The following is a 47626-nucleotide window of genomic DNA, read 5'->3' on the forward strand; positions in this document are numbered from 1 at the left end:
AGAGCCCTGACCTCTTCACGGTTCCGCTCGCGCTGAACTCGTTCCTCGACGCGACGGGCAACTCATCGTGGGGTCCGATGTTCGCGATGGCCGTGCTGTCGTTGGGCCCACTGTTCGGCTTCTTCCTCGCGGGTCAGAAGTACCTGACTCAGGGCATCGCTACCACTGGTTTGAAAGGATAAGGACTTCATGAATCCGAAAGTTGCTCGAGTTGCTGTTCTCGGTGCCGGCGGCATCAGTGCAGGGGCGCATCTTCCTGCAATCGCGGGCCTCGCGGACAGGGTCGAGCTGGTGGGTATCGTCGAGCCCGATCCGGAACGTCGCGCTCGTGCGGCGGAAACCTACCCGACAGCCCGGGTGTACGCCGACGCTGCGGACATGCTGAAAGAGGAATCTCCCGACCTGGTGCACGTCGCGACGCCGCCGCACACTCACGAGAAGCTCGCCATCCAGGTTCTCGAGGCGGGCTCGTGGGCCTACTGCGAGAAGCCGCTCGCCGGCTCGCTCGCCGCGGTGGACCGCATCATCGAGGCCGAGCGTGCAACCGGGCAGTGGTGCGTGACCGTCTCGCAGTTCCGCTATGCCGGTGGCTCGCAGGAGATCCGCGAGGGGCTCTCGACCGAGCGGTGGGGCCGGCCTCTGGTCGGCACGGCCCGCACGGTCTGGTACCGGCACCCTTCCTACTGGGACATCCCCTGGCGGGGAAAGCGGGAGACCGAGTTCGCGGGCGCGACGACGAGCCAGGCGATTCACGCGATCGATCTGCTCATGTGGCTGATGGGTGGCGACTGGGACGTTGTCGGCTCGTTCGTCGACACGCTGTCACGGCCCATCGAGGTCGAGGATGCGAGCGTCGCCATCGTGCGGATGAAGTCCGGTGCGCTCGCGAACCTGGTGTCGACCGTTCTCAGTCACGACCAGCGCACCATGGTGGAAGTTCTCGCAGAAGGCGCCGCACTCGAACTCAACACCGTCTACTACCCGCGTGTTGAGGAGTGGACTGTCACGACGATGGGCTCCGACGGAGTGCAAGCCGTCCACGACGACTGGACGCCCCCACAGGAGTACGTCGCCCCACACCAAGCCCAGCTGTCGTCGATTCTCGACCACTGGTCACGGGGGGTGAAGCCGGAGCTGACCGCGGCCGACGCACGCAACACCATTGAGCTGCTGACGGCGCTCTACAAGTCGGCCACTACGGGGCAGTTCGTGCAGCGCGGAACGATCGTTCCGGGCGACGCGTTCTACGACGCACTGGATGCCGGTGCTGATCAGAGGGTCACCACCCGATGATGACGAGCACGCGCTCCGACGGCAACATCTCCGTCGTCGTCGACGGAGTCGCCATCGCCCGGTATGTGACTCACCCCGACGTGCCGGCGATGCAGACGCCGAAGCCCTACGTGCACCCGCTGACGACGCGCGCAGGGCACGTGGTGACCGACTTCGCCCCGGACGACCACCTGTGGCACCACGGCTTGTTTTTCGGTGTTCCGCTGGTCGCCGATGCGAATCTCTGGGGAGGATGGACCTACTTCGGCCCCGAACGCGGGTATGAGCTCGTCGAGAACCAGGGATCCATCCGGCAGCGTGGCGATGCTGTCGTCGAGCAAGGCGCTGACCGTCTCTCCGTCGCGTCGACCCTCGATTGGGTCGGGCAGGAGGGGGAGCCTCTGCTGACCGAATCACGGCAGCTCGAGTTCGTCGCTCCGGAGGCCACCGGATGGTGGCAGCTCTCGTGGATCTCGACCCTCACGAACCCGGAGCGCGACAGCGTGTCGTTGGAAACGCCCGCTCAGGGGGGTCGGCCGGATGGCGGCTATGGCGGACTCTTCTTCCGAGGTGCTCCCGGCCTTGTCACGAACCGCATCCTGGGCAAAGACGGCCCGGTCGACGACTCCGGTGTCGACTCGCCGTGGCTGGTCGTGCACCTCACGGCGAACGACGGCTCCCTCGTGACCCTCGGCTGTGCCACCGATCAGGCGGAGCGGTCGCGCTGGATCATTCGCGGCGGCAACTTCTCGGGCTTCGGGTGGGCCTTCCTCTACGATAACGGCCTCACGCTCGGAAAAGGTGAGTCTGTGCAGCTCGGGCACCGCCTCGTCGTTGCCGACGGACACGTGTCGGCGGACGACATCGTGCCGCTCCTCACCCGCGCCTGAACGAGCCGGCCCCGGCGGGCGTCGACCCTCAGTTCTCGGGGGTCGCGTCCGCCGATGCCGCGCCCAGCGCCGCCTCGGCGAGCGCGGCAGCAGTGTCGAGGTCGCGCATCCAGAGCGGCACCGCCGCGGCGGCGATGCCGTCCGCGCGCAGTCCGGCGACGAGCGACTCGTCGGCCTCGTCGACCAGCCAGGCGTCGAGCAGGCCACCAGCGGCTCGGGGGCCGTAGTGCCGGGCGACCGCACCGGCATCCGTCGCCACCCCGATCGTCGTGAGGCAGGCGTCGGCCATGCCGCGCACCGCGGCCCCCGCGATGATCGGCGAGACGCCCACGATCGGGGCACGGCCGGTCGCCGACGCCGAGCCGGCGGAGAGCACCGCGTCGCGCATGCCCGGGATGCCCAGGATCGTGCCGATGGACACGACCGGGTTCGAGGGGGCCACGAGCACGACATCAGCCGTTGCGAGCGCCGCGAGCGCGCCGGGGGAGGGCGCCGCTGCGGCGACGCCGCGCTGCTCGAACCGCAGGGCGGGCACCTGGGCGCGGTAGCGCGTCCACCACTCCTGGAAGTGCAGGTCTTCTTTGGCGCCCGTGTCTGACGCCACCCAGACGTGCGTGTCGATCTCGTGATCGGTCGCGGGGTGCAGGCGCACGCCGCCGAGATCCCAGCGCTCCTGCAGGCGTGCGACGACCTGCGACGGCGTGAACCCCGCGCGCAGCCACGCCGACCGCGCGATGTGGGTGCCGAGATCGAGATCGCCGAGCGTGAACCAGTCGGGCGTCACGCCGTAGGCCTGCAGCTCGGCCGATACGCGTTCGCTCTCGCCGACGCGGCCCCAGCCGCGCACCTCGTCGTTCTGCCCCGAGAGCGTGTAGAGCATCGAGTCGAGGTCGGGCGTGATGCGCAGGCCCGCGAGCCACCAGTCGTCGCCCGTGTTCACGACGACGTCGATCGTCGACTCGGGGTGCCACCAGCGCACTGCCTCCCGCAGTCCGCGCACGAACCGCGCGCCTCCGACCCCGCCCGCGAGCACCACGATCCTCATACCGCCCACGCTAGCGCCGTCGACTCCTGCTCATATGTGCGAGCGGGTGTACCGATGCGCACCTGCGCCCTAGGCTTTACTCACGCGTCACTGGGCGAAACGAGCCGGAAACGCTCGAAGCGCACACTGGCCCCAGTTCAAAGAGGAAAAGGGGAACCACCCATGACCACCATCCGCGCCGCCATCACCCAGACCACCTGGACGGGCGACAAGGAATCGATGATCGCCAAGCACGAGCAGTTCGCGCGCGATGCCGCCGCCGACGGAGCTCAGATCATCTGCTTCCAAGAGCTCTTCTACGGGCCGTACTTCGGCATCATCGAAGACGCGAAGTACTACGACTACGCAGAGCCCGCCGACGGCCCCATCGTGCAGCGCTTCGCGACGCTCGCGAAAGAACTGAAGCTGGTCATGGTCCTCCCCATCTACGAAGAGGACATGCCGGGCGTGTACTACAACACCGCCGTGGTGGTGGATGCTGACGGCACGATCCTCGGCAAGTACCGCAAGCACCACATCCCGAACCTCGACCGGTTCTGGGAGAAGTTCTACTTCCGCCCCGGCAACCTTGGCTACCCCGTGTTCGACACGGCCGTGGGCAAGGTCGGCGTGTACATCTGCTACGACCGGCACTTCCCCGAAGGATGGCGCGAGCTCGGCCTCAACGGCGCCGAGCTGGTGTTTAACCCGAGCGCGACCAAGCCCGGCCTCTCGAACCGTCTGTGGGAGCTCGAGCAGCCCGCCGCGGCGGCCGCGAACCAGTACTTCATCGGTGCGAACAACCGCATCGGCACCGAGAGCGACGAGTTCGGCGACCTCGCCGTGACCTTCTACGGCTCGAGCTACTTCGTCGACCCGCGCGGCAACTATGTCGGCGAGGTCGCGAGCCAAGACCAGACCGAGATCGTCATCCGCGACCTCGACATGGGGCTGATTCGCGAGGTGCGCAACAACTGGCAGTTCTACCGCGATCGCCGGCCCGAGTCGTACACCGCGACGGTGAAGCCCTAAGGAGGCCCGGCCATGACCACCACCCTCATCTCCGGCGGCACGGTCGTCTCCGCCACGGGCCGCGGCGCGGCCGATGTGCTCGTCGACGGCGAGACCATCGTCGCCGTGCTCGCACCCGGCTCGACTCTGCTCGGGCACGACCTGGCCGCATCCGTCGACACCGTCATCGACGCCACGGGCAAGTATGTGATTCCCGGCGGCATCGACGCGCACACCCACATGGAGCTGCCGTTCGGCGGCACCGCCGCGATCGACACCTTCGAGACCGGCACGATCGCCGCAGCCTGGGGCGGCACGACGAGCATCATCGACTTCGCCGTGCAGACCGCGGGCCAGAAGGTGTTCGACGGCCTCGCCGCCTGGCACGAGAAGGCCGGCGGCAACTGCGCGATCGACTACGGGTTCCACCAGATCGTCGGCGGCGTCGACGACGACTCGCTCGCCGCACTGCCGAAGCTCATCGACGAGGGCATCACGAGCTACAAGATGTTCATGGCCTACCCGGGCGTTTTCTACGCCGATGACGCGCAGATTCTGCGCGCGATGCAGGTGGCCGCCGAGCACGGTCTCATGACGATGATGCACGCCGAGAACGGCCCCGCGATCGACGTGCTCGTCGCGCAGCTTCTCGCCAAGGGCAAGACCGACCCGTACTACCACGGCGTCGCGCGCGCCTGGCAGATGGAGGAGGAGGCGACCCACCGGGCGATCATGCTCGCGAACCTCACCGGCGCCCCGCTCTACGTCGTGCACGTGAGCGCCAAGCAGGCGGTCGAGCAGCTCGCCGCCGCGCGCGACATCGGCCAGAACGTGTTCGGCGAGACGTGCCCGCAGTACCTCTACCTGTCGCTCGAAGAGCAGCTCGGGGCGGTCAGCGAGAAGTACGGCGCCTTCGAGGGAGCCAAGTGGGTGTGCTCGACGCCGCTGCGTTCGCGCGCCGAAGGCCACCAGGACCACATGTGGCAGAGCCTGCGCACGAACGACATCCAGATGGTCTCGACCGACCACTGCCCGTTCTGCATGAAAGACCAGAAAGAGCTGGGCCTGGGCGACTTCTCGAAGATCCCCAACGGCATCGGCTCGGTCGAGCACCGCATGGACCTCATGTATCAGGGCGTCGTCACCGGGCAGATCACGCTCGAGCGCTGGGTCGAGATCACGAGCACCACGCCCGCGCGCATGTTCGGGCTGTACGGCAAGAAGGGCGTCATCGCGCCCGGGGCCGACGCCGACATCGTCGTCTACGACCCGAACGGCCACACCTCGATCGGCATGCCCGTCGACGAGAACGGCACGCCGACCGGTCGCAAGCACCACATGAACATGGACCACGCGGCGTGGGAGGGCTTCGAGATCGACGGGAAGGTCGACACGGTCATCTCGCGCGGCTCGGTCGTCATCCAGAACGATCAGTTCCACGGTCGGGCCGGGCACGGGCAGTACCTGCGCCGCGGCCTGAGCCAGTACCTGGTCTGAGATCCGGCGAACGAAGAGAAGAGCATCCATGGATTTCGGAGCAGTACTTCAGACCAACCCGCCCGCGAGCCGCACGGTGCACCTCGCCAAGCTGGCTGAGCAGTACGGGTTCAGCCACGTGTGGACCTTCGACAGCCACATCCTGTGGCAGGAGCCCTACGTGATCTACTCGGCGATCCTCGCGCAGACGCACCGCGTGAAGGTCGGCCCCTTCGTGACGAACCCGGCCACGCGCGACTGGACGGTCACGGCGAGCGTCTTCGCGACGCTCAACGAGATGTACGGCAACCGCACGATCGTCGGCATCGGCCGAGGCGACTCGGCGGTGCGGGTGACGAACGGCAAGCCGACGACGCTCGCGTCGCTGCGCGAGTCGATCCACGTCATCCGCGAGCTCGGCAACTCGCGCGCGGTCGAGTACAACGGCGCCACCCTGCAGTTCCCGTGGAGCCACGGCAGCGAACTCGAGGTGTGGGTGGCGGCGTACGGCCCGCTCGCGCTCAAGCTCACGGGCGAGGTCGGCGACGGCTTCATCCTGCAGCTCGCCGATCTCGACATCGCCAAGTGGATGATCGAGACCGTGCGCACCGCGGCCGACAACGCCGGGCGCGACCCGATGAGCATCAAGTTCTGCGTCGCGGCGCCCATGTACATCGGCACCGACTGGGATCACATGCGTAACCAGACCCGCTGGTTCGGCGGCATGGTCGGCAACCACGTCGCCGACATCGTCGCGAAGCACGGCGATTCGACCGACGTGCCGCGGGCGCTCACGGACTACATCGCTGGGCGCCAGGGCTACGACTACAACACCCACGGCAAGGCCGGCAACGACCACGTCGACTTCGTGCCCGACGAGATCGTCGACCGCTTCTGCGTGCTCGGTGATGCGAAAGACCACATCGAGAAGCTCGAGGCGCTGCGCGACCTCGGAGTCGACCAGTTCGCCGGCTACCTCCAGCACGACAACAAGGAGGAGACGCTGCGGGTCTACGGTGAGCACGTGATCCCCGCCCTGAACGGCAACAAGCAGGCCAAGGTATGACCGACGCCGCCACCCTGCTGGCCCCGCCCCGACGGCGGCGGGCCAGCCGGGGTGCGCGGCTGAGGGCGGCCGGGTACGGACTGCTCGGCATCGTCGCGCTCGCGGCGCTGTGGGAGCTCTACAAGTGGCTCGGCCCCGTCGACGGGCTCGTCGTCGGCGATGTGCGGGTGCTGCCGCGCACGAGCGATCTGGCGATGCCGCACGTGTGGGACATGGTGGCCCGGCTGTTCGAGCCGGTCACACGAGCCGAGGGCGCGCGCGTGCTGTGGCTCGAGATCGTGCTCGCGGCCGGTCTCACGCTCGGCATCGCCGCGGCCGGCTGGGTGGTCGGCGTCGTCGTCGGCATGGCGTTCGCCCTCATCATGCAGCGCTGGATGCTCGCCGAGTCGGCCCTGCTGCCGTGGATCGTGCTCAGCCAGACCGTGCCGCTCATCGCCTTCGCGCCGCTCGTGAAGAGCTGGGGCTCGCGCATCGAGATCGGGGCGTTCGAGTGGCAGGACTGGATGAGCGTCGCCGTCATCGCGAGCTACCTGGCGTTCTTCCCCGTCGCCGTCGGCGCACTCAAGGGCTTGCAAGCGCCTGATCGCCTGCACCTCGAGCTCATGCACACGTACTCGGCCGGATGGTGGCCGACGATGCTGCACCTGCGGCTCCCCTCGGCCGTTCCGTACCTGCTACCCGCGCTACGGCTGGCGGCCGCCAACGCCGTGGTGGGGGCCGTCGTCGCCGAGGTGTCGACGGGGTTGCAGGGCGGCATCGGGCGGCTGGTCATCCAGTACGCCGGTCAGGCCAGCGGAGACCCCGCGAAGGCCTGGGCGCCCATCTTCGGCGCGATCGCCCTCGGGCTCATCGCCGCCGGCTCGGTGGCCCTGCTGGGGCTGCTCGTGAAGGACTACCGCCGCACCGAAGGAGAATCATGACCAACGCGGTCACCGTCTCGGCCGTCGACAAGGTCTTCGACACGAAGAAGGGCCAGGTCGTCGCGCTCAGCGCCGTCGACCTCGCGGTCGCGCCGGGGGAGTTCGTCTCGCTCATCGGGCCTTCAGGATGCGGCAAGAGCACGCTGCTGCGCCTCATCGCCGACCTCGAGACGCCGAGCGCCGGCACGGTCGAGGTCTTCGGCACCAGCGCCCACCAGGCGCGCGTCGACCAGCGCTACGGCATCGCCTTCCAACAGGCGGGTCTGCTGCCCTGGCGCACGGTCGCGGCCAACATCGCGCTGCCGCTCGAGCTCAGCGGCATGGCGCGGCCAGACGTGCGGTCGCGAGTCGATGAGCTCATCGCCCTCGTGGGCCTCGGCGACTTCGGCGACCGTTTTCCCGACCAGCTCTCCGGCGGCATGCAGCAGCGCGTCGCGATCGCGCGGGCCCTCGCGAAGAAGCCCGAGCTGCTGCTCATGGACGAGCCGTTCGGCGCGCTCGACGAGATGACGCGCGAGTACATGCAGACCGAGCTGCTGCGCATCGCCGCCGAGACAGGCGCCGCGGTGGTCTTCGTCACGCACTCGATCCCCGAGGCGGTGTATCTCAGCGACCGCGTCGTCGTGATGTCGCCGCGGCCGGGTCGCATCGCCGAGGTCGTGCCGATGTCGCTCGGCAGCACGGGCAGCCGCGCCGACGATCTGCGGGAGGACGGCAGCTTCTTCGAGATGATCACGGCCGTGCGCGAGGCTCTGCACGGCGGCGGCGGGGTCACCGCCGCCCCGCGCGGAGTCGAGAACCGCTGATGTCGACGGCTGCGCGCACGCGCCCCTCACCAGGCCCGCGGGGCCGCACCGCGAGCGTCGGCCCGCTGGGCCGCAGGGCGAACGTCGGCCCGCTGGGCCGCACACCAAGCACAGCCGAGCGCGCGATCGCGCCCGTCGTGCTCGGCATCGTCGTCATCGGCACGTGGCAGCTGCTCGCCGGCAGCGGGCTCGTCGAGGCCTACCTGCTGCCGAGCCCGGCGGCGATCATCGCCGAGATCGTCGAGTTCTGGCCGTCGATGCTGAGCGCGGGCGCCATCACGGGCCTCAACGCACTCGTGGGCCTCGTGACCGGCTCGCTGCTCGGCGTCATCGCGGCGCTCATCGCCTCGACCAGTCGACTGGTCGACGGGATGCTCGCTCCCGTCGTCGCCGCCCTCGCGGTCATCCCGATTGTGGCTCTCGCCCCCGTGCTCAACACCATGTTCGGCGCCGATTCGCAGACCGGGCGGCAGCTCATCGCGAGCCTCGCGGCCTTCGTGCCCGTCTTCATCACGACGGCGCGCGGGCTGCGGCAGACCCAGCCGGTGCATCGCGAGCTCATGACGAGCTTCGCGGCGACGCCGTGGCAGGTCATGCGCACCATCACCCTGCCGACGGCGGTGCCGTACACCTTCACGGGCATCCGGCTCGCCTCGTCGCTCGCCGTCATCTCCGCGCTCGTCGCCGAGTACTTCGGTGGCCCGCGCGGCGGCCTTGGCGGGCTCATCTCGACCTCGGCGGCCTCGAGCGCGTATCCGCGCGCCTGGGCGTACGTCGTCGCCGCCATCGTGCTGGGGCTGGCCTTCTACTTGGTCACCCTCGCTCTGGAACGTTGGGCTTCGCGTCGACGATGACGTGACCCCGCACCCGTCCCCGCGCACCATCGGGGCCGACCGGCACCATCCCCGCACCGTCCCGAACACCGAAAGGACACAGCACATGATGAACCGCACCCGTCGCTTCGCGACGTTCAGCGCGATCGGCCTCACCGCTGCGCTCGCGCTCTCCGCCTGCTCCGCTCCCGCCGACGAGGGAGGCGCCGACGCGCCCGATGAGCTCACGCCCATCACGCTGCAGCTGCAGTGGCTGCCCCAGGGCCAGTTCGCGGGCTACTTCGCCGCGCAGGAGCAGGGGTACTTCGAAGAGGCCGGCCTCGACGTCGAGATCATCCCCAGTGGCGGCGACATCGTGCCGCAGGATGCCCTCGCCAACGGCGATGTCGACTACGCGATCGCCTGGGTGCCGAAGGTGCTCGGCTCGATCGAGGCCGGCGCCAACGTCACCAACATCGCGCAGATCTTCCAGCGCTCCGGCACGCTGCAGGTGGCGTGGGCCGACAGCGGCATCGAGTCGGTCGCCGACTTCGAGGGCAAGAAGATCGGCTCGTGGGGCTTCGGCAACGAGTGGGAGATCTTCGCGGCCATGGCCGCCGAAGGCCTCGACTCCACCACGGTCGAGATCATCACGCAAGACTTCAATATGAACGCCTTCCTCGCGGGCGACATCGACGCGGCCCAGGCGATGACGTACAACGAGTACGCGCAGGTGCTCGAGTCGGTCAACCCCGACACGGGTGAGCTGTACACGCCGGAGGATCTCAACGTCATCAGCTACGAAGACACCGTGGGCGCCATGCTGCAAGACGCGATCTGGGCCGACACCGAGCGCCTCGAGAGCGACACCGAGTACCAGGAGACGACCGTCGCCTTCTTGAAGGCCGTCATCAAGGGCTGGGTCTACGCGGCCGAGAACCCCGAAGAGGCCGCGCAGATCACGATCGACGCGGGCTCCGGCTGGGGCCCGAGCCACGAGCTGTGGATGGTCAACGAGACCAACAAGCTCATCTGGCCGGCTCCGAACGGCATCGGCTACATCGACCCCGACGCGTTCGCCGCGACGGTGGCCGCCGCGCTGAGCGCCGTCAACGAGACGGGTGCGAGCCTCATCACGGCTGAGCCCCCCGCGACGGCCTACACGAACGAGTGGATCGAGCGCGCGCTCGCCGAGCTCGCGGAGGAGGGCGTCGACACGACGGGCGAGGGCTTCTCGCCCATCGACGTCGAGTTGATGGAGGGCGGCAACTAGCCGCTGCTGACCGCTGAGGCGGCGGGATGCTCGCACCGGGCATCCCGCCGCCTCTCAGCGTCTCTGCCGCACGATGGGGCCATGACTCCTGACGCGACCCGCGACGCGGGGCTCGCCCGGCTCGCCGACTTCGTTCCGCGTGCCGGTCGTGCCTACGCCGCCGAGCGCAACACCGACCGCGGCCCGCAGGATCGCACGAATGTGTCGACCCTCTCGCCCTGGGTGCGGCACCGCCTCGTGACCGAGCGCGAGGTCGTCGAGGCCGTGCTCGAGCGGCACTCGCTCGATGCGGCGGGCAAGTTCGTGCAGGAGGTCTACTGGCGCACCTACTGGAAGGGCTGGCTCGAGCTGCGCCCGAGCGTGTGGGCGCGGTACACGGCGAGCGTGGCACCGGCGCTCGACGCTCTGAGCGCCGCCGAGCGCGCGACCTACGACGACGCGATCGCGGGCCGAACGGGCATCGAGGGCTTCGACGACTGGGCGCGCGAACTCGTCGAGCTCGGCTACCTGCACAACCACGCGCGCATGTGGTTCGCGAGCATCTGGATCTTCACGCTGCGCCTGCCCTGGCAGCTCGGCGCCGACTTCTTCCTGCGCCACCTGCTCGACGGCGACCCGGCCTCGAACACGCTCAGCTGGCGATGGGTAGCGGGCCTGCAGACGGTCGGCAAGACCTACCTCGCGACGACGCAGAACATCGCGTTCGCCACGGAGGGGCGGTTCCGCCCGCGCGGGCTCGCGGCTGTCGCGCCCGCGGTGGAGGACGACGCGCCGCTCCCGACCCCCGGCCCGGCGCCGCGGCCCGAGCCGCTGCCGAGCGGCTGCGTCGCCCTGCTGCTGCACGAGGACGACCTGCACGCCGAGAGCTTCGAGCCGATGCTGAGCGCCGCCGGCGCCGAGGTCGTCGCGGTCGCGAGCCCGACGGCGGGGGAGGGCCGGTCGACCCTCGCCGATCCCACGGCCCCACTTGTCGCGGGATTCACCGCAACCGCGCTCGCCGACGGCCGCACGCGGGCCGGCGCGCACTACGCGGCCGAGGCCAGCCCGCTCGACGGACTCACGGCATCCGCGATTCTGCCGTGGCTGCGCGCGCACGACGCGACGGGGCTCGTGACGCCGTACGCGCCCGTCGGGCCGGTGCGCGACCGCCTCGACGGCCTTGAGCGCGACCTCGCCGCGGAGGGCATCGCAGTCTCGCGCATCCTGCGATCGTGGGATGCCCGCGCCTGGCCGCACGCGACCCGCGGGTTCTTCCCGTTCCGCGAGAAGATTCCTGCACTTCTGCGCGATGAGCAGATCGGTGCCGAGCGACGATAATGGCGGTACTCCCGTTCCTTCGACTCAAGGACTGATATCCATGACCGACACTTTGAACCGGTCACACACCTCCGCCCCCGCGTTCGACCCCGCCGATGGTGTGCGGGCCTACGACCTCGATCGCGAGTACGTCTTCCACTCGTGGAGCGCGCAGGGGGCGTTGAAGCCCTTCGTCGTCGCGGGCGCCGCCGGCTGCGACGTCTACACCTACGACGGCGAGACCTACCTCGACTTCTCGAGCCAGCTCGTGAACACCAACATCGGCCACTCGCACCCGAAGGTCGTCGAGGCTATTCAGCGCCAGGCGGCCCAGCTCGCGACGGTCGCGCCCTCGCACGCGGCCCTCGTGCGCGGCGAAGCGGCGCACCGCATCGTCGAGAAGGCCGGGCCCGGCTTCAGCAAGGTGTTCTTCACCAACGGCGGCGCCGACGCCATCGAGAACGCCATCCGCATGGCGCGCCTCACGACGCACAAGCACAAGGTGCTCTCGACCTACCGCAGCTACCACGGCAACACGGGCGCCGCGATCGCGGCGACGGGCGACTGGCGCCGCATGCCCAATGAGTACGCCTACGGCCACGTGCACTTCTTCGGCCCCTTCACGTACCGCAGCGAGTTCTATTCCGAGTCACCGGAGCAGGAGTGCGAGCGCGCCCTGCGCCACCTCGAGCGCACGATCGTCGCCGAGGGCCCCGGCACCATCGCGGCCATCCTGCTCGAGTCGGTGCCCGGCACGGCGGGCATCTTCGCGCCGCCGGTCGGCTACCTCGAAGGCGTGCGCGCGATCGCCGACAAGTACGGCATCGTCTGGATCGCCGACGAGGTCATGGCCGGCTTCGGCCGCACGGGCGACTGGTTCGCCTGGCAGAACGAGACGATCAACCCGAACCGCGCCACCCCCGACCTCATCGCCTTCGCGAAGGGTGTCAACTCGGGCTACGTGCCCGTGGGCGGCGTCGTCATGAGCCCGAGCATCGCCGCGGCCTTCGACGAGCGCGTCTTCCCGGGTGGACTCACCTACAGCGGTCATCCGCTCGCCGCGGCCTCGATCGTCGCCTCGATCGATGCGATGACCGAGGAGGGCATCGTCGAGAACGCGAAGATGATCGGCGAGCAGCACCTCGGCCCCGCCCTGCGCGCCCTCGCCGAGAAGCACCCGATGATCGGCGATGTGCGCGGCCTCGGCGTGTTCTGGGCGCTCGACCTCGTGACCGATCGCGCCACGCGCGAGCCCGTCGGCGCCGATGTCATCAACCGGCTGAAGGCCGAGCTCATGGCCCGCAAGGTGCTGCCCTTCGCGGCCGACAACCGCATCCACGTCGTGCCGCCGTGCATCGTGACTCCCGAGCAAGTCGCAGTCGCCATGCAGGCGTATGACGGCGCTTTCACGGCGGTTGCGCAGAACTAGCCGCCTACGGTGAGACCGGCCGCGAGCATCCCGAGCGATCGGGCGACGGATGCTCGCGGCCGTTCCTCTGCCCACGACGGCCTCGCCGACGGTCTCGCCGACGGTGGAGGCCTCGACCGCCGGTAGGATGGAGCGCTATGCCTACCCCGTCGAACCCCTATCGCGTGAATGTTCGCGACCTCGTGCACCGCCCCGGCGAGATGCGCGAGAAGCAGCTCACCTTCGCCGTGCCCGAGCAGCTGGGCGCCGCTGCGGTGGTCGTGCCCGAGGGCACCGAGCTCGAGCTCGACCTGCGGCTCGAGGGCCTGCACGACGGAATCCTGGTCTCGGCCGACGTTCGCACGACCGCGTTCGGGGAGTGCGTGCGCTGCCTCGACCCCGTCGTCATCCCCGTCGAAGTCGAATTCCAGGAGCTTTTCGCGTATTCTCAAGACGAGGCGTACGACTACCTGGTTCACGATGATCACGTGGATTGTGAACCGGTGGTGAGAGACGCCGTCGTGCTGTCGCTCCCGTTCCAGCCGGTGTGCCGCGAGGATTGCCCTGGTCTCGACCCCGAGACCGGTGAGCGCCTGGCAGATGCCGGCCCGCGGGAGCCTCGCGAGGTCATCGATCCTCGCTGGGCGGTGCTCGAAGGCCTGGCCCTTGAGCACGACGAGAGCCGCAAGCACAACGAGAACACCGGGACCACGAGCTAGGGCGCTCGCCCACCCACGAACCTCACCGTCACGCGCGCGCGTGCCGGCCTGACAGAGAGAAGAACCACCATGGCTGTTCCCAAGCGGAAGATGTCGCGCTCCAACACGAACTCGCGTCGCTCGCAGTGGAAGGCGTCTGTGCCGACCCTCGTGAAGACCGTCGAGAACGGCAAGGTCGTCTACAGCCTTCCCCACCGCGCCAAGGTGGTCGAGGACTCGGCCGGCACGCCCCTGTACATGGAGTACAAGGGCCGCAAGGTCGCCGACGTTTGATATCGCTGTCGGCATGATGCCGTCAGATGATCGCAGCGCCCTCGAGCGCGCCCTCGGGGTGACGATCGAGCCTGAGCTGCTCGAGCTCGCTCTCACGCACCGCTCGTGGGCGTACGAGCACGGCGGTGCGGCGACGAACGAGCGCCTGGAGTTTCTCGGCGACTCGATCCTCGGGCAGGCCGTCACGGTCATGCTCTACACGACCTACCCCGACCTGACCGAGGGTGATCTCGCCAAGCGGCGCGCATCGCTCGTGTCATCGGTCGCACTCGCCGAGGTCGCTCGCGCTATCGGGCTCGGCGAGCACCTCAAGCTCGGCAAAGGCGAAGAACTGACGGGCGGGCGCGAGAAGTCGTCGATTCTCGCCGACACGGTCGAGGCGCTCATCGGCGCCGCCTACCTCGATCTCGGTGGCGAGGTCGCCACCGACCTGGTGCTGCGCCTCATCGACCCGCTGCTCTCCGACCCCGACCGCTTCGGTGCCGCCATGGATCCGAAGACCTCGCTGCAAGAGCTCGCGGCGCACCTGGGTCTCGGCCTGCCCGTCTACGCGATCAGCGATGACGGCCCCGACCACTCGAAGGTCTTCACCGCGACCGTGCTGCTCGCCGACGAGCCCATCGCGACGGGCGAAGGCACGAGCAAGAAGCAGGCCGAGATGGCCGCCGCACTCGAGGCGTGCGTCGTGCTGCAGTCACGGCGCTGAGATCCGGTACTGAGCCGTGCCCGAGCTTCCCGAGGTCGAGGTCGTGCGTCACGGCCTGCAGCCCGCCGTCTCCGGCGCGACGATCGACGCTGTCGAGGTGCTCGACGAGCGCTCGCTCAAGCGCCACGACGGCCCGGCCGAAGACTTCGTCGAACGCCTGACCGGCGCCCGATTGCGCGGCGCGGTGCGGCGCGGCAAGTTCCTCTGGCTGCCGATCGACAGGGCGGCGGATGCCCCTGCCCAGGCTCTCGTCGCCCACCTCGGCATGAGCGGGCAGGTGCTGCTGCGCGACCCGTCGGCGGAGGCCGCGGCGCTCACGCGCATCCGGTTCGCGCTGACGCATCCGGTGCACGGCCCGCTGCGGGTCGACTTCGTCGATCAGCGCATCTTCGGCTCGATGGCGGTGGACGAGCTGCTGCCGACGCGCGACGGCGCGGCGGCCGGGTACGGGCTGCCGCTCGCGAGCATCCCGAGCCAGGTCGCCCACATCGCGCGCGACCCGCTCGATCCGGCGTTCGATGAGCGGCTGTTCCTGCGCCGGCTCGCCGCCAAGCGCACCACCATCAAGCGTGCCCTGCTCGATCAGACCCTCATCAGCGGCATCGGCAACATCTACGCCGACGAGTCGCTCTGGGCGGCGCGCGTGCACTACGACCAGCCGACCGAGACGCTGTCGACGCGCAAGGCGCGCGAGCTGCTCGCGGAGGTGCGCATCGTGCTGCGACGCGCGCTCGAGGAGGGCGGCACGAGCTTCGATGCGCAGTACGTCAACGTCAACGGCGCCTCGGGGTACTTCAGCCACTCCCTGCGCGCCTACGGTCAGCAGGGTCAGCCGTGCGCCCGGTGCGAGCGGCTCATCGTGCGCGAGCAGTTCATGAACCGCGGCTCGCACTTCTGCCCGCGCTGCCAGCGCATCCGCTGACGCGGCGGCGCTGCCGCGCATCCGCTGACGCGGCGGCGCTGCCGCGCATCCGCTGACGCGGCCCTCAGCCCGCCAGGTCTTTGCGCCACGCTCCCTCGTAGACGAACGGCACGAACCCGAGCGCCTCGTTGACCGCGAGCATGTGCCGGTTCTCCTCGGCGTTGTAGGTGATGATCGAGGGATGCCCGGGCGACACCCGCTCGAGCCACAGCACGTTCGCGGCCTTCAGCAGCATGCCGAGCCGGTGCCCGCGGTGCTCCCGCAGCACGATCGTGTCCTCCTGGTCGACCGAGCGCTCGACCTCGGCGGGCACCGTCATCTCGGTGAACCCGACAAGCGCGCCCGAGGGGAGGTGCTCGACCGCCGCGACGACCGAGGTGCGGGGGCTCTCCGCCTCCTTCGCCTCGTCCTCGAGCAGCCGGTCGACCGTCCACGGGTCCTCGGGCTCCTCGAGCCCTGCCGTCGGAGCGTCGGTGCTCATGCGGGTGAGCAGGTGCGCGATGCCCTCGCGCCACTCGGGCGGGGTCGGCCCCGCCCACGTGTGCACGCGGTAGTCGGGCCCGGCGGCCGCGAGTGCGCTGTCGTGGGCCTCCTGCAGCACGCCGCTCTCGAGCGGCAGCGCGAGCCGACTGCCGCGCTCCACCTGCTCGAGCGTGTAGCCGAGACCCTGCAGCAGGCGCACCTCCGGGGTTCCCGCCGGCACTGAGCCGAAGCCGGTGGGGGAGGGGATCCGGATTCCGCCGGTCTTCCACGAGGGCGCGTAGACGATCGCGCGGATCTTGCCCTCGCTCAGCGCGATGGACTCGAGGTGCCGGGCGAGAACTTCTCCGACGCCGTGGCCCCGGGCATCCCGCAGCACCTCCGCCATGAGCCAGACGGTGTCGGCGGCCTCCTCGGTGCGGGTCTCGTAGACAGCGCGGGCCACGAGGCGGCCGTCGAGGCGGCCGGCGAACATGCGCTTGGGCTCGAAGGTGGTCTTCTGCCAGCCCGGCAGCAGCTCGGCCGCGGTGTAGCTGAGGTCGTCGGTTCCGGAGTCGTCGCTCCACACGGTGTTGCGCACGTCGACGCACGCGAGGAACTCGGCCGCGTCGGGCGCATCGAGCGACGCGGGTATGACGACTTCGGTCACGGTGATGTGGGTCACGAGGGTTCCTCCTGGTGGTGGCCAGCCCGCCAGACTAGCCCCGCGCGAACCGATACGGTAGCCCTGACCGGTTTGCGCACCGCTCCGGTCGACACCCACGACCGTGCCGAGAGGGGGCAGCGCGTGCACCTCAAGAGCCTCACCATCAAGGGCTTCAAGTCGTTCGCGCAGCCGACCACCTTTCAGTTCGAGACGGGTGTCACCTGCATCGTCGGGCCCAACGGCTCGGGCAAGTCGAACGTCGTCGACGCCCTCGCCTGGGTCATGGGCGAACAGGGAGCCAAGACCCTGCGCGGCGGCAAGATGGAAGACGTCATCTTCGCGGGCACGACCACGCGCGGGCCGCTCGGCCGCGCTGAGGTGCAGCTGACGATCGACAACTCCGACGGCGCCCTGCCGATCGAGTACAGCGAAGTGACCATCTCGCGCACGCTGTTCCGCAACGGCGGCAGCGAGTACGCCATCAATGGCACGGCCTGCCGCCTGCTCGACGTGCAAGAGCTGCTGAGCGACTCCGGGCTCGGGCGCGAGATGCACGTCATCGTCGGGCAGGGCCAGCTCGATGCGGTGCTGCACGCGAGCCCCGATGACCGGCGCGGCTTCATCGAAGAGGCGGCGGGCATTCTCAAGCACCGCCGCCGCAAAGAGAAGACCGTGCGCAAGCTCGAGGCCATGCAGGCCAACCTGACGCGCTTGAGCGACCTCGCAGGAGAGATCCGCCGGCAGTTGACCCCTCTGGGGCGCCAGGCCGAGATCGCGCGCGAAGCGCAGACCATCGCGGCGATCGTGCGGGATGCCCGGGCCCGCCTCCTGGCCGACGAGGTCGTCGCTCTGCGCACCGCGCTCGCCGATCACGCCCGCAGCGAGAGCGAGCGCACGAGCGAGCGCATCGTCGTGCAGAGCCAGCTCGATCAGACCCGCCTGCGCGTGCAACGCATCGAGTCTCAGCAGGTGGGTGACGCGGTCGACGACGCTCGCCGCGTCGCCTTCGAGCTCGAGCAGGTGCAGGAGCGCGTGCGCAGCCTCGCGAGCCTCACGCAGCAGAAGCTCACCCTGCTGAGCCAGCAGGCCGAGCTTCCGGGCATGTCGACGACGATCACGCAGACGCAGGTCGATGAGGCGCGCGCCGAGGCCGTCGCACTGCGCGAGGGAGTGGCCGTCGCCGAGGAGCTCGTCGGCGAGGTCGCCGCCCGCACGGCGACCGCGCGTGCCACCCTCGACGCCCTCGACGACGAGATCGCGGCGCAGAGCGCCCTCGTCTCGCAGCACGACCTGCAGCTCGCGGCGCTCGCCAGTCGCGTCGATGTCGCGCGCTCGACGCTCGCCGCCGCGCGCGGCGAGCTGCTGCGCCAGCAGAATGCTCTCGAGGCCGCCGTCGTGCGGCAGGAGGCCACGCGCGCTGAGCTCGCGGCCTTGCCGGCGCTCGACGACGGCGACGGCACCGAGGTGTCGCGCGCGCTCGACGCGGCGCTCGCCGAAGCCGACGACCGCGTCGCCTCTCTGAACGCACGCATCGACCACGACCGCGATGCGCTGCACGCCCTCGAGCGCGAGCGCGACGCCCTCGCCGCCCGGGTGAGCGCACTGTCGCAGGCCATCGACTCGGGCGACGGCGCCACCGGGCTCGTGGGCTCCGCGGGCATCCGTGGTCTCGTGAGCGACCACCTGCAGGTGCGCGCTGGCTTCGAGGCTGCCATCGCCGCGGCGCTCGGCACGCTCGCCGAGGCCGCACTCGCCGACGACCTCGACGCGGGCCTGCGGGCGCTCGAGCGCGCGCACGCCGCCGACGCCGGCCGTGTCGATGTCGTGCTCGCGGAGGTCTCGGGGCGGGCATCCACGCCCCTGACGGCCGTCGCGGGGCTCACGGCCGCCGCTGACGTCGTCACCGCGCCCGCCGGCGTGCTCAGCCTGATCGCCCGCACCTTCATCGCCGATGACCTCGATGCCGCGCGCGCCGCGTGGCCCGCCGTGGCGGCGCTCGACGGTGCGGATGCGATCAGCGTCGTCACCCGCGCCGGCGACGTGCTGACGCGCTCGGTGCTGCGCGGCGGCTCCGGTGCGGGGCGCAGCCGCCTCGAGCTCGCCGCCGAGCGCGACGCCGCGTCCACCGCCCTCACCGAGGTGTCGACGGGCATCGAACGTGCTCGCGGTGCCCTCGATGAGACCCGCGCGGCCCTCGCCGCCGCGAAGCAGGCGGCCACCGATGCCCTCGCCGCGGTGCGCGATCAGGATGCTCAGCGCGCCGCCCGCAGCGAGCAGGTCTCGCGCGCGCGGGCGCAGGCCGAGGCCGCAGAGGCCGAGGCCGCCCGGCTCGCGTCCGGCGTGGATTCTGCCCAGGAGTCGGTGCGCGAGGCCGAGTCGGGGGTCGAGCGGGCGCAGGCCGAGCACGAGGAGTTCGCCGCGCGCCCGCGGCCCATGCTCGACGCCTCGGCGCGCGACGCGCTGCTCGCCGACCTCGAGGCGGCTCGTGCGGCCGAGCTCGAGCGCCGCATCGAGCTCGAGACGGCGCGCGAGCGGGTGCGGGCGGCCGTCGAGTCGGCCGAGCTGCTCGAGAAGCGCCGGGTCGCTGAGAAGGCCGCCGCTGATGAGGCCGCGCGCCGCGCCGTGCTGCGGCAGCGCCAGGTGCGGCAGGCGACCTCGGTCGCGGCCGCACTGCCCGCTGTGCAGGCGTCGATCGACCGCTCGGTCGCCGAGGCCCGTGTGGCCCTGGCCCAGCGCGAGAGCGAGCGGGCGGCGCAGAACGACGAGCTGCTCGAGCTGCGGCGCACGGAGGCCTCGCTGCGCGAGCGCCTCGCGGCGATCACCGAGGGCGTGCACGGTCTCGAGCTGCAGATCTACGAGAAGAAGCTGCACCTCGCGCAGCTGCTCGAGCGCGCGGGTGACGAGCTCGGGCTGGTCGAAGAGGTGCTCGTGGCCGAGTACGGCCCCGACGTTCCCGTGCCCGACGACGACGCGCTCACCGAGGCCGCTCGTGCCGTGGCCGATGCCATCGCGGCCGAGGCCGCCGCGCGCGTCGACCCCGACCCGGATGCGCCCGCGTTCGATCCGACCTCCGACGAGGAGGCCGCGCGGGTGGCCGAGATCGTCGCGCAGGCCGCCGCGCACCCGTTCGCGGTTCAGGAAGGCGCGGGTGCAGACGCCTCAGTTCGGCGTGTCGGCGGGGCCGAGGGCGGCGGCGACAGTGATCTTCCTGATCCGCGGACCGAACCCACCGGCAAGCCCTTCGACCGCAGCGAGCAGCAGGCGCGACTCGCGCGCGCCGAGCGCAAGCTCAGCCAGCTCGGACGCGTCAACCCGCTCGCGCTCGAGGAGTTCGCGGCGCTCGAGCAGCGCCACAAGTTCCTCACCGAGCAGCTGACCGACCTGGCGAACACGCGGCGCGACCTGCTGACGATCATCGACGAGGTCGACGCGACGATGCAGACGATCTTCGCGGCCGCGTTCGCCGACACGCAGGCGGCGTTCGACGTCGTCTTCCCGATCCTCTTCCCGGGCGGCACCGGCAGCCTGACGCTCACCGACCCCGAGAACATGCTCACGACGGGCATCGAGGTGACGGTCAAGCCCGCGGGCAAGAAGATCGAGCGCCTGAGCCTGCTGAGCGGCGGCGAGCGGTCGCTCGCGGCGGTCGCGCTGCTCATCGCGATCTTCAAGGCCCGGCCGAGCCCGTTCTACATCATGGACGAGGTCGAAGCCGCCCTCGACGATGCCAACCTCGGTCGCCTGCTGACGATCTTCCGCGACCTGCGCCAGAGCTCGCAGCTCATCATCATCACGCACCAGAAGCGCACGATGGAGATCGCGGATGCCCTCTACGGCGTGAGTATGCGGCAGGACGGCGTGAGCGCCGTCGTCGGGCAGCGCGTGCAGGCGCCCGACGAGCGTGCGAGCTGAGCGGCGTCAGACCGAGATTGTCGGCAGCGCGGGCTCGCCACGACTGAGCCGCAGCGCGGCGGCGGGCAGCTCGGCGACCGCGGCGGCGCGGTGCTCGCGCGCCGCGGCGACTCCGGCCGGGCCCAGCCAGCGCGCATCCGCCTCGCCGTCGCGCATGAGAGGCACCGTCAACGACCGGGCAGTGAGGTCGGTCGGGGTCTCTGCTTCGGGCAGCCCGTCGCGGTCGTCGTCGATGAGGATGCGTTCCGCGACAGCGACCCCGTCGCGCAGCAGTCGTTCAGCGCGCTTCGTTCCGCCGATCGAAGCCTTGCCGGTCGAGGCCTTGGCCACGGGCATCCATTCGCCGGGGGAGCCGGCCGACGCGGAGTCGCGACGGGCGACGAGCTTGTAGACGAAACCGGCGGCAGGCGATCCCGACCCGGTCACGACCGAGGTGCCCACGCCGAAGGCGTCGACAGGAGTGCCGCGCAAGGCCGTGATGGCGTACTCGTCGAGGTCGCTCGTGACGGTGATGCGCGTGCCGGTGGCGCCGAGGCCGTCGAGCTGCGCGCGCACCTCACGCACGAGGGCGGGCAGGTCGCCGGAGTCGAGGCGCACGCCCCCGAGCGCGGTGCCCGCGACCCGCACGGCCGTCTCCACGCCCGCCCGCACGTCGTAGGTGTCGACGAGCAGCGTCGTGCCCGGGCCGAGTGCGGCGACCTGCGCGCGGAAGGCCTCCTCCTCCGAATCATGCAGCAGCGTGAAGGCGTGCGCCGCCGTGCCCATCGTCGGAATGCCCCAGGTGCGCCCTGCCTCGAGGTTCGAGGTCGCGCTGAAACCCGCGATGTACGCCGCGCGCGCCGCGGCGACCGCCGCCGACTCGTTGGCGCGTCGCGAGCCCATCTCGGCGATCGGATGCCCGTCGGCCGCCGCGACCATGCGCGCCGCCGCCGTCGCCACCGCCGAGTCGTAGTTCAGCACGCTCAGCACGACCGTCTCGAGCAGCACGGCCTCGGCGAAGGTGCCCCGCACCGTCAGCAGCGGCGAGCCCGGCACGTACACCTCGCCCTCGCGGTAGCCCTCGATCTGGCCCGTGAACCGGTAGTCGGCGAGGAAGGCGAGGGTCGCGTCGTCGACGACCCGCTCGTCGGCGAGCCAGTCGAGCTCGGCCCGACCGAAGCGGAATGCGGTGACCGCGTCGAGCACGCGCCCCGTGCCCGCGAGCACTCCGTAGCGCCGCTCGCCCGGCAGGCGACGGCCGAAGACCTCGAACACGCAGTCGCGGCCTGCGCGCCCCGACCGCAGGGCGGCCTCGACCATCGTGAGCTCATAGCGGTCGGTGCGCAGCGCGGTCGTCACGCGCTCAGCCTAGGCGCGGACGAGGGTCGTAGGGTCGGCGCATGACGAGCGCTCCGACCCGCTGGCTCACGGCCGAGCAGCTCGGCCCCGCCTTCGACGACGGCGGGCCGATCGTGCTCGTCGAGAACACGAGCGTGTTCCGCCGCCGGCCGACGCACCGGCAGAAGGCGCACCTCTACCTCACGGCGCTGCGGCACCGCGCGCGTGAGCTGGGCGAGCGGGGCACGTTCGTGCAGGCGAGCAGCTACCGTGCAGCGCTGCAGGATGCGGGGCTCACGGGTGAGCACCTCGAGTCGATCGACCCGCCCTCGTGGGCCGCGCGGCGCTTGGTGCGCGAGCTCGGCGCGAGCATCCTGCCGTCGCGGGGGTTCGTGACGAGCGAAGCCGACTTCGCGGTGTGGGCGAGCGGCCGAAAGCCCAGCCAGCTCGTCATGGACCGCTTCTACCGCGAGGTGCGCGAGCGCACGGGAATCCTCATGACGCCCGCTGGCCCGGAGGGCGGCCAGTTCAGCTTCGACGCCGATAACCGCCAGCCTCCGCCGAAGGGCGCCGCGACCCTCGGCCTGCCCGCGCCGTGGCAGCCGGTCGAAGACGACATCGACGCCGAGGTGCGCGCCGAGCTCGACCGCCTCGAGGCCGACGGCGTGCGCTTCCTCGGTCGTGACGGGCCGCGGCAGTTCGCGGCGACGCGCGCCGAGGCGCTCGCGGCCCTCGACGGCTTCATCGAGTCGCGACTCGGCGACTTTGGGCCCTACGAAGACGCGATGATGCTCGGCGACGACACCATGGCGCACGCGCGCCTCAGTGTGCCGATGAACCTGGGGCTGCTGCACCCGCTCGAGGTCGTCGACCGCGTGATCGCCGAGTACGCTGCGGGCCGCGCACCGCTGAACAGCGTCGAGGGCCTCGTGCGGCAGCTCATCGGCTGGCGCGACTGGGTCTGGCACCTCTACTGGCACCTCGGCTCCGACTACACGCGGCGGAGCAACGCGCTCGCCGCGCACCAGCCGCTCCCCGCCCACTGGTGGCAGCTCGACGGCTCGGCGACGGATGCCCGATGCCTGTCACACACTCTCGACACGGTCGGCGGCACGGGCTATGCGCACCACATTCCGCGCCTCATGGTGCTGGGCAACGCCGCCCTGCAGCGCGGGTACGACCCGGCCGAACTCACGGCCTGGTTTCAGGGCGCGTTCGTCGACGGCACCCCGTGGGTGATGCCGGCCAACGTCGTCGGCATGAGCCAGTGGGCCGACGGGGGTGTCGTGGCGACGAAGCCCTATGCGAGCGGCGGTGCGTACATCGACCGCATGTCCAACTTCTGCGGCTCGTGCCGCTTCAACCCGAAAGTGCGCGTCGGGCCAGACGCCTGCCCGTTCACCGCGGGGTACTGGGCATTTCTCGATCGGGTCGAGCCGAGCATCCGGGGCAATCACCGCATGGCGCAACCGCTCGCGGGGTTGCGGCGCCTCGCCGACCGAGAGCAGGTCGTGGAGCAGGAGCGCGCGCGAGGCCCGCTCTGACCGGCCGCTGAGCGCGAGGCACTCCGGGTGCGCTGCCGCCCGCGAGCGCGCATGTGTCGCCGATGTCATATGACAACGGCGACACATGCGCTCCAGGGACGTCCTCGCCCGCCGCCCACGGTCGCCCGCTCTAGACTGGCGGGCGTGAGCAGCGCGCCGATCGGAGTCTTCGACTCAGGAGTCGGCGGCCTCACTGTGGCCCGCGCGATCATCGATCAGCTGCCGCGCGAGCGCCTCATCTACGTCGGCGACACCGCCAATGGTCCGTACGGCCCGCTGCCGATCGCCGAGGTGCGCGAGCACGCGCTGCGCATCATGGACGAGCTCGTCGACCAGGGCGTCAAAGCGCTCGTCATCGCGTGCAACACCGCGAGTGCCGCCATGTTTCGGGATGCCCGCGAGCGGTTCGAGCAGGGCCACGGCATCCCCGTGGTCGAAGTGATCCAGCCCGCCGTGCGCCAGGCCGTGCGCCGCACGCGCACGAAACGCATCGGCGTGATCGGCACCGCGGGAACGATCCGCTCGGGGGCCTACGCCGACGCGTTCGTCGCCGACCCCGAGATCACGCTCACGAGTGCGGCTGCTCCGCACTTCGTCGAGTTCGTCGAGGCGGGCATCACGAGCGGGCCCGAGCTCTTCGCCGTCGCGGAGGAGTACCTCGCGCCGCTGAAGGCCGCCGACATCGACACCCTCGTGCTCGGCTGCACGCACTACCCGCTCCTGGCCGGGGCCATCCAATACGTCTTGGGCCCAGAGGTCTCACTCGTCTCGAGTGCCGAAGAGACCGCGTACGACGTCTACCGCCAGCTCGTCGCGCACGGCCTCGAGACGACGGCGACGGATGCCCCGCAGCACGTCTTCGAAGCCACGGGCCCCGACACCGAGCGCTTTCGGCAGCTCGCCCACCGCTTCCTCGGCCCCGAGATCGGGCACGTCGAGGCGTTTCCCACCGGTACGATTCCCGCTCAGACCCCGAAGGGCACCTCATGACCACGATCGCCGAATCCGCCGGACTGCGCGTCGACGGCCGCACAGCATCCCAGCTGCGCCCCGTCACGATCGAGCGGGGCTGGAGCGCCCAGGCCGAGGGCAGCGCCCTCATCAGCTTCGGCGGCACCAAGGTGCTGTGCACGGCGAGCTTCACGAATGGCGTGCCGCGCTGGCTGACCGGCAAGGGCAAGGGCTGGGTCACCGCCGAGTACGGCATGCTGCCGCGCTCGACGAACGACCGCATGGACCGCGAGGCCGTGAAGGGCAAGGTCGGCGGCCGCACCCATGAGATCTCGCGCCTCATCGGCCGCAGCCTGCGCGCCGTCGTCGACATGAAGGCGCTCGGCGAGAACACGATCGTCATCGACTGCGACGTGCTGCAGGCCGACGGCGGCACGCGCACGGCGGCGATCACGGGCGCCTACGTCGCGCTCGCCGACGCGATCGAGTGGGGCCGCGAGCGCGGCTTCATCGCCAAGAAGGCCGTCGCCCTCAAGGATTCGGTGAGTGCCGTGAGTGTCGGCATCATCGACGGCACCCCGCTGCTCGACCTCGCCTACGTGGAAGACGTGCGGGCCGAGACCGACATGAACGTCGTGGTCACGGGTTCGGGCCACTTCGTCGAGGTGCAGGGCACCGCCGAGGGCGCGCCCTTCGACCGCGCCGAGCTCGACGCCCTGCTCGATCTCGCTCTCGCCGGCTGCCTCGACCTCGCGGGCATGCAGCGCACCGCGCTCGGGGCGTAGGCCATGAAGGTCGTCGTCGCGACGCACAACGCGCACAAGGTCGCCGAGCTCCAGCGCATCCTGGGGGCGGCCCTGCCGAGTCTCGAGCTGCTGCCCTACGACGGCCCGGCTCCGGTCGAAGACGCCGACAGCTTCGCGGGCAACGCGCTCATCAAGGCCCGCGCGGCGGCGGCCCACACGGGCCTGCCGGCCATCGCCGACGATTCGGGCGTGAGCGTGGATGCCCTCGCCGGAGCCCCCGGCGTCGACAGCGCCCACTACTCGGGTGAGCGAGACGACACGGCCAACCTGCGGCTCGTGCTCGAGAACCTCGGCACCGAGCCGAACCGCGCCGCGCAGTTCACGTGCGCCGCCGCGCTGGTCGACCCGCTGGAGGGCGGGGGCACCCCGTTCGAGCACGTCGAGCTCGGGGTGTGGCCCGGCACGATCGCCCTCGAACCCGCGGGAGTCGGCGGCTTCGGCTACGACCCCATCTTCATCCCCGAGGGCCTGAGCGTCACGAGCGCCGAGATCAGCGCCGACGAGAAGAACGCCATCAGCCACCGCGGGCGCGCCTTCGCGGCGCTCGCACGGGTGCTGGCCGAGCGCTACGGCGCAGCGTAGGCCGTCACTCGTAGGCTGAGGTCATGACCTCGTCGCCGATCGCCCGCACGGTGCCCCGCACCACGGTCGATGCCGCCGATGACTACCTCAAGACCATCTACTCGCACACCGAGTGGCAGCCCGACCCCATCACGCCCAATCAGCTCGCGACTCGGCTGGGTCTGGCCCCCTCGAGCGTGACCGAGATGGTCAAGAAGCTGCACGCCGCGGGGCTCGTCAACCACCGGCCCTACGGGCCCATCACGCTCACACCCGCGGGCGAGCAGCGAGCCCTCGCGATGCTGCGCCGGCACCGGCTGATCGAGACGTGGCTCGTCAACGTGCACGGCTACGGGTGGGACGAGGTGCACGACGAGGCCGAGGTGCTCGAGCACGCCCTGAGCGACCGTCTGCTCGACGCGATCGACGCGCAGCTCGGGCGGCCGCGTCGCGACCCGCACGGCGACATCATCCCGGCCGCCGACGGCACGCTGCGTCGACCGGATGCCGTGCGCCTCGATCAGGCGCCCTTCGGTTTCGCGGGCCGCGTCGTGCGCATCAGCGACCGCGACCCCGACGTTCTGCGCGTCCTCGACCAGCTCGGCGTCGAGCTCGACGAGCCCGTCTGGGTGGGGGAGTCGCCCGAGGGCGGCGCGGGTGTCGCGATCCTGCGGCGTGCCGGCACCGAGGTCGTCGTCTCGCCCGCGGTCGCCGGCTCGGTGTGGCTCGAGGCGCGTCCCGAGGTCTGATATTTCGGCGCACCGAAATCTCGGTGCTATCGTCGGAGCGTGCCCGAGACCGCCCCGCGCGACCCCCGCGTGATCGCCGCCCGCCGCGGCCTCCTCATCGCCCCGATGCTCGGCCCGGCCATGGTCGCGGGCGTCGCCTATCTCGACCCCGGCAACGTCGCCGCGAACATGACGGCCGGGGCGCTGTTCGGCTACCTGCTCGTGTGGGTCGTCGTGACGGGCAACATCATGGCCTGGCTCATCCAGTACCTCTCGGCCAAGCTCGGCATCGTCACGGGGCTGAGCCTGCCCGAGGTGCTCGGGCAGCGCTTCCGGCGGCGTCCGGCGCGGCTCGCCTACTGGGGCCAGGCCGAGCTCGTCGCCATGGCCACCGACGTCGCCGAGGTCATCGGCGGTGCGGTCGCGCTCTACCTGCTGTTTGACCTGCCGTTGCTGGTCGGCGGCGTCATCACCGGGGTGGTGTCGATGCTGCTGCTGGTGGTGCAGAGCCAGCGGGGCGGCGTGCGCATCTTCGAGCGCGTCATCAGCGGGCTGATCCTCGTCATCGTCATCGGTTTCTGCGCCGGCCTCGTCATCGGCCCGCCCGACCCGGCGGCCGCCGCGGCCGGCCTGCTGCCGCGGTTCGACGGCACCGAGAGCGTGCTGCTCGCGGCGAGCATCCTGGGTGCCACCGTGATGCCGCACGCGATCTACGCCCACTCGGCCCTCACGCGCGACCGCTTCGGCCAGGTCGCGGCGGGCGCCGAGCGCACGACGGTGCTGAAGGCCACGCGCATCGACGTGACGATCGCGCTCGCGATCGCCGGTTCGGTCAACGTCGTGATGCTGCTCGTCGCCGCGGCGAACCTGCAGGGCGTCGAGGGCACCGACACGCTCGAGGGTGCGTACGACGCGCTCGCGGCCTCGCTCGGCACGGCCGTCGCGGTGCTGTTCGCGATCGCCCTGCTCGCGAGCGGGCTCGCCTCGACCTCGGTCGGGGCCTACGCGGGTGCCGAGATCATGAAGGGGCTGCTGCGCGTGCGCATCCCGCTGCTCGTGCGGCGCGTGGTCACGATCATCCCGGCGCTGGGCATCCTGGCCCTGGGCGTCGACCCGACGCTCGCCCTCGTGCTCAGCCAGGTGGTGCTGAGCTTCGGCATCCCGTTCGCGCTCATTCCGCTCGTGCGGCTCACGGCCGACCGTCACCTGATGGGCGAATCGGTCAACCGCCGACTGACGACGGCGCTCGCGATCGTGTGCGCGGGGCTGCTCATCGCGCTCAACGTTACGCTGCTCGTGCTGCTCGCCCTCGGAGGCTGAGCCTCAGGGCGCTGAGCATCAGCGCGGCGGCTGCTTCTCGTGCTTGCCGTCGTGCGGGCCGACGCCGTAGCCGGCCTTCGGGTGCTCCGCCTCGTGGCGGCCCTCGTGCGCCGCCTCGTCGATCCAGATCTCGACCTCGGGCACGGGCTCGCCCGCGGCTGCCGCCTTGGCCTCCTGCCGCTTCTCCCACTGCTCGCGACCGAGGTGCCAGGCGATGCCCGCCACGGCCATGCCGATGACGACGAGGAAGACGATCTCGATGTACTCGGTGACGACCTCGGCGACGCCGGGGATATGCGCGGCTCCCCAGCCGATGAGCGGCAGGCCGACGCCCCAGAGGAACGCGCCGAGGATGTTGAAGAACAGGAACTTCTTGTAGGGCATCTTGCCGACACCCGCGGCGACCGGGGCGATCGTGCGCACGACGCCGATGAAGCGGGCGATCGTGACCGCCCAGCCGCCGTAGCGGGCGAAGAAGTACTCGGTGCGCGCGACGCTCTTCTTGCTGAAGAACCCGGCCGACTTGCGCTCGAAGATCGGCGGCCCGGCCTTGTAGCCGATGTAGTACCCCAGTTGATCGCCGAGCACGGCGGCGATGAAGATGCACAGCACGACGAGCCAGATCGGCTGGGGGATGACCCCGGTGAAGGTCAGGATGCCTGTGATGAGCAGCAGGGTGTCGCCCGGCAGCAGGAACCCGATCAACAGTCCTGTCTCGATGAAGACGATGGCGCAGACGAGCAGCAGCCCCCACTGGCCGGCACCCGTGATCCACGCCTCGACGTCGAACAGTCCGAGGTCCATGGGCATCATGCGGTGGCTCCGTCGATCGTGGGAGAAGGTGGCATCAGGCTACCCCGACAACCTCGTGCGGAAGGAGGGACTTGAACCCTCACGCCCGAAGGCACAGGAACCTAAATCCTGCGTGTCTGCCGATTTCACCACTCCCGCTGGCGACGCCAGTCTAGAACCGGGTGCGGGCGACGACCGAGTCGGTGGACCGCGGATCATCCCACCCTGTCGCCCGGCGCCCCAGGGGTGTAATTTTGGTACATGACAGACACGGAGCAGACCGCGCTCATCGCCGATCACGGGGCGTGCCCCGTCTGCGGTCGCCCGATGGCCGAGCACAGTATCGAGCGGACGAGGGGCAGCGCGGTGCTGCACTGCCCGATCGCACACGAGAAGCCGCGGCCCGACCTGCGCCCGCTCGACGAGCTGGGGATGCCGCGCCGCGACCGGTGAGGGTGGCCGTCGCCCGCTCAGACCCTACCGATGGCCTGCAGCGCCGCCCACACCTCGGCCCGCGCCGGAAAAGCGTCGAGGTCGCGGTCGAGCAGCTCGGCCGCGCGCCGCAGGCGCGCGCGAACCGTGTGGCGGTGGATGCCCAACCGCAGCGCCGCCCCCTCGGCCACCGCATCGCACCGCAGCCAGGTGCCGAGGGTGCCGATGAGGTCGTCGCCGGTGAGGGCGTCGTGCTCGAGCAACGGCTTCACGAGCGAGGCCGGATCGTCGGGGTCGCGCTGCGCGGGCGCCGCCGCGGGGGACGGCTCGCTGGCGACGAGCGCCGCCTGCACGGCCGAGCGCAGGGCCGCGAGGCGCGCGGCGGTCTCGGCCGCCTCGGCGAGCAGCGCATCCGTGTCGGCGACGCCGGCGAGACCGGCGAGGGCGACGACGCTCGTGACGACGGCGCGCTCGGCGTCGTCGTGCACCGAGCCGGGGCCGATCGCGAGCACGCCGGTGAGTGCGGTGGCGGCGCCGACGGTCTGCAGGCTCCAGTCGTCGACGGTGCGCGCGGCGCGGCGACCGGCGCGCAGCATGCCGAGCGCCTCGTTCAGCACGGTCGCGGGAGGAGTCGCGCCCAGCACGGCACCGCTGGCGTCGACGATGCCCGCCTCGGCGCCGATGCGGCGCGCGAGCTCCGCGACGACGGCCGCGAGGCCGGTCGGGCGCAGGGCCGCCACGGCGATCGCGCGCTGCGTCTCGAGCGTCCAGCGCACGCGCGCGTAGCGCTCCTCCGCATCGAGATCGGCGACCGCGCGGGCGACGGCGATGAAGGGCGTGCGGTAGGGCACTTCGAGCAGGGCGACGCCGTGCGCGGAACAGGCCTCGGCGAGGGCATCCGGTGTGCCGTCGCGGATGACCTCGGTGCCGAAGCCGACAGCGGGCACCCCCGCCGCCGCGAGGCGCGCGACCCAGGGCTCGATGTCGTCGTCGCTGGCCCACTGCGTGCCTGTCGTGAGGAGGGCGTCACCGGGGGAGAGGAACGGGGTGGGGTCGGCCAGGTCGCTCGAGTGCACCCAGCCCCAGGGCCGGGCGCGCGCGGAATCGTCGGCCCAGACGAGCCGAAGCTGCAGCTCGCGGCGGGCGAGCACAGCGTCGAGGGTGACGGGCATGCGCGGGTTCCTTGCATTCGGGAGTCGCGGAGAGGGACGCGCCGACCCTACCGGATGAATATACGGCGTGTCGACCGATAAGCATCCCGCTGTACATCGCGTACACGACGTCTTCGTGCACTCGGCCCTACTCTTGCCCCATGAGCATGACTATCGACGCCCCCGCACTCATCGGTGGTCCGAGCCTGCCGCAGCGCCGCGAGCTCGTGACGAGCATCCCGGGCCCGAAGAGCGAGGCGCTCATCGCCCGCAAGCAGGCGGCCGTCTCGGCGGGCGTCGGCACGATGATGCCGGTCTATGCGGCAGCGGCGGGCGGCGGCGTCATCGTCGACGTCGACGGCAACTCGCTCATCGACCTCGGTTCCGGCATCGCGGTCACCAACGTCGGCAACGCCGACCCGCACGTCACCGCGGCCGTCATCGAGCAGGTGCAGCGCTTCACCCACACGTGTTTCACGATCACCCCCTACGACGGCTACGTCGAGGTCGCCGAGGCGCTCAACCGCCTGGCCCCGGGCGACCACGCCAAGCGCACCGCGCTCTTCAACTCGGGTGCCGAAGCGGTCGAGAACGCCATCAAGATCGCCCGCTACTACACGGGCAAGTCGGCCGTCGTCGCGTTCGACCACGGCTACCACGGCCGCACGAACCTCACGATGGCGCTCACCGCCAAGGCCATGCCCTACAAGGCCGGCTTCGGCCCCTTCGCGCCCGATGTCTACCGCGCGCCCATGTCGTACCCCTACCGCGACGGCCTCAGCGGCGCCGAGGCGGCCGCGCGCGCGATCCACATGATGGAGAAGCAGATCGGCGCCGACCGCCTCGCGGCCATCATCATCGAGCCCATCCAGGGCGAGGGCGGCTTCGTCGTGCCCGCCGTGGGCTTCCTCCCCGCGCTGCAGGCCTGGGCCAACGAGAACGGCGTCGTCTTCATCGCCGACGAGGTGCAGACCGGCTTCGCCCGCACCGGCCAGATGTTCGCGAGTGAGCACGAGGGCATCGTTCCCGACCTCATCACCCTCGCCAAGGGCATCGCGGGCGGCCTGCCGCTCGCGGCCGTCACCGGCCGGGCCGAGATCATGGATGCTCCCCACGCGGGCGGCCTCGGCGGCACCTACGGCGGCAACCCCATCGCGACGGCCGCGGCGCTCGGTGCGCTCAAGGCCTACGACGAGCACGATCTGCTCGGGCGCGCCCTCGAGCTCGAGGCGATCATCCGTGACGAGCTCACCGCCCTGCAGGCGCGCGACGCCCGCATCGGCGACATCCGCGGACGCGGCGCCATGATGGCGATCGAGCTCGTCGACGCGAGCGGGGCGCCGGATGCCGCGCTCACCGGCCGCGTCGCGAAGCACTGCCACGTGAACGGCGTCGTGGTGCTGACCTGCGGCACCGACGGCAACGTCATCCGCCTGCTGCCGCCCCTGTCGATCGGCGACGACCTGCTGCGCGAGGGAATCCGCGTCATCGGCGACGCTCTCGCCGCCAACTGAGCCACCAGCACCACCCCAACCATCCGCGGATCCGCCACCACCGCATCCGATCACCAGCGAAAAGGGAACCCCATGATCACCGAAGCCGAACTGCTCGCGAAGGTCCCGCGCGGCCTCTACATCGATGGCGAATGGATCGACGCCGAGGGTGGCGCGACCATGACCGTGACCGACCCGTCGAACGGCGCCGTGCTGGCCGAGATCGCGAGCGCGTCCGTCGCCGACGGCAAGAAGGCGATGGATGCCGCGGCCGCCGCCCAGGCGAGCTGGGCTGCGACCGCGCCTCGCGTGCGTGGCGAGCTGCTGCGCAAGGCCTGGGAGCTCGTCATCGAGCGGGCCGACGAGTTCGCTCTGCTCATGACGCTCGAGATGGGCAAGCCGCTCGCCGAGTCGCGCGGCGAGGTCACCTACGGCGCCGAGTTCCTGCGCTGGTTCAGCGAGGAGGCCGTGCGCATCACCGGTCGCTTCGGCGAGAACCCCGAGGGTACGGGTCACATCGTGGTCTCGCACGCCCCCGTCGGCCCGTCGTTCCTCATCACGCCCTGGAACTTCCCGCTCGCCATGGCCACCCGCAAGATCGCGCCCGCGATCGCCGCAGGCTGCACCTCGATCATCAAGCCCGCCGCGCTCACGCCGCTCACGACGATGTACTTCGTCAAGACCCTCGAAGACGCCGGTCTGCCGAAGGGCGTCGTCAACGTCGTCACGACGGCCAAGTCGGGCGCTCTGTCGGCCGAGATCATCGCCGACCCGCGTCTGCGCAAGCTCAGCTTCACCGGCTCGACCGAGGTGGGCCGCGTGCTCATGAAGCAGGCCGCCGACGGAATCCTCCGCACCTCGATGGAGCTCGGCGGCAACGCCCCGTTCGTCGTCTTCGCCGACGCCGACCTCGACAAGGCGATCGACGGCGTCATGCTCGCCAAGTTCCGCAACATCGGTCAGGCGTGCACGGCGGCCAACCGCATCCTCGTGCAGCGCGACGTGGCCGACGAGTTCAGCCGCCGCGTGACCGAGCGCGTCGCCGCCATGAAGATGGGCCGCGGCACCGAGGAGGGCGTGCAGATCGGCCCGCTCGTCGACGACAACGCGGTGCAGGGCTCGCACGAGCTCGTCGAGGATGCCGTCTCGCGCGGCGCGACGGTCACGACCGGCGGCGCCATCCCCGACGGCGCCGGGCACTTCTACCCGGCCACCGTCATCACGGGCGTGCAAGCGGGCACCCGCCTGCTGACCGAGGAGATCTTCGGCCCCGTGCTCGCCATCGTGCCGTTCGACACGGAGGATGAGGCCGTCGAGCTCGCCAACGCGACCGAGTACGGCCTGATCAGCTACGTGTACACGCAAGATCTGAACCGCGGCATGCGCATGATCGACCGCCTCGAGACGGGCATGATGGGCCTCAACGCGGGCGTCATCTCCAACGCCGCGGCGCCGTTCGGCGGCGTGAAGCAGTCGGGCATCGGCCGCGAGGGCTCGCTCGAGGGCATCGACGAGTACCTCACCACGAAGTACACCTTCGTTCCGAAGAGCTAGGTCTCGACCGTCGGGCGTTCGCCCGACGGCATCCTCTTCCGCTGCCGGGCGCTGTGGTGGCCGCCCGGCAGCGGATCTCTTCGTCGCGTCTACTGGCCGAGCTGGTAGAGCGCGAACGCGAGGGCGAAGCCGAGCGCCGACCACAGCCCCGTGAACGAGCGGTCGGAGGCGAACGCCTCCGGGATCATCGTGTTGGCCACCATCGCCAAGATGCCGCCCGCCGCGATCGTCGTCACGATCGCCTCGATCTCGGGGCCGGCTCCGGCGAGGAGCACGAAGCCGAGCATCGCGGCGACGCCCGAGATCACGGCGATGCCGCCCCACACGCCGAACACGTAGCGGATGCTGCGGCCCTCGTGCTTCATGCCCGCAGCGCTCGAGAGCCCCTCCGGAATGTTCGACACGGCGACGGCGACCAGAATCGGGATGCTCACCGAACCGCCCTGCGCGATCGACAGCCCCAGCACGAGGCTCTCGGGCACCCCGTCCAGCAGGGCGCCGATGGCGACAGCGAGCCCGACTCCCGCGCTGGCGCTCGCGGCCGGGGCCGCGTGCACGCCGGGCTCGCTCTGCAGCGCGATCGAGAGCTTGCGCGCGCGGGCTCCCCGGCGTGCGAGGGCGAGGTCGGCGAGCACGTAGATCACCGCGCCGGCGAGAAACCCGCCCAGGGTCGGCAGCAGCCCGCCCACCGCGTGCGCTTCGGCGACGAGCTCGAACGCGAGCGTCGAGATGAGCGCCCCTGCGCCGAACGCCATCACCCCGGCGACGGCTCCCGCCGGAACCCGCGCGAACCAGCCGATCGCGGCGCCCAGCACGAGGAAGCTCGCGGCGCCGAGTCCGACGGCGCCTGCTGCGAGTGCCTCGAGCATGCGCGCCTCCTCGTCGTCGGGCTTTGCCGCTCAGCCTAGGGGGCGCCCACGGCATCGCGGTGGCGTGCGCGGCCGCCCCACCCGATCAGCCAGATCAGCAGCACGACTTCACCGATGAAGGTGAATTGAGAAACGACGACGGGGTTGCCCGGGTCGATCGCAACGATGACGGCGTCCGTCGCGTATCCGAAGCCCGCGATGATGACGAGCAGGCCGATCCACGTCGGCAAGCCCCGGCCACGGACGACGGCAAGCCCGACCAGCACCAACGCCACGCCGAAGATGAAGAGGCTCGCATCCCACACGGCTTGGAACTGCTCGACGTCGGCGGGCGCGAGCAGCGAGCCCGCCGCGACGGCGAAGACCGCACCGTACGCCACGCGCATCGCCGTGGCCAGCTGCGCCAGCAGCAGGCCCCCGGGAACCAGGATCGGGTACAGGGCGATGGCGACGATCACGTCGAGAACGGCGATGGTCAGCACGATGATGGCTGCGACTCCCGTTTCTCCTGCCGGGAGTGCGACGGCGACGAAGAGCGGCGCGAGCGCGGCCATGAGGGCGAGCGAGATGCCGGAGACCAGCGCTGAGGTGCGAAGTGAGGTTGTCATGCTGAGGGGTCCTGTTCGTTGGTGATGATGTGAAGGGCGATCTTGCCGGCGGTGGCACCGGAGTCGAGTTCTGCCAGCGCGCGGCGTGCGGCGTTCAGCGGGAACGTCGCGTGCAGGCGAGGGCGGATCCCGTCGTGGCGGGCGTGCTCGGCGAGCCGTTCGAGGTCGTCGGTGCGGGTGCGCACCAGCAGGTTCACGAAGCGCTGCGACCGGAAAGCCATCCGCACCTGGTAGCCGAACGGGCGTCCGTACCCTCCCGTCCATCTGCCGCCGTTCTCATTGCCCACGAACACGAGGGTTCCGCGAGGGGTGAGCGCGCCCCGGAGTGCGGAGAGCGTGCGCCCGCCGGCACCGTCGAGAATGACGTCGTACAGCGTGCCGTCGGCGAGCGGATCGGTCTGGGTGTAGTCGATGACCCGGGTGGCTCCGAGTTGTCGCACGAACTCGGCCTTGCTCCCTCGGCAGACGGCTGTGACCTCCGCTCCCCGAAGCGCGGCGAGCTCGACGGCGAAACTGCCGACGCCGCCCGAGGCGCCCATGATCAAGACGCGGCCGGGTTGCTGCCCCGATGATCCGACGCCGGCGGCGTCGAGGGCCTGCAATGCGGTGAGGGCCGACTCTGCGAACACCGCGGCCTCGTCGTCCGTGAGTTCATCGGGCGCCGGGGCGACGTGCGTGGCTGAGGCGACGGCGAATTCTGCGAATGACCCGCGAGCGATCCCGAACACCCGTTCCCCCACGGTCAGGTGCGTCACCCGCGAGCCGAGGCGCACGACGTCGCCGCAGACATCCATGCCGGGAATCGTCTGACGGGGGCGCCGCAGGCCTCCGAAGAGGCGCACGAGGTACGGCAAGCCGGTCATCATGTGCCACACGCCCTTCGAGACGCCGGCGGCACGGACGGCCAGCAGAACCTCGTCGGGTCCGGGGGTGGGGATCTCGACGGTGTCGAGGCGCAACACGCTCGGAGGACCGTATCGATCCTGCACGACTGCGGTCATCGCGCGTGGACGCTCGCCGGGCGGAGGCGCGGTGGCGCTCTCACGGGTGGTTGTCATGGGCATTTCCTCTCCTGGGGGATCAATAACGTACACAGTACGATACGTTGTACGTTATTGTAAACACCATGGTTTCCTCCCGCGCGCCGCGCAACACCCTCGACCGTGACCGCGTCATCGCCGCGGCCATCACGCTTTCCGATCGCAGCGGGCTCGATTCCCTGACGATCCGCGCCTTGGCGACAGAGCTGGGTGTGCGTCCGATGGCGATCTACAACTACGTCGCGTCGAAAGACGAGTTGCTCGATGACCTCGTTGATCACGTCTTCACCGAGGTGTACCTGCCGTCGGGCAGTGACTGGCGGGCCGAGCTGCATCGCCGCTCGGCTTCGCTTCGCGAAGCGCTGGCGCGACACCGCTGGGCGCTGCCGGTCATGGAGACCCGTGCGAACCCTGGGTTCGCGACGCTGGCGAACCACGAGGCGGTCATCGACGTCTTGCGCGGTGCGGGCTTCTCGCTGACCGCCACCGCCCATGCCTACGCGGTTCTCGATGCCTTCGTGTACGGCTTCGCTCTGCAGGAGTCCATGCTCACGACGGCGGGGTTGACTGACCGTGCGGCGTCGGGCGCGCAGAGCATGAACCTCACGCGCTTTCCGCAGGTTGCCGAACTCGCGACGCTGTTCGTCGATCCGTCGGTTCACGCTTTCGCTGCATCGTTCGACGTCGGTCTGGCGCTGGTCCTAGACGGGATCGAGCGACTCACGGACCAGTTTCCCGACTAGGGCGTAGCGGGGAAGGCCGCGTTCACGCGGAGCCGCGGGGACCCTGGTTCTCGACGCCGGACCGCACGGCGCGCTGTGGAGAGTCGGTTCGTCACCGCCCGCCCCCTCACCAGAATGACCCGCATGTCAGCCGCCCACAGTGTCATCACCGAGCGCGTGCGCGAGCGGGTTCGCGCCGAGCGGCTCGACCTGAGCGCTGACCCGACCACGGCCGAGCGCATCGTGCGCGACGAGCTGCGGGTCTACGCCGAGCGCTCGCTCGCGGGCAGCCTGCCGAGTCTCGGCGACGAGCAGGTGGCGCTCGGGCGCGTGCTCGCCGACCTCACCGGATACGGGCCCCTGCAGCCCTACTTCGACGACGCCGAGGTCGAAGAGATCTGGATCAACGCCCCCGACGCCGTCTTCATCGCCCGCGCCGGGGTGACCGAACGAGTGGATGCTCGCCTCACCGACGAGCAGGTGCGCACTCTCGTCGAGCGCATGCTGCAGAGCACGGGCCGCCGTGTCGACCTCAGCAGCCCCTTCGTCGACGCGAGCCTGCCCGACGGCTCGCGCCTGCACGTCGTGATCCCCGACGTCACGCGACAGCACTGGGCCGTCAACGTGCGCAAGTTCTCGCAGCGCATCCGTAGCCTCGCGCGCCTGGTCGAGCTCGGCTCGCTCACCCCCCTCGCAGCGGAGTTCCTCCGCATGAGCGTGCTCGCCGGCAGCAACATCCTCGTCAGCGGCGCCACGCACTCCGGCAAGACGACCCTGCTCGGCGCGATGCTCGCGAGCGCGCGCCCCGCCGACCGCATCGTGACGGTCGAAGAGACCTTCGAGCTCGACCTCACGGCAGGCGACGTCGTGGCCATGCAGTGCCGCACGCCCAACCTCGAGGGCACGGGCGAAATCACGCTGCGGCGTCTCATCAAAGAGGCGCTGCGCATGCGCCCCGACCGCCTCGTGGTCGGCGAGGTGCGCGAGGCCGAGTCGCTCGACCTGCTGATCGCGCTCAACTCGGGGCTGCCGGGCATGTGCTCCATCCATGCGAACAGCGCACGGGATGCTCTGGTCAAGCTCTCGACACTGCCCCTGCTGGCAGGGCGCAACATCGACTCGGCGTTCGTGGTGCCGACCGTCGCGAGCGCGATCGACCTCGTCGTGCACTGCGAGCTCGTGAAGGGAGGCCAGCGCCGGGTGGCCGAGATCGTCGCGCCGACGGGTTCGGTCGTCGCCGGGGCGATCGAGGCCGAGTCGATCTTCACCCTGCGCGACGGAGCGCTCGAGCCGACCGGCACGCTGCCCGCGCGCGCCGAGCGGTTCACGGGCGCGGGGCTCGACCCGAGCATCCTGCTGCGGCGGGACGCTGTCGGTGCCCCATCTCATGACCGCCGACGACCGGAAGGCGAGGCACGCGCATGACCCTCGCCGTCGGGTTCCTGCTCGCGGCGGGCGTGCTGCTCGTCGCCTCGCCGTGGCTGTGGCCGCGCCGCGAGCGGTCGCGCAGCACTCGCGACCCGCTGGCCCCGCTCGCCGATCTGCTCGCCCGCGCTGGCGTGGCATCCGTCTCGCCGCTCGTGCTCGTCGGCGTCATCGCCATGGCGGGCATCGCCGGGGGAGCCCTGACGCTGCTGCTCGTGCCGGTCGTCGCGCTCGCGCCCGTGGCCGCGGTCGTCGCGGCGACCGTGCCCCTGCTCGTGCTGCGGGCGCGAGCGGCCGCTCGTCGTCGCGCCCTTCGCGCCGTCTGGCCCGACGTCGTCGACCACCTGCTCTCGGGCGTGCGTGCAGGCTTGAGCCTGCCGCAGGCCATCGCGGCGCTCGCCGACAGCGCTCCCGAGCCTGTGCGGTCTCCGTTCCGCACCTTCCGCCGCGACTACCTCCGCACCGCCCAGTTCACCGAGTGCCTCGACGCCTTCAAGGCGAGCCTCGCCGACCCCGTCGCTGACCGGATCGTCGAGACGCTGCGCATGGCGCGCGAGGTCGGCGGCACCGAGCTGCCGAGCGTGCTGCGCTCGCTCTCGCACTACCTGCGGGCCGACGCGGCGGTGCGCGCCGAGGTGGATGCCCGCCAGTCGTGGGTGCGCACGGCGGCCCGTCTCGGTGTCATCGCCCCGTGGATCGTGCTCCTGCTGCTCTCGACCCGACCCGAAGCGGCCGCCGCCTACAACTCGGTCGGCGGCGCGGTTCTCGTCGTCGGCGGCCTCGCCGCCACCCTCGTCGCGTACCGGTTGATGATCGCGCTCGGGCGGCTGCCGGAAGAGGGGCGGTGGTTCCGATGACGCCGCTACTTGGCGCGGCGCTGCTCGCCGGCCTGGGTCTGGGCACCGGGCTGTGGCTCCTCGTCTCGATGACGCCCCGACTCGGTCGGCCGCGCCTGGCCACGCGCCTCGCACCGTACCTCGTCGATGTCTCGGCCGAGGCCCGCGCCATGACCTCCACGCGTCGCGCCGACCCGCTTCCCGTCATCGGCGCCCTCCTGGCTCCGGTCGTCGAGGCGGGGCGCGGGATGCTCGACACGGTGCTCGGCGGCGAGACGGTCATCCGCACGCGATTGCGGCAGTCCGGTTCGGCACTGACTGTTCAGGGCCACCGCACCCGGCAGCTGTTCGGGGCCCTGCTCGGCGCGGCATCCGGCATCGCCTTCGCGATCCTCGTCGCCCGCGAGGGCGTGCCCTTCGTGCCGGCCGCCCTCGGAGCGGTCGCGGCGGGCGGCATCGGCGGCATTGCGGCAGTGGATGCTTTGCTCGCGCACTCCGCCCGCCGCCGCTCGGCGCGCATCGCCGAAGAGTTCCCCACCGTGGTCGAGTTCCTCGCCCTCAGCGTGGCAGCCGGCGAGAGCATCCTGGAGGCGCTGCGCCGCGTCGCCCGCACCGGTTCGGGAGAGCTGGCGGGCGAGCTCGATCGCGTCGTGCAGCGCGCCGCCGCGGGTCAGCCGCTCGCGCTGGCGCTCGCCGAACTGCGCGACGACCTCGCCGTGCCCGCGGTCGGGCGGCTCATCGACCAGGTGCTCGCCGCCCTCGACCGCGGAACGCCGCTCGCCGAGGTGCTGCGCGCCCACGCCCTCGACGCCCGCGACGAGTCGAAGAGGCGCCTGCTCGAGGCCGCCGGAACCCGCGAGGTCGCCATGCTCGTGCCGCTCGTGTTCCTCATCCTCCCGGTCACGGTGCTCTTCGCTGTGTGGCCGGGGCTCATGGTGCTGCAGCTCGGGTTCTAGCGGCGGGCAACGGCGAGCGCTGCGGCCACCGCGCGGGCGCGGTCGAGCTCGGCGGTGACGGGCTGCACCACATCCCGCTGTACGACCTCGTCGACGGAGGCGAGCAAGCGGCGCCGCGTCCGACGCCGGCGCCCGGCGGCAGTCAGCGCGCTGAGCACGGCCGACAGCAGCCCGAGCAGCACTCCGACGAGCACGGCGGCGATGATCACGAGCGTCGGAACGGCCCAGCCCTCGAGCGGGCCGGACTCGACGCGGGGGATGAGCAGAGCGGGCATCCCGAACGTCGGCAGCAGGGAGGCGCCGACGAGCCACAGGGCACCAAGAACGCCCGCCACGATCGTGACCCACTGCACGATGCCGATGATGGCCCACCACCACGAGCCTTTCGCGGGCAGCGGAGAGCGCGCGATGGCGAGGTCGAGGTCGGCAGGTAGCTTTTCGAGGGCGCCCTCAGCGGCGGTGCGCACGGCGGCCTTCCACGGGCCAGCGAGCCCTGCGGCCGCTGTGTCGGCGAACGAGCGCACGGCGAGCGACAGTTTGGCCTGAGCACCGGCGCTCAGGAGGGGCATACTCGTGCGGTGCACGTCAGCGTCGGTGTCAGAGCCGCGGCGCTTGGGCCCGAGCCCGAGTCGCGTGAGCGGGTCGGCGCGCAGGCGTCCGATCCACGAGACGAGCGGCCAGCCGGTGACCTGCGCGGCGCGCTTGCGGTACGAGCTCGCGACGGCCGCCGCGACGACATCGACTCCGGCGGCCGCGCCTACCTCGTCGCGCACGCGCGCCGCCGCCCGAGCGTCGAGCGTGGCCGCCGGCCCGGGGTCGTCGATGCGCGCCGCGAGCGTCTGCACATCGGCCGTCAGTCGCGCGTCGCGCACGGTGCGCGCGGCAGCGAGGTCGCCAATCGCCGCTCGAAGCGCGTCGATGCCCTCGAGCGTTCGCGCGCTCGCGGAGAGCACGCGGGCACGCGGCAGACCATCCCGCGACACGATCGACTGCAGCGAGGCGACGACGGATGCCCGGTCACCGGCCGCGAGCAGGTCCACCTGGTTGAGCACGACGAGCGTGACCGCTGCGTGCCGGGCGTGCGGCGCGATGAACTGGGCGTGCAGCACGTCGTCGGCGTACTTCTGCGGGTCGACGACCCAGAGCAGAGCATCCACCTGACCGGCGAGGCGTTCGGCGATCGCGCGATTGCCGGCCTCGATCGAATCGATGTCGGGCAGGTCGACGAGCACGAGCTTGCCCGCGCGGGGATCGATCGGTTGCGTGCGCTCGACGCGCTCATGAATCTCGAGCCAGTCGAGCAGCTCGGCGGCACCGACGGCGTCCCATGTGACGGCGAGGGCCTGCGACGTCGTCGGGCGCCGCACGTGCGCTTTCGCGACCTCGTCGCCGACGAGCGCGTTGACGAGGCTCGACTTGCCCGACCCCGTCGCGCCGAAGACTCCGACGACCGTGTGCTCGGGCGAGCGCGAACGGCGCGCTTTGGCCTGCTGCAGCAGCGCGGCGGCGTCGTCGGCGATCGCGCTCGGGATGCGCCCCGCCCCCGCCTCGGTCACGGTGCGCAGAGCGGCGATCCGCTCGTCGAGGGTCGGCGTCGAGGTGCTCATGCCTCGCCCGCCGCCCGCGCCACATCGTCGAGCAGCGCCTGCGACTCGCGCCGCAGCGCCTCGGGCGCCGAGCCGAACCGCAGCGGCTCGAGCGCCGTGCCGAGGCGGTCGGCCTCGGAGTCGAAGAGCGCTTCGACCCGCCGCTGCAGGTCGAGGCGCGCCTCGGCGGCGAGCCGTCGCACGGCGTCCTCGCCGAAGATCGTCTCGAGCAGCTTCTGGCCGATGACGGCCGAACCGCCCGCGATCGCGAGCTCGCCGCCCGTGAGTCCGCCGGTCGAGGCGAACACGACGATCATGAGTGCGACCGTCACGGCATTGAGGCCGAACGACACGACGCGCGCGCGAACCCGCTTGTTGCCCGCGTTGTCGTGGATCAGCTGCATGAGCGCGCCCTGCCACTCGCGAATCATCGCCGACGCGCTGTCACGCAGCTCGGGGCTCTCGGCGGCGAGGTGCGGGTTGAGCTCGGCGACCATGCGGCCCGGCAGGGTGCGCTCGAGGTCGGCCGACGCCGCGGCGGCCGCGCGCCCGGCCTGGTCGACAATGACAGCCTGCAACCCGGTCTCGATCTGCGTCTCGACCTCGATGATGGGGCTCGGCTTGCCGGTCACCCACGCCGTCACGCTGTCGCGCGTGCGCGAGAACCACGTCTCGACCGATCGAAAGAAGTCGGATGTCCCCACGAAGTCCTGCCACCGCGCGAGCACCTCGCCGCGCAGCAGCGCGCCGTCGCTCGTCGCGGCATCCACGGCGTCGATCGCTGCTTGGTAGTGCGCATCGGCGGCGGCTTCGGCACCGTCGAGCCAGTCGATTTGCTGCTGGCGAGCATCCGCGATGCGGGCGACGCGTCGGTCGAGATCGCCGATGGCTCCGCTGAGGGTGCGCGCGGCGATGCGGGCACGGGATGCGCGGTCGCCGGCGATGCCCTCGAGCCACGCGCGCGGGCCGTCGACCGCGCTCGCCGGCAGCATGCCGAGCGCGTCGAGCGGCTGCTCCTCGATCGTGAACACGGGCGCGTCGGCGAGGCCGCGGTCGGCGAGCATCGCGCGCAGGTCGGGCAGCACTTCGTCGGTTGCGCCGGGCGGCACGCGGTTGAGCACAACGCCCACCGTGATCTGCCGGGCGGCAGCTCCCTCGAGCAGGCGCCACGGCACGGCGTCGGCGTAGCGGTTGGCGGTCGTCACGAACAGCCACAGGTCGGCCGCAGCGAGCAGCTGCGCGGCGAGGGCGCGGTTCTCGTCGGCTACCGAGTCGATGTCGGGCGCGTCGATGATCGCGAGCGAGCGCGGCACGGCCTCGTGCTCGAGCAGCATGAGCTCGCTGATGCGCGCGGCCTCGGGGGTGTCGCCCGCCGCGCTCGCGGGGGTGCCCGGTGCGCTCACCCGGCCGCGCACGCGCGCGAGTCCGGGCAGGATGCGGTCGGATGCGAACCAGCCGGCATCCACGGGGGAGTGCACGAGGATCGGCTGCCGCGTCGTCGGGCGGATAACCCCGACCCGGGTCGTCGCCACCCCGAGCAGCGCGTTGACGATGGTCGACTTGCCCGAGCCGGTCGAGCCGCCGACGACGGCCAGCAGAGGCGCGTCGAGGTCGGCGAGCCGCGGGCGAATGTAGTCGTCGATCTGCCGAACGGCGGCGGCCGCCGCCTCGCGGTGCTCGACGATGCCCTCGAGGTGCAGGCTGAGTCCGACGTCGGCGAGCGAGGCGCGCAGGCGCTCGAGCGACACGGTCGCGGGCGCTCGGGTCTCGGTCACGCCTCCAGCATGACGGGCGCGGGGGCCGTTGGCGAACCCGTGACGCCGAGGTCGCGCTGTGGAGAGAGCCCGCGCCGACATCGGCACCGCGGCCAGAATCCCGCGCATGCGCAGAATCCTCGACTTTCTGACTCGTGACCACGACGACCGCGGCGATGTTCCGGGCTGGGTGCTCATCACGCTCATGACCGCGGGGCTCGTCATCCTCATCTGGGCGCTCGCCGGCCCCGCGCTGCAGGGAGTGTTCCAGCAGGCGATCGACCGCGTCACCGGTTTCTGAGGCACCCCGATGCGCGAGCGGCTCGCCGACGACCGCGGCTCGGCTCCGGTCGAGTTCGTGCTCGTCGGCGTGCTGCTCACCCTCGTCACCCTGAGCGTTCTGCAGGTGGCGTTCGCCCTGCATGTGCGCACGACCCTCATCGACGCGGCCGCCGAGGGGGCACGGTTCGCGGCGCTCGCCGACAGCTCCCTGCCCGCCGGCATCGAGCGCAGTCGCGAGCTCATCACCGCGGCGCTGGGCGAGGGCTACGCGCAGAGCATCTCGGCGGGCACGGGGGCGTTCGCCGGGCATCCCGTCGTCATCGTCACCGTGCGCGCACCGCTGCCGCTCATCGGCATGGTCGGCATCGACGGCACCCTGGAGGTGAGCGGCCGTGCGGCCCTCGAGCCCCTCCGATAGCCGAGCCCGCGGCGCTGAGCGCACAGTAGGTCCCGGCGACGGATGCTCCGACCGCGGCTCGGCCTCTCTCGAGTTCCTCACCGCGGGGTTTCTGATGCTCGTGCCGCTCGTCTACCTGATCCTCACGCTCGGCGCGATCCAGTCGGCGGCCCTGGCGACGGAGGGGGCCGCGCGACAGGCGGCGCGCGTGTTCGTGCAGGCCGAGTCGACCGCGGCCGGCTCCGCCGCCGCGCTGCGCGCACTCGAGCTGGCCCTCGCCGACCACGGCATCGAGGCCGAGGGCACGAGCCTCGCGATCTCGTGCGCACCGCGCGCCGACCAGTGCCACACTCGCCGAGGATGGGTGACGGTCGACGTGGCGGTGCGCGTGCCCCTGCCGCTCGTGCCGCCCGTCTTCGACCTGCGCGTGCCGCTCGCCGTGCCGGTCGAGGCGAGCGCGACGCAACAGGTCTCGCGCTTCTGGGGCGCGAGGTGACAGCCTCGCAGGTTCAGACCCGAGCGCGCACTGCTCGGACGCCCGGCTTCACGCTGCGCGACGACCGCGGCTCGACCCTGCCCCTCATCGCCGGGTACGGCGCGCTCGCGCTCGCGGTCGTGCTCCTCGTCACGGCTGCGACCTCGCTCTACCTGGAGCGCAAGCGCCTCTACACGCTCGCCGACGGCGCCGCGATCGTCGGCGCCGAGTCGTTCGACCTGGCCGATGTCGAGGTCACGCCCGGGGGAGTGCTGCGTCCGCTCCTCACCGACGAGCAGGTCGTCACCGGTGCGCGGCAGTACCTCGCCGAGGCGCCCACGGCGGGGCTCGAGAACCTGCAGCTCGTCGCGGCGAGCACTCCCGACGGCCTCAGCGCCAGGGTCACTCTGGCCGCCGACTGGCGGCCGCCCGTGCTCGCGATCCTGCTGCCCGAGGGCCTGCGCCTCGAGGTGACGGCGACCGGCCGCAGCGTGTTCGACTGAGCAGACTCCCGCGCACCACCAGAATGGGCACGTGAGCACCGAACGCCCCGAGAAACCCGTCACCTACATCAGCGTCGACATCGAGGCGGCCGGTCCGAGCCCGAGCGGGTTCGCGATGCTCTCCGTCGGCGCGTGCGTGGTCGATGCCCCCGACTCCGAGCCGGGGTTCTACGTCGAGCTGCAGCCCGACCGCGAGGGGGTGCTCGACTCGGCGATGAGCGTCGGGGGCTTCACGCTCGACGGGTTGCGAGCATCCGGAACCGCCCCCGCCGTCGCGATGCAGCGGTTCGCCGACTGGGTCGAGGCCGTCACGCCAGCCGGGCACCGGCCCGTCATGGTCGGCTTCAACGCCGTCTTCGACTGGATGTTCGTCTCCGACTACTTCCACCGCTACCTCGGCCGCAACCCGTTCGGCCACTCGGCGCTCGACATCAAGGCCTTCTACCTCGGAGTCACGGGCTCGAGTTGGGCGGGCACGAGCATGAACTTCGTCGCCGAACGCTATGGGCTGAGCATCACCCTGACGCATAATGCACTCGACGATGCGCGCGATCAGGCGGCCCTGTTCCGGGCCGTTCGCGACGAGCTCGCTGCGCGCGTCTGACACCCACCTCACCCCCGGGAGGCCCGCGATGACGCTCGAGACCGATCAGCCCGCCGCCGACGACGACATCGCGCGCATCCGCGAGTCGGCCGCCCGCCTGGGCGTGCAGCTCGATGAGGAAGCAGCGTTGCAGTGGCTCGCCGCGATCGCCGCCGATGCCGCGAGCGACGATCACATCGTCACGCACGAGAGCGGCACCTTCGGGCACCGCGTGAGCATGCTCGACTTCACGCCCCGCGATCTCGAGCGCTTCCGGCGCATCGGTCAGGTGGTCGAGGTGACGGGACCGCCCGAGATCGCCGAGAGCGCCCTCGCGCTCAGCGGCTCGGCCGCGCAGTCGAAGATCCAGTCGTTCCCGGGCGACTGCGACTACTTCCAGCGCCTCAACATCAAGGCCGCCACGCGCGAGGAGGCGTGCCGCATCATGGCCGACCTCATGCGCACGGCCGCGCGGCGCACGGCCACGGGCGACGCCTTCCAGTTCCTCGAGGGCAAGCTCGGCAGCTACCCGGTCGACTGCGAGCACGGCGGTCAGCCGCGCAAGCACGGCAGTCCGATCACCTGGACTCCCGCCGAGATCGAGGCCGAGCGCATCGAGCTGACGCTCGCCGACGGCAGCGTGCAGACCCTCACCTGGTACGAGGCCGCCCTCGACCCGGGCTGGTGCAAGCTCGACTGGGTCGTCACCGACCCGCAGCGCAAGTCGCTCTCGAACGCGAGCAACGTCATCGACGTGACGTGGGAGGCCCCCGATGGCGAGATCGTGCCGCTCGACGGCTACCTCGACGCCTACTTTCAAGAGGTCTACCTCGAGGCCGATGATCTACCGACCTTCACCAAGGTCGTTCAGCACGTCAGCGACGACGCGCTCGACGAGTACGTCGAGCGGCTCGAGGAGGAGGTGCGCAAGTACCTCACCAAGCAGGTGAACTACGGCAAGGCCGCCAAGCGCATGTACAACATCTTCCGGCTCTCGGGCCGGCACCTCGATGCGGCCTACGTGCGCGAGCTCTTCGACGAGCCGGCGACGATCCTGTACCAGGTGTGGTCGCTCATCTCGACGCTCGACAACGCCACGCAGCCCGGCACGACCATCCCGATCGATGCGGTGCGCGACCAGGCCGATGCGCTCATGCTGCAGGTCATCCAGATGCTCGACGGCGATGAAGAGGCCGAGATCGTCAGCGCTCTGCTGAGCCTGCGGCGCACGCTCGAAGACCAATCGGCGGGCGAGCGCCGCACGAGCGATGTCGAGGCGGCGCAGAACCGGGTGATCAACCTCGTCAACACGTTCTTCCGTGACAAGCTCGAGGGCGTGCCGACCATTCGCGACTACATCCGCGCCATGCAGGGCCAGCCCGCGTGAGCGCCGCGCATCCCGAAGTGCTCGTCGTGCTGCACGACGTCGATGACAACCTCAACGAGCTCGCTGCGCCGCTCGCCGAGGCCGGCCTGCGCATCGTGACGTGGGATGTCGAGCGCGACCCCGAGGGTGCGCCGGCGCTGGATGCTTTCGACCGGTTCAGCGGTATCGTCTCGCTCGGCGCCTACGCAGGCGTGCCCGATGAGCCGAAGCATCCCTGGATGACGCACGAGAAGCGCGTGCTCGAGCACGCCCTCGAGACGGGGATGCCCGTGCTCGGTCTGTGCTTCGGCTCACAGCTGCTCGCCGCCGCCGCGGGAGCCTCGTTCAAACCCTCGCCCGTGCCCGAGCTCGGCTGGACGAGCGTGCGCCTCACCGAGGAGGCCGCGAGCGACCCCGTGCTCGCGCCGCTGGTCGCCTCGGCCGCTCGGGCTGCGAGCGGGGTCGACGAGGTGGAGGTGTTCCACTACCACTTCGACAGCTACGAGCTGCCGGAGGGCGCCGTGCTGCTCGGCGAGACCGACGGCATCATCGAGGCCTACCGCGTGGGCGATGCGGCGTGGGGCCTGCAGTTCCACCTCGAGGTGGGGCTCGCCACGCAACTCGCGTGGATCGCCGGCGGGCGCAAGGTCTACGAGCGCGAGG

47 protein-coding genes and 1 tRNA gene (1 of these 48 cut by a window edge) are annotated in these 47626 nt (G+C 71.0%); 37 read left to right on the forward strand and 11 right to left on the reverse strand.

The genetic code is table 11. The features are described 5' to 3' along the window. The 3 genes in view from ACTIE9_RS00325 to ACTIE9_RS00335 are tightly spaced (at most 7 nt apart) and all read left to right on the forward strand, a layout consistent with a single transcriptional unit that may run on beyond the window. Positions 1-182: the 3' end of a carbohydrate ABC transporter permease gene (locus tag ACTIE9_RS00325; protein WP_439563581.1), read on the forward strand. The gene continues 667 nt to the left of window position 1, outside the view; the window shows 182 of its 849 coding nt (coding positions 668-849); its start codon lies beyond the left edge, outside the window; the stop codon is at positions 180-182. Positions 183-189: 7 nt separating this feature from the next. Then, entirely contained in the window at positions 190-1293 is a 1104-nt protein-coding gene (locus ACTIE9_RS00330) for a Gfo/Idh/MocA family protein (RefSeq protein WP_439563582.1), read from the forward strand. Beyond that, positions 1290-2162, forward strand: a complete 873-nt coding sequence (locus tag ACTIE9_RS00335; RefSeq protein WP_439563583.1) for a DUF6807 family protein — start codon at positions 1290-1292, stop codon at positions 2160-2162. The genes ACTIE9_RS00330 and ACTIE9_RS00335 overlap by 4 nt, the downstream gene beginning before the upstream one ends. Positions 2163-2190: 28 nt before the next feature. Here the strand turns inward: ACTIE9_RS00335 and cofD are convergent, their stop codons facing one another. Next, on the reverse strand, positions 2191-3207 hold the full coding sequence (gene cofD, locus ACTIE9_RS00340; RefSeq protein WP_439563584.1) for a 2-phospho-L-lactate transferase: 1017 nt from the start codon (positions 3205-3207) through the stop codon (positions 2191-2193). Between the two features lie 162 nt (positions 3208-3369). On the opposite strand from cofD, the gene ACTIE9_RS00345 reads away from it, so the two are divergent. The 13 genes from ACTIE9_RS00345 to mutM all read left to right on the forward strand — a co-directional run bounded on the left by ACTIE9_RS00345 (position 3370) and on the right by mutM (position 15874). Then, complete coding sequence (locus tag ACTIE9_RS00345) at positions 3370-4218, forward strand: nitrilase-related carbon-nitrogen hydrolase (RefSeq protein ID WP_439563585.1); 849 nt, start codon at positions 3370-3372, stop codon at positions 4216-4218. Positions 4219-4230: 12 nt separating this feature from the next. Beyond that, complete coding sequence (hydA, locus tag ACTIE9_RS00350; protein WP_439563586.1) at positions 4231-5694, forward strand: dihydropyrimidinase; 1464 nt, start codon at positions 4231-4233, stop codon at positions 5692-5694. Between the two features lie 28 nt (positions 5695-5722). Beyond that, a complete protein-coding gene (locus ACTIE9_RS00355; protein ID WP_439563587.1) occupies positions 5723-6739 on the forward strand; it encodes a TIGR03842 family LLM class F420-dependent oxidoreductase in 1017 nt (338 codons plus the stop codon). Next, positions 6736-7659: an ABC transporter permease gene (locus tag ACTIE9_RS00360; RefSeq protein ID WP_439563588.1), complete on the forward strand. Its 924-nt coding sequence runs from the start codon at positions 6736-6738 to the stop codon at positions 7657-7659. Before ACTIE9_RS00355 ends, ACTIE9_RS00360 begins: the two co-directional genes overlap by 4 nt. Then, positions 7656-8465, forward strand: a complete 810-nt coding sequence (locus ACTIE9_RS00365) for an ABC transporter ATP-binding protein (RefSeq protein ID WP_439563589.1) — start codon at positions 7656-7658, stop codon at positions 8463-8465. The genes ACTIE9_RS00360 and ACTIE9_RS00365 overlap by 4 nt, the downstream gene beginning before the upstream one ends. After that, on the forward strand, positions 8465-9319 hold the full coding sequence (locus ACTIE9_RS00370) for an ABC transporter permease (RefSeq protein WP_439563590.1): 855 nt from the start codon (positions 8465-8467) through the stop codon (positions 9317-9319). The genes ACTIE9_RS00365 and ACTIE9_RS00370 overlap by 1 nt, the downstream gene beginning before the upstream one ends. An 85-nt stretch (positions 9320-9404) precedes the next feature. Next, complete coding sequence (locus tag ACTIE9_RS00375; protein WP_439563591.1) at positions 9405-10550, forward strand: ABC transporter substrate-binding protein; 1146 nt, start codon at positions 9405-9407, stop codon at positions 10548-10550. 81 nt (positions 10551-10631) lie between these two features. Next, positions 10632-11867, forward strand: coding sequence for an FAD-binding domain-containing protein (locus ACTIE9_RS00380; RefSeq protein WP_439563592.1), 1236 nt, complete (start codon positions 10632-10634; stop codon positions 11865-11867). 40 nt (positions 11868-11907) lie between these two features. Then, positions 11908-13275 (forward strand): aspartate aminotransferase family protein, encoded by a 1368-nt coding sequence (locus tag ACTIE9_RS00385; RefSeq protein ID WP_439563593.1) that lies wholly within the window; start codon positions 11908-11910, stop codon positions 13273-13275. A 137-nt stretch (positions 13276-13412) separates the two neighbouring features. After that, the gene (locus tag ACTIE9_RS00390; RefSeq protein ID WP_439563594.1) at positions 13413-13973 is read left to right on the forward strand and encodes a YceD family protein; all 561 of its coding nucleotides are present in this window, start codon (positions 13413-13415) and stop codon (positions 13971-13973) included. A gap of 69 nt (positions 13974-14042) precedes the next feature. Further along, on the forward strand, positions 14043-14246 hold the full coding sequence (rpmF, locus tag ACTIE9_RS00395) for a 50S ribosomal protein L32 (protein ID WP_255159904.1): 204 nt from the start codon (positions 14043-14045) through the stop codon (positions 14244-14246). Between the two features lie 13 nt (positions 14247-14259). Next, positions 14260-14952, forward strand: coding sequence for a ribonuclease III (gene rnc, locus ACTIE9_RS00400; RefSeq protein WP_439563595.1), 693 nt, complete (start codon positions 14260-14262; stop codon positions 14950-14952). A gap of 16 nt (positions 14953-14968) precedes the next feature. Next, the gene (mutM, locus tag ACTIE9_RS00405) at positions 14969-15874 is read left to right on the forward strand and encodes a bifunctional DNA-formamidopyrimidine glycosylase/DNA-(apurinic or apyrimidinic site) lyase (RefSeq protein WP_439563596.1); all 906 of its coding nucleotides are present in this window, start codon (positions 14969-14971) and stop codon (positions 15872-15874) included. A 64-nt stretch (positions 15875-15938) separates the two neighbouring features. Here the strand turns inward: mutM and ACTIE9_RS00410 are convergent, their stop codons facing one another. After that, complete coding sequence (locus ACTIE9_RS00410; RefSeq protein WP_439563597.1) at positions 15939-17018, reverse strand: GNAT family N-acetyltransferase; 1080 nt, start codon at positions 17016-17018, stop codon at positions 15939-15941. A 123-nt stretch (positions 17019-17141) separates the two neighbouring features. Here ACTIE9_RS00410 and ACTIE9_RS00415 point away from each other — a divergent pair, with 123 nt between their 5' ends. Beyond that, a complete protein-coding gene (locus tag ACTIE9_RS00415; protein ID WP_439563727.1) occupies positions 17142-20912 on the forward strand; it encodes a chromosome segregation SMC family protein in 3771 nt (1256 codons plus the stop codon). 6 nt (positions 20913-20918) lie between these two features. On the opposite strand, the gene ACTIE9_RS00420 is transcribed toward ACTIE9_RS00415, so the two are convergent. Next, entirely contained in the window at positions 20919-22211 is a 1293-nt protein-coding gene (locus ACTIE9_RS00420; RefSeq protein ID WP_439563728.1) for a nicotinate phosphoribosyltransferase, read from the reverse strand. An 80-nt stretch (positions 22212-22291) separates the two neighbouring features. Here ACTIE9_RS00420 and ACTIE9_RS00425 point away from each other — a divergent pair, with 80 nt between their 5' ends. The 6 genes from ACTIE9_RS00425 to ACTIE9_RS00450 all read left to right on the forward strand — a co-directional run bounded on the left by ACTIE9_RS00425 (position 22292) and on the right by ACTIE9_RS00450 (position 28139). Continuing rightward, on the forward strand, positions 22292-23773 hold the full coding sequence (locus ACTIE9_RS00425; protein WP_439563598.1) for a cryptochrome/photolyase family protein: 1482 nt from the start codon (positions 22292-22294) through the stop codon (positions 23771-23773). Positions 23774-23917: 144 nt separating this feature from the next. Next, on the forward strand, positions 23918-24763 hold the full coding sequence (gene murI / locus ACTIE9_RS00430) for a glutamate racemase (RefSeq protein WP_439563599.1): 846 nt from the start codon (positions 23918-23920) through the stop codon (positions 24761-24763). Further along, positions 24760-25509: a ribonuclease PH gene (rph, locus tag ACTIE9_RS00435; RefSeq protein WP_439563600.1), complete on the forward strand. Its 750-nt coding sequence runs from the start codon at positions 24760-24762 to the stop codon at positions 25507-25509. The genes murI and rph overlap by 4 nt, the downstream gene beginning before the upstream one ends. Before the next feature lie 3 nt (positions 25510-25512). Continuing rightward, positions 25513-26112 carry an RdgB/HAM1 family non-canonical purine NTP pyrophosphatase gene (gene rdgB, locus ACTIE9_RS00440; RefSeq protein ID WP_439563601.1) on the forward strand — a complete coding sequence of 200 codons (600 nt, stop codon included), beginning with the start codon at positions 25513-25515 and terminating at the stop codon, positions 26110-26112. Between the two features lie 23 nt (positions 26113-26135). Beyond that, positions 26136-26840, forward strand: a complete 705-nt coding sequence (locus ACTIE9_RS00445) for a metal-dependent transcriptional regulator (protein ID WP_439563602.1) — start codon at positions 26136-26138, stop codon at positions 26838-26840. A gap of 105 nt (positions 26841-26945) precedes the next feature. Further along, positions 26946-28139 (forward strand): Nramp family divalent metal transporter, encoded by a 1194-nt coding sequence (locus tag ACTIE9_RS00450; RefSeq protein WP_439563729.1) that lies wholly within the window; start codon positions 26946-26948, stop codon positions 28137-28139. An 18-nt stretch (positions 28140-28157) separates the two neighbouring features. Here ACTIE9_RS00450 and ACTIE9_RS00455 read toward each other — a convergent pair whose 3' ends face one another. Both ACTIE9_RS00455 and ACTIE9_RS00460 read right to left on the reverse strand, forming a co-directional pair. Continuing rightward, complete coding sequence (locus ACTIE9_RS00455) at positions 28158-28952, reverse strand: DedA family protein (protein ID WP_439563603.1); 795 nt, start codon at positions 28950-28952, stop codon at positions 28158-28160. A gap of 56 nt (positions 28953-29008) precedes the next feature. Next, positions 29009-29090, reverse strand: a tRNA-Leu gene (locus ACTIE9_RS00460). Between the two features lie 102 nt (positions 29091-29192). Between ACTIE9_RS00460 and ACTIE9_RS00465 the strand changes: the two genes are divergently transcribed. Next, positions 29193-29384, forward strand: a complete 192-nt coding sequence (locus tag ACTIE9_RS00465) for a hypothetical protein (RefSeq protein WP_439563604.1) — start codon at positions 29193-29195, stop codon at positions 29382-29384. A gap of 17 nt (positions 29385-29401) precedes the next feature. On the opposite strand, the gene ACTIE9_RS00470 is transcribed toward ACTIE9_RS00465, so the two are convergent. After that, positions 29402-30535 carry a PucR family transcriptional regulator gene (locus ACTIE9_RS00470; protein ID WP_439563605.1) on the reverse strand — a complete coding sequence of 378 codons (1134 nt, stop codon included), beginning with the start codon at positions 30533-30535 and terminating at the stop codon, positions 29402-29404. A 140-nt stretch (positions 30536-30675) separates the two neighbouring features. Between ACTIE9_RS00470 and gabT the strand changes: the two genes are divergently transcribed. Further along, the gene (gene gabT / locus ACTIE9_RS00475) at positions 30676-32028 is read left to right on the forward strand and encodes a 4-aminobutyrate--2-oxoglutarate transaminase (protein WP_439563606.1); all 1353 of its coding nucleotides are present in this window, start codon (positions 30676-30678) and stop codon (positions 32026-32028) included. Between the two features lie 72 nt (positions 32029-32100). Continuing rightward, positions 32101-33561, forward strand: a complete 1461-nt coding sequence (locus tag ACTIE9_RS00480; RefSeq protein ID WP_439563607.1) for an NAD-dependent succinate-semialdehyde dehydrogenase — start codon at positions 32101-32103, stop codon at positions 33559-33561. 89 nt (positions 33562-33650) lie between these two features. On the opposite strand, the gene ACTIE9_RS00485 is transcribed toward ACTIE9_RS00480, so the two are convergent. The 3 genes from ACTIE9_RS00485 to ACTIE9_RS00495 are packed head-to-tail and all read right to left on the reverse strand — an operon-like array spanning position 33651 to position 36096. After that, positions 33651-34430: a ZIP family metal transporter gene (locus ACTIE9_RS00485; protein ID WP_439563608.1), complete on the reverse strand. Its 780-nt coding sequence runs from the start codon at positions 34428-34430 to the stop codon at positions 33651-33653. A 35-nt stretch (positions 34431-34465) separates the two neighbouring features. Continuing rightward, positions 34466-35038 (reverse strand): DUF4386 domain-containing protein, encoded by a 573-nt coding sequence (locus tag ACTIE9_RS00490; RefSeq protein ID WP_439563609.1) that lies wholly within the window; start codon positions 35036-35038, stop codon positions 34466-34468. Further along, on the reverse strand, positions 35035-36096 hold the full coding sequence (locus tag ACTIE9_RS00495; RefSeq protein WP_439563610.1) for an NAD(P)-dependent alcohol dehydrogenase: 1062 nt from the start codon (positions 36094-36096) through the stop codon (positions 35035-35037). Before ACTIE9_RS00495 ends, ACTIE9_RS00490 begins: the two co-directional genes overlap by 4 nt. Positions 36097-36164: 68 nt before the next feature. Between ACTIE9_RS00495 and ACTIE9_RS00500 the strand changes: the two genes are divergently transcribed. The 4 genes from ACTIE9_RS00500 (at position 36165) to ACTIE9_RS00515 (ending at position 40017) form a co-directional block, all read left to right on the forward strand. Continuing rightward, complete coding sequence (locus ACTIE9_RS00500; RefSeq protein WP_439563611.1) at positions 36165-36821, forward strand: TetR/AcrR family transcriptional regulator; 657 nt, start codon at positions 36165-36167, stop codon at positions 36819-36821. A gap of 123 nt (positions 36822-36944) precedes the next feature. Next, complete coding sequence (locus tag ACTIE9_RS00505) at positions 36945-38225, forward strand: CpaF family protein (RefSeq protein ID WP_439563612.1); 1281 nt, start codon at positions 36945-36947, stop codon at positions 38223-38225. Continuing rightward, a complete protein-coding gene (locus ACTIE9_RS00510) occupies positions 38222-39082 on the forward strand; it encodes a type II secretion system F family protein (RefSeq protein WP_439563613.1) in 861 nt (286 codons plus the stop codon). Before ACTIE9_RS00505 ends, ACTIE9_RS00510 begins: the two co-directional genes overlap by 4 nt. Further along, on the forward strand, positions 39079-40017 hold the full coding sequence (locus ACTIE9_RS00515; protein ID WP_439563614.1) for a type II secretion system F family protein: 939 nt from the start codon (positions 39079-39081) through the stop codon (positions 40015-40017). Before ACTIE9_RS00510 ends, ACTIE9_RS00515 begins: the two co-directional genes overlap by 4 nt. Here the strand turns inward: ACTIE9_RS00515 and ACTIE9_RS00520 are convergent. Beyond that, entirely contained in the window at positions 40014-41624 is a 1611-nt protein-coding gene (locus tag ACTIE9_RS00520) for a GTPase family protein (protein ID WP_439563615.1), read from the reverse strand. The two genes, ACTIE9_RS00515 and ACTIE9_RS00520, sit on opposite strands and share 4 nt — an antisense overlap. After that, complete coding sequence (locus ACTIE9_RS00525) at positions 41621-43378, reverse strand: dynamin family protein (RefSeq protein ID WP_439563616.1); 1758 nt, start codon at positions 43376-43378, stop codon at positions 41621-41623. The genes ACTIE9_RS00520 and ACTIE9_RS00525 overlap by 4 nt, the downstream gene beginning before the upstream one ends. Positions 43379-43484: 106 nt before the next feature. Between ACTIE9_RS00525 and ACTIE9_RS00530 the strand changes: the two genes are divergently transcribed. From ACTIE9_RS00530 to ACTIE9_RS00560, 7 genes are all read left to right on the forward strand, one after another. Then, the gene (locus ACTIE9_RS00530) at positions 43485-43658 is read left to right on the forward strand and encodes a hypothetical protein (RefSeq protein ID WP_439563617.1); all 174 of its coding nucleotides are present in this window, start codon (positions 43485-43487) and stop codon (positions 43656-43658) included. Positions 43659-43667: 9 nt separating this feature from the next. Further along, on the forward strand, positions 43668-44057 hold the full coding sequence (locus ACTIE9_RS00535; protein ID WP_439563618.1) for a TadE/TadG family type IV pilus assembly protein: 390 nt from the start codon (positions 43668-43670) through the stop codon (positions 44055-44057). After that, positions 44032-44532, forward strand: coding sequence for a hypothetical protein (locus ACTIE9_RS00540; RefSeq protein WP_439563619.1), 501 nt, complete (start codon positions 44032-44034; stop codon positions 44530-44532). Before ACTIE9_RS00535 ends, ACTIE9_RS00540 begins: the two co-directional genes overlap by 26 nt. Then, positions 44529-45014 carry a pilus assembly protein TadG-related protein gene (locus tag ACTIE9_RS00545; protein ID WP_439563620.1) on the forward strand — a complete coding sequence of 162 codons (486 nt, stop codon included), beginning with the start codon at positions 44529-44531 and terminating at the stop codon, positions 45012-45014. The genes ACTIE9_RS00540 and ACTIE9_RS00545 overlap by 4 nt, the downstream gene beginning before the upstream one ends. Positions 45015-45045: 31 nt before the next feature. Further along, positions 45046-45618, forward strand: coding sequence for a 3'-5' exonuclease (locus tag ACTIE9_RS00550; protein ID WP_439563621.1), 573 nt, complete (start codon positions 45046-45048; stop codon positions 45616-45618). A 28-nt stretch (positions 45619-45646) separates the two neighbouring features. Then, positions 45647-46984 (forward strand): hypothetical protein, encoded by a 1338-nt coding sequence (locus tag ACTIE9_RS00555; protein WP_439563622.1) that lies wholly within the window; start codon positions 45647-45649, stop codon positions 46982-46984. Further along, a partial coding sequence (locus tag ACTIE9_RS00560; protein ID WP_439563623.1) for a type 1 glutamine amidotransferase occupies positions 46981-47626 on the forward strand: 646 nt, incomplete at its 3' end. The genes ACTIE9_RS00555 and ACTIE9_RS00560, both read left to right, overlap by 4 nt.

The organism is Microcella sp., from assembly GCF_051860105.1.
Lineage (GTDB): Bacteria > Actinomycetota > Actinomycetes > Actinomycetales > Microbacteriaceae > Microcella.

Bases quoted from the DNA above. Each gene is read 5' to 3' on its own strand.
- ACTIE9_RS00450 (WP_439563729.1), top strand. From the start codon at position 26,946: ATGCTCGGCCCGGCCATGGTCGCGGGCGTCGCCTATCTCGACCCCGGC.
- ACTIE9_RS00335 (WP_439563583.1), top strand. From the start codon at position 1,290: ATGATGACGAGCACGCGCTCCGACGGCAACATCTCCGTCGTCGTCGAC.
- ACTIE9_RS00480 (WP_439563607.1), top strand. From the start codon at position 32,101: ATGATCACCGAAGCCGAACTGCTCGCGAAGGTCCCGCGCGGCCTCTAC.
- ACTIE9_RS00455 (WP_439563603.1), bottom strand. From the start codon at position 28,952: ATGATGCCCATGGACCTCGGACTGTTCGACGTCGAGGCGTGGATCACG.
- ACTIE9_RS00345 (WP_439563585.1), top strand. From the start codon at position 3,370: ATGACCACCATCCGCGCCGCCATCACCCAGACCACCTGGACGGGCGAC.
- ACTIE9_RS00380 (WP_439563592.1), top strand. From the start codon at position 10,632: ATGACTCCTGACGCGACCCGCGACGCGGGGCTCGCCCGGCTCGCCGAC.
- ACTIE9_RS00365 (WP_439563589.1), top strand. From the start codon at position 7,656: ATGACCAACGCGGTCACCGTCTCGGCCGTCGACAAGGTCTTCGACACG.
- ACTIE9_RS00535 (WP_439563618.1), top strand. From the start codon at position 43,668: ATGCGCGAGCGGCTCGCCGACGACCGCGGCTCGGCTCCGGTCGAGTTC.
- ACTIE9_RS00420 (WP_439563728.1), bottom strand. From the start codon at position 22,211: ATGGTCGAGGCCGCCCTGCGGTCGGGGCGCGCAGGCCGCGACTGCGTG.
- hydA (WP_439563586.1), top strand. From the start codon at position 4,231: ATGACCACCACCCTCATCTCCGGCGGCACGGTCGTCTCCGCCACGGGC.
- ACTIE9_RS00520 (WP_439563615.1), bottom strand. From the start codon at position 41,624: ATGAGCACCTCGACGCCGACCCTCGACGAGCGGATCGCCGCTCTGCGC.
- ACTIE9_RS00390 (WP_439563594.1), top strand. From the start codon at position 13,413: ATGCCTACCCCGTCGAACCCCTATCGCGTGAATGTTCGCGACCTCGTG.
- ACTIE9_RS00555 (WP_439563622.1), top strand. From the start codon at position 45,647: ATGACGCTCGAGACCGATCAGCCCGCCGCCGACGACGACATCGCGCGC.
- rpmF (WP_255159904.1), top strand. From the start codon at position 14,043: ATGGCTGTTCCCAAGCGGAAGATGTCGCGCTCCAACACGAACTCGCGT.
- ACTIE9_RS00385 (WP_439563593.1), top strand. From the start codon at position 11,908: ATGACCGACACTTTGAACCGGTCACACACCTCCGCCCCCGCGTTCGAC.
- ACTIE9_RS00530 (WP_439563617.1), top strand. From the start codon at position 43,485: ATGCGCAGAATCCTCGACTTTCTGACTCGTGACCACGACGACCGCGGC.
- gabT (WP_439563606.1), top strand. From the start codon at position 30,676: ATGAGCATGACTATCGACGCCCCCGCACTCATCGGTGGTCCGAGCCTG.
- ACTIE9_RS00505 (WP_439563612.1), top strand. From the start codon at position 36,945: ATGTCAGCCGCCCACAGTGTCATCACCGAGCGCGTGCGCGAGCGGGTT.
- ACTIE9_RS00370 (WP_439563590.1), top strand. From the start codon at position 8,465: ATGTCGACGGCTGCGCGCACGCGCCCCTCACCAGGCCCGCGGGGCCGC.
- ACTIE9_RS00500 (WP_439563611.1), top strand. From the start codon at position 36,165: ATGGTTTCCTCCCGCGCGCCGCGCAACACCCTCGACCGTGACCGCGTC.
- ACTIE9_RS00510 (WP_439563613.1), top strand. From the start codon at position 38,222: ATGACCCTCGCCGTCGGGTTCCTGCTCGCGGCGGGCGTGCTGCTCGTC.
- ACTIE9_RS00360 (WP_439563588.1), top strand. From the start codon at position 6,736: ATGACCGACGCCGCCACCCTGCTGGCCCCGCCCCGACGGCGGCGGGCC.
- rdgB (WP_439563601.1), top strand. From the start codon at position 25,513: ATGAAGGTCGTCGTCGCGACGCACAACGCGCACAAGGTCGCCGAGCTC.
- ACTIE9_RS00445 (WP_439563602.1), top strand. From the start codon at position 26,136: ATGACCTCGTCGCCGATCGCCCGCACGGTGCCCCGCACCACGGTCGAT.
- ACTIE9_RS00355 (WP_439563587.1), top strand. From the start codon at position 5,723: ATGGATTTCGGAGCAGTACTTCAGACCAACCCGCCCGCGAGCCGCACG.
- cofD (WP_439563584.1), bottom strand. From the start codon at position 3,207: ATGAGGATCGTGGTGCTCGCGGGCGGGGTCGGAGGCGCGCGGTTCGTG.
- ACTIE9_RS00375 (WP_439563591.1), top strand. From the start codon at position 9,405: ATGATGAACCGCACCCGTCGCTTCGCGACGTTCAGCGCGATCGGCCTC.
- rph (WP_439563600.1), top strand. From the start codon at position 24,760: ATGACCACGATCGCCGAATCCGCCGGACTGCGCGTCGACGGCCGCACA.
- ACTIE9_RS00470 (WP_439563605.1), bottom strand. From the start codon at position 30,535: ATGCCCGTCACCCTCGACGCTGTGCTCGCCCGCCGCGAGCTGCAGCTT.
- ACTIE9_RS00330 (WP_439563582.1), top strand. From the start codon at position 190: ATGAATCCGAAAGTTGCTCGAGTTGCTGTTCTCGGTGCCGGCGGCATC.
- ACTIE9_RS00465 (WP_439563604.1), top strand. From the start codon at position 29,193: ATGACAGACACGGAGCAGACCGCGCTCATCGCCGATCACGGGGCGTGC.
- ACTIE9_RS00485 (WP_439563608.1), bottom strand. From the start codon at position 34,430: ATGCTCGAGGCACTCGCAGCAGGCGCCGTCGGACTCGGCGCCGCGAGC.
- rnc (WP_439563595.1), top strand. From the start codon at position 14,260: ATGATGCCGTCAGATGATCGCAGCGCCCTCGAGCGCGCCCTCGGGGTG.
- ACTIE9_RS00495 (WP_439563610.1), bottom strand. From the start codon at position 36,096: ATGACAACCACCCGTGAGAGCGCCACCGCGCCTCCGCCCGGCGAGCGT.
- ACTIE9_RS00515 (WP_439563614.1), top strand. From the start codon at position 39,079: ATGACGCCGCTACTTGGCGCGGCGCTGCTCGCCGGCCTGGGTCTGGGC.
- ACTIE9_RS00490 (WP_439563609.1), bottom strand. From the start codon at position 35,038: ATGACAACCTCACTTCGCACCTCAGCGCTGGTCTCCGGCATCTCGCTC.
- ACTIE9_RS00425 (WP_439563598.1), top strand. From the start codon at position 22,292: ATGACGAGCGCTCCGACCCGCTGGCTCACGGCCGAGCAGCTCGGCCCC.